This is a genomic window from Ectopseudomonas khazarica (genome assembly GCF_004521985.1).
In the GTDB taxonomy this organism is placed as follows: Bacteria; Pseudomonadota; Gammaproteobacteria; order Pseudomonadales; family Pseudomonadaceae; genus Aquipseudomonas; species Aquipseudomonas khazarica.
Genome location: NZ_SBHZ01000010.1, coordinates 111,092 through 166,307 on the forward strand (window position 1 = coordinate 111,092; position 55,216 = coordinate 166,307).

At 65.0% G+C, this 55,216-nt stretch carries 55 protein-coding genes (2 of these 55 cut by a window edge); 32 read left to right on the forward strand and 23 right to left on the reverse strand.

Annotation, left to right across the window (positions count from 1 at the left end; translation table 11 throughout):
• A protein-coding gene (locus tag EPK82_RS14685) for a GEVED domain-containing protein (protein WP_134677040.1) crosses the window boundary here: on the forward strand, window positions 1-526 show its final stretch. 1,187 nt of this gene lie to the left of the window's left edge; only the last 526 of its 1,713 coding nucleotides appear in the window; its start codon lies beyond the left edge, outside the window; the stop codon is at window positions 524-526.
• A 61-nt stretch (window positions 527-587) separates the two neighbouring features.
• Here the strand turns inward: EPK82_RS14685 and leuA are convergent, their stop codons facing one another.
• The 11 genes from leuA to EPK82_RS14745 form a co-directional block, all read right to left on the reverse strand.
• Window positions 588-2,264, reverse strand: a complete 1,677-nt coding sequence (gene leuA / locus EPK82_RS14690; RefSeq protein WP_037049566.1) for a 2-isopropylmalate synthase — start codon at window positions 2,262-2,264, stop codon at window positions 588-590.
• A 276-nt stretch (window positions 2,265-2,540) separates the two neighbouring features.
• Window positions 2,541-4,226, reverse strand: a complete 1,686-nt coding sequence (locus tag EPK82_RS24790) for a flagellinolysin (RefSeq protein WP_244229974.1) — start codon at window positions 4,224-4,226, stop codon at window positions 2,541-2,543.
• A 66-nt stretch (window positions 4,227-4,292) separates the two neighbouring features.
• Window positions 4,293-5,564, reverse strand: a complete 1,272-nt coding sequence (locus EPK82_RS14705) for a mechanosensitive ion channel family protein (RefSeq protein WP_134677041.1) — start codon at window positions 5,562-5,564, stop codon at window positions 4,293-4,295.
• A gap of 121 nt (window positions 5,565-5,685) precedes the next feature.
• Entirely contained in the window at window positions 5,686-6,528 is an 843-nt protein-coding gene (locus EPK82_RS14710) for a peptidoglycan DD-metalloendopeptidase family protein (protein WP_134677042.1), read from the reverse strand.
• A gap of 76 nt (window positions 6,529-6,604) precedes the next feature.
• A complete protein-coding gene (locus EPK82_RS14715) occupies window positions 6,605-7,369 on the reverse strand; it encodes a M15 family metallopeptidase (RefSeq protein ID WP_037049555.1) in 765 nt (254 codons plus the stop codon).
• A 4-nt stretch (window positions 7,370-7,373) separates the two neighbouring features.
• Window positions 7,374-8,654, reverse strand: a complete 1,281-nt coding sequence (locus tag EPK82_RS14720) for a TRAP transporter large permease (protein ID WP_080757016.1) — start codon at window positions 8,652-8,654, stop codon at window positions 7,374-7,376.
• Entirely contained in the window at window positions 8,651-9,130 is a 480-nt protein-coding gene (locus EPK82_RS14725) for a TRAP transporter small permease (protein ID WP_134677043.1), read from the reverse strand. The genes EPK82_RS14720 and EPK82_RS14725 overlap by 4 nt, the downstream gene beginning before the upstream one ends.
• Window positions 9,131-9,191: 61 nt before the next feature.
• The gene (locus EPK82_RS14730) at window positions 9,192-10,232 is read right to left on the reverse strand and encodes a TRAP transporter substrate-binding protein (protein WP_134677044.1); all 1,041 of its coding nucleotides are present in this window, start codon (window positions 10,230-10,232) and stop codon (window positions 9,192-9,194) included.
• Between the two features lie 155 nt (window positions 10,233-10,387).
• Entirely contained in the window at window positions 10,388-11,326 is a 939-nt protein-coding gene (locus tag EPK82_RS14735; RefSeq protein WP_037049545.1) for a LysR family transcriptional regulator, read from the reverse strand.
• Between the two features lie 8 nt (window positions 11,327-11,334).
• Entirely contained in the window at window positions 11,335-12,714 is a 1,380-nt protein-coding gene (gene xseA, locus EPK82_RS14740; RefSeq protein ID WP_134677045.1) for an exodeoxyribonuclease VII large subunit, read from the reverse strand.
• Between the two features lie 43 nt (window positions 12,715-12,757).
• A complete protein-coding gene (locus EPK82_RS14745) occupies window positions 12,758-13,636 on the reverse strand; it encodes a LysR family transcriptional regulator (RefSeq protein ID WP_037049538.1) in 879 nt (292 codons plus the stop codon).
• A gap of 88 nt (window positions 13,637-13,724) precedes the next feature.
• Between EPK82_RS14745 and EPK82_RS14750 the strand changes: the two genes are divergently transcribed.
• Window positions 13,725-14,180: a multidrug/biocide efflux PACE transporter gene (locus EPK82_RS14750; protein ID WP_134677046.1), complete on the forward strand. Its 456-nt coding sequence runs from the start codon at window positions 13,725-13,727 to the stop codon at window positions 14,178-14,180.
• Between the two features lie 55 nt (window positions 14,181-14,235).
• On the forward strand, window positions 14,236-14,790 hold the full coding sequence (locus tag EPK82_RS14755) for a hypothetical protein (protein WP_037049534.1): 555 nt from the start codon (window positions 14,236-14,238) through the stop codon (window positions 14,788-14,790).
• Window positions 14,791-14,843: 53 nt separating this feature from the next.
• Here the strand turns inward: EPK82_RS14755 and EPK82_RS14760 are convergent, their stop codons facing one another.
• Window positions 14,844-16,961, reverse strand: coding sequence for a TonB-dependent siderophore receptor (locus tag EPK82_RS14760; RefSeq protein WP_134677047.1), 2,118 nt, complete (start codon window positions 16,959-16,961; stop codon window positions 14,844-14,846).
• A 145-nt stretch (window positions 16,962-17,106) separates the two neighbouring features.
• Between EPK82_RS14760 and guaB the strand changes: the two genes are divergently transcribed.
• From guaB to EPK82_RS14795, 7 genes are all read left to right on the forward strand, one after another.
• Window positions 17,107-18,576 carry an IMP dehydrogenase gene (guaB, locus tag EPK82_RS14765; protein ID WP_037049532.1) on the forward strand — a complete coding sequence of 490 codons (1,470 nt, stop codon included), beginning with the start codon at window positions 17,107-17,109 and terminating at the stop codon, window positions 18,574-18,576.
• A gap of 75 nt (window positions 18,577-18,651) precedes the next feature.
• Window positions 18,652-20,229 carry a glutamine-hydrolyzing GMP synthase gene (gene guaA, locus EPK82_RS14770; RefSeq protein ID WP_047589986.1) on the forward strand — a complete coding sequence of 526 codons (1,578 nt, stop codon included), beginning with the start codon at window positions 18,652-18,654 and terminating at the stop codon, window positions 20,227-20,229.
• A 157-nt stretch (window positions 20,230-20,386) separates the two neighbouring features.
• Window positions 20,387-21,025, forward strand: a complete 639-nt coding sequence (locus tag EPK82_RS14775; protein ID WP_037049487.1) for a DUF1326 domain-containing protein — start codon at window positions 20,387-20,389, stop codon at window positions 21,023-21,025.
• Window positions 21,006-21,770, forward strand: coding sequence for a DUF2182 domain-containing protein (locus tag EPK82_RS14780; protein WP_134677048.1), 765 nt, complete (start codon window positions 21,006-21,008; stop codon window positions 21,768-21,770). The genes EPK82_RS14775 and EPK82_RS14780 overlap by 20 nt, the downstream gene beginning before the upstream one ends.
• Before the next feature lie 127 nt (window positions 21,771-21,897).
• Window positions 21,898-23,271 (forward strand): multicopper oxidase family protein, encoded by a 1,374-nt coding sequence (locus EPK82_RS14785; RefSeq protein ID WP_134677049.1) that lies wholly within the window; start codon window positions 21,898-21,900, stop codon window positions 23,269-23,271.
• 56 nt (window positions 23,272-23,327) lie between these two features.
• On the forward strand, window positions 23,328-23,804 hold the full coding sequence (gene tadA, locus EPK82_RS14790; protein ID WP_037049474.1) for a tRNA adenosine(34) deaminase TadA: 477 nt from the start codon (window positions 23,328-23,330) through the stop codon (window positions 23,802-23,804).
• Window positions 23,805-23,825: 21 nt separating this feature from the next.
• Window positions 23,826-24,293: a hypothetical protein gene (locus EPK82_RS14795; RefSeq protein WP_080757066.1), complete on the forward strand. Its 468-nt coding sequence runs from the start codon at window positions 23,826-23,828 to the stop codon at window positions 24,291-24,293.
• A gap of 4 nt (window positions 24,294-24,297) precedes the next feature.
• On the opposite strand, the gene mltF is transcribed toward EPK82_RS14795, so the two are convergent.
• Window positions 24,298-25,764 carry a membrane-bound lytic murein transglycosylase MltF gene (gene mltF, locus EPK82_RS14800; protein WP_134677050.1) on the reverse strand — a complete coding sequence of 489 codons (1,467 nt, stop codon included), beginning with the start codon at window positions 25,762-25,764 and terminating at the stop codon, window positions 24,298-24,300.
• A 167-nt stretch (window positions 25,765-25,931) separates the two neighbouring features.
• On the opposite strand from mltF, the gene purL reads away from it, so the two are divergent.
• From purL to EPK82_RS14815, 3 genes are all read left to right on the forward strand, one after another.
• Window positions 25,932-29,828 (forward strand): phosphoribosylformylglycinamidine synthase, encoded by a 3,897-nt coding sequence (purL, locus tag EPK82_RS14805; RefSeq protein ID WP_134677051.1) that lies wholly within the window; start codon window positions 25,932-25,934, stop codon window positions 29,826-29,828.
• A 142-nt stretch (window positions 29,829-29,970) separates the two neighbouring features.
• Window positions 29,971-30,240 (forward strand): CDGSH iron-sulfur domain-containing protein, encoded by a 270-nt coding sequence (locus EPK82_RS14810; RefSeq protein WP_134677052.1) that lies wholly within the window; start codon window positions 29,971-29,973, stop codon window positions 30,238-30,240.
• 155 nt (window positions 30,241-30,395) lie between these two features.
• On the forward strand, window positions 30,396-30,713 hold the full coding sequence (locus tag EPK82_RS14815; protein WP_047589958.1) for a Nif3-like dinuclear metal center hexameric protein: 318 nt from the start codon (window positions 30,396-30,398) through the stop codon (window positions 30,711-30,713).
• A gap of 36 nt (window positions 30,714-30,749) precedes the next feature.
• Here EPK82_RS14815 and EPK82_RS14820 read toward each other — a convergent pair whose 3' ends face one another.
• Together EPK82_RS14820 and EPK82_RS14825 are read right to left on the reverse strand one after the other, a co-directional pair.
• Window positions 30,750-31,253 (reverse strand): L,D-transpeptidase family protein, encoded by a 504-nt coding sequence (locus EPK82_RS14820; RefSeq protein WP_037049461.1) that lies wholly within the window; start codon window positions 31,251-31,253, stop codon window positions 30,750-30,752.
• Window positions 31,254-31,271: 18 nt separating this feature from the next.
• Window positions 31,272-31,826 (reverse strand): NUDIX hydrolase, encoded by a 555-nt coding sequence (locus EPK82_RS14825; protein WP_037049459.1) that lies wholly within the window; start codon window positions 31,824-31,826, stop codon window positions 31,272-31,274.
• A gap of 148 nt (window positions 31,827-31,974) precedes the next feature.
• Here EPK82_RS14825 and EPK82_RS14830 point away from each other — a divergent pair, with 148 nt between their 5' ends.
• From EPK82_RS14830 to EPK82_RS14850, 5 genes are read left to right on the forward strand one after another with little or no spacing between them, the layout of a single operon-like run.
• Window positions 31,975-32,577, forward strand: coding sequence for a CoA pyrophosphatase (locus tag EPK82_RS14830; RefSeq protein WP_047589989.1), 603 nt, complete (start codon window positions 31,975-31,977; stop codon window positions 32,575-32,577).
• Between the two features lie 12 nt (window positions 32,578-32,589).
• The gene (locus EPK82_RS14835; protein ID WP_037049457.1) at window positions 32,590-33,114 is read left to right on the forward strand and encodes a gamma carbonic anhydrase family protein; all 525 of its coding nucleotides are present in this window, start codon (window positions 32,590-32,592) and stop codon (window positions 33,112-33,114) included.
• Complete coding sequence (locus EPK82_RS14840) at window positions 33,107-33,304, forward strand: DUF1289 domain-containing protein (protein ID WP_134677053.1); 198 nt, start codon at window positions 33,107-33,109, stop codon at window positions 33,302-33,304. Before EPK82_RS14835 ends, EPK82_RS14840 begins: the two co-directional genes overlap by 8 nt.
• 21 nt (window positions 33,305-33,325) lie before the next feature.
• Window positions 33,326-34,507: a formate-dependent phosphoribosylglycinamide formyltransferase gene (gene purT, locus EPK82_RS14845; RefSeq protein ID WP_134677054.1), complete on the forward strand. Its 1,182-nt coding sequence runs from the start codon at window positions 33,326-33,328 to the stop codon at window positions 34,505-34,507.
• On the forward strand, window positions 34,504-35,238 hold the full coding sequence (locus EPK82_RS14850) for an SGNH/GDSL hydrolase family protein (RefSeq protein ID WP_037049448.1): 735 nt from the start codon (window positions 34,504-34,506) through the stop codon (window positions 35,236-35,238). Before purT ends, EPK82_RS14850 begins: the two co-directional genes overlap by 4 nt.
• On the opposite strand, the gene EPK82_RS14855 is transcribed toward EPK82_RS14850, so the two are convergent.
• Together EPK82_RS14855 and EPK82_RS14860 are read right to left on the reverse strand one after the other, a co-directional pair.
• Window positions 35,210-36,496 (reverse strand): HlyC/CorC family transporter, encoded by a 1,287-nt coding sequence (locus EPK82_RS14855; protein ID WP_037049445.1) that lies wholly within the window; start codon window positions 36,494-36,496, stop codon window positions 35,210-35,212. The two genes, EPK82_RS14850 and EPK82_RS14855, sit on opposite strands and share 29 nt — an antisense overlap.
• Before the next feature lie 10 nt (window positions 36,497-36,506).
• Window positions 36,507-37,307, reverse strand: a complete 801-nt coding sequence (locus EPK82_RS14860; RefSeq protein ID WP_037049443.1) for a cytochrome C assembly family protein — start codon at window positions 37,305-37,307, stop codon at window positions 36,507-36,509.
• A gap of 158 nt (window positions 37,308-37,465) precedes the next feature.
• On the opposite strand from EPK82_RS14860, the gene ffh reads away from it, so the two are divergent.
• From ffh to EPK82_RS14890, 6 genes are all read left to right on the forward strand, one after another.
• Complete coding sequence (ffh, locus tag EPK82_RS14865) at window positions 37,466-38,842, forward strand: signal recognition particle protein (protein WP_037049441.1); 1,377 nt, start codon at window positions 37,466-37,468, stop codon at window positions 38,840-38,842.
• Between the two features lie 141 nt (window positions 38,843-38,983).
• Entirely contained in the window at window positions 38,984-39,235 is a 252-nt protein-coding gene (gene rpsP, locus EPK82_RS14870) for a 30S ribosomal protein S16 (protein WP_003246162.1), read from the forward strand.
• Window positions 39,236-39,243: 8 nt separating this feature from the next.
• The gene (gene rimM / locus EPK82_RS14875) at window positions 39,244-39,780 is read left to right on the forward strand and encodes a ribosome maturation factor RimM (RefSeq protein ID WP_037049438.1); all 537 of its coding nucleotides are present in this window, start codon (window positions 39,244-39,246) and stop codon (window positions 39,778-39,780) included.
• 5 nt (window positions 39,781-39,785) lie between these two features.
• Window positions 39,786-40,529, forward strand: a complete 744-nt coding sequence (trmD, locus tag EPK82_RS14880; protein WP_037049436.1) for a tRNA (guanosine(37)-N1)-methyltransferase TrmD — start codon at window positions 39,786-39,788, stop codon at window positions 40,527-40,529.
• Window positions 40,530-40,571: 42 nt separating this feature from the next.
• On the forward strand, window positions 40,572-40,922 hold the full coding sequence (gene rplS, locus EPK82_RS14885; protein ID WP_003246155.1) for a 50S ribosomal protein L19: 351 nt from the start codon (window positions 40,572-40,574) through the stop codon (window positions 40,920-40,922).
• Between the two features lie 112 nt (window positions 40,923-41,034).
• Complete coding sequence (locus EPK82_RS14890; protein WP_037049434.1) at window positions 41,035-41,448, forward strand: acyl-CoA thioesterase; 414 nt, start codon at window positions 41,035-41,037, stop codon at window positions 41,446-41,448.
• A 12-nt stretch (window positions 41,449-41,460) separates the two neighbouring features.
• On the opposite strand, the gene EPK82_RS14895 is transcribed toward EPK82_RS14890, so the two are convergent.
• Together EPK82_RS14895 and EPK82_RS14900 are read right to left on the reverse strand one after the other, a co-directional pair.
• Window positions 41,461-42,141, reverse strand: a complete 681-nt coding sequence (locus EPK82_RS14895; RefSeq protein WP_037049430.1) for a hypothetical protein — start codon at window positions 42,139-42,141, stop codon at window positions 41,461-41,463.
• 77 nt (window positions 42,142-42,218) lie between these two features.
• A complete protein-coding gene (locus tag EPK82_RS14900; protein ID WP_134677055.1) occupies window positions 42,219-44,075 on the reverse strand; it encodes a cation:proton antiporter in 1,857 nt (618 codons plus the stop codon).
• A 206-nt stretch (window positions 44,076-44,281) separates the two neighbouring features.
• Between EPK82_RS14900 and xerD the strand changes: the two genes are divergently transcribed.
• Entirely contained in the window at window positions 44,282-45,178 is an 897-nt protein-coding gene (gene xerD, locus EPK82_RS14905; protein ID WP_134677056.1) for a site-specific tyrosine recombinase XerD, read from the forward strand.
• A gap of 59 nt (window positions 45,179-45,237) precedes the next feature.
• On the opposite strand, the gene EPK82_RS14910 is transcribed toward xerD, so the two are convergent.
• Genes EPK82_RS14910 through EPK82_RS14920 form a run of 3 tightly spaced genes read right to left on the reverse strand, consistent with a single transcriptional unit; the run spans window position 45,238 to window position 47,034 of the window.
• Entirely contained in the window at window positions 45,238-46,254 is a 1,017-nt protein-coding gene (locus EPK82_RS14910; RefSeq protein WP_134677057.1) for an alpha/beta hydrolase, read from the reverse strand.
• 35 nt (window positions 46,255-46,289) lie between these two features.
• Window positions 46,290-46,550 (reverse strand): DUF2790 domain-containing protein, encoded by a 261-nt coding sequence (locus EPK82_RS14915; protein WP_037049420.1) that lies wholly within the window; start codon window positions 46,548-46,550, stop codon window positions 46,290-46,292.
• 58 nt (window positions 46,551-46,608) lie between these two features.
• Window positions 46,609-47,034 (reverse strand): organic hydroperoxide resistance protein, encoded by a 426-nt coding sequence (locus EPK82_RS14920; protein WP_036994554.1) that lies wholly within the window; start codon window positions 47,032-47,034, stop codon window positions 46,609-46,611.
• A gap of 301 nt (window positions 47,035-47,335) precedes the next feature.
• Here EPK82_RS14920 and EPK82_RS14925 point away from each other — a divergent pair, with 301 nt between their 5' ends.
• From EPK82_RS14925 to thrC, 3 genes are all read left to right on the forward strand, one after another.
• A complete protein-coding gene (locus EPK82_RS14925) occupies window positions 47,336-48,064 on the forward strand; it encodes a disulfide isomerase DsbC N-terminal domain-containing protein (protein ID WP_037049417.1) in 729 nt (242 codons plus the stop codon).
• A gap of 102 nt (window positions 48,065-48,166) precedes the next feature.
• Window positions 48,167-49,471 (forward strand): homoserine dehydrogenase, encoded by a 1,305-nt coding sequence (locus tag EPK82_RS14930; RefSeq protein WP_037049416.1) that lies wholly within the window; start codon window positions 48,167-48,169, stop codon window positions 49,469-49,471.
• 57 nt (window positions 49,472-49,528) lie between these two features.
• Window positions 49,529-50,938 carry a threonine synthase gene (thrC, locus tag EPK82_RS14935; RefSeq protein WP_047589944.1) on the forward strand — a complete coding sequence of 470 codons (1,410 nt, stop codon included), beginning with the start codon at window positions 49,529-49,531 and terminating at the stop codon, window positions 50,936-50,938.
• A 57-nt stretch (window positions 50,939-50,995) separates the two neighbouring features.
• Here the strand turns inward: thrC and EPK82_RS14940 are convergent, their stop codons facing one another.
• Window positions 50,996-51,247 (reverse strand): hypothetical protein, encoded by a 252-nt coding sequence (locus EPK82_RS14940; protein ID WP_037049414.1) that lies wholly within the window; start codon window positions 51,245-51,247, stop codon window positions 50,996-50,998.
• Between the two features lie 293 nt (window positions 51,248-51,540).
• On the opposite strand from EPK82_RS14940, the gene bacA reads away from it, so the two are divergent.
• The 4 genes from bacA to EPK82_RS14960 all read left to right on the forward strand — a co-directional run.
• The gene (gene bacA / locus EPK82_RS14945) at window positions 51,541-52,161 is read left to right on the forward strand and encodes a biofilm formation regulator BacA (RefSeq protein ID WP_134677058.1); all 621 of its coding nucleotides are present in this window, start codon (window positions 51,541-51,543) and stop codon (window positions 52,159-52,161) included.
• Between the two features lie 13 nt (window positions 52,162-52,174).
• Window positions 52,175-52,870: a PspA/IM30 family protein gene (locus EPK82_RS14950; protein WP_134677059.1), complete on the forward strand. Its 696-nt coding sequence runs from the start codon at window positions 52,175-52,177 to the stop codon at window positions 52,868-52,870.
• 68 nt (window positions 52,871-52,938) lie between these two features.
• Window positions 52,939-53,580, forward strand: a complete 642-nt coding sequence (locus EPK82_RS14955; RefSeq protein WP_134677060.1) for an OB-fold-containig protein — start codon at window positions 52,939-52,941, stop codon at window positions 53,578-53,580.
• A gap of 90 nt (window positions 53,581-53,670) precedes the next feature.
• Window positions 53,671-55,216: the 5' portion of a flotillin family protein gene (locus EPK82_RS14960; RefSeq protein ID WP_037049406.1), read on the forward strand. 500 nt of this gene lie beyond the right edge of the window; only the first 1,546 of its 2,046 coding nucleotides appear in the window; its start codon is at window positions 53,671-53,673; its stop codon lies off the right edge, out of view.

A 55,216-nucleotide genomic window follows, 5' to 3' on the forward strand; every position in this document is an offset into this window, starting at 1 on the left:
GGTCTCCGATGCCGAGTACTTCTCGCCGGGGCTGACGGACCTCTATCAGCTGAGCATCGGCGACAATCGCCAGGTCAGCCGCAGCGGCAACATCGGTGATGCCCTGACCTGGGTGATCGAGGAGGAGGGCAATGTCGTTCTGGAGCGTAACGCGGCCAACGAGCTGGCCTACACCTACTACCGCTTCGATCCCGCCAAACGCTACCGCGTGTGGCTGAAGCGCTTCCAGAATGGCTACTACCAGCGGGTGTCCAACGTGGTGCGTTATGGCCGGGCCGCCGAGGACTACCTGCCGCTCTACCAACTGACGGTGGATGCCAACCAGACCCTGACGCGCACCGGGGGCGTACACGCCATGCTGACCTGGGTGATCGAGCAGGATGGCAGCATCGTGCTGCAGCGCCTGGCGGAGAACGAACAGAGCTATCGCTACTTCGCCTACAGCGCGGGCAAACGCTACCGCTCCTGGCTGAAGGCTTATATCGACGGCCGCTACCAGCGCGTCTCGCCGGTGGTCAGCTACTGAGCCCCAGCTGAAACGAAGAACCCCGCCGAGCGGCGGGGTTCTTTTTTCAGTCTGCTGCCTTTCAGGCCGCTTCGGTCTTCAGTTCAGCCTGCTTGACGGCGCGGTTGAGTGCGCTGAACAGCGCACGGAAGCTGGCGGTGGTGATGTTCTCGTCGATGCCGATGCCATGCAGCGGGCGCTGGCCGTCCAGGCGAATCTCGATGTACGAGGCCGCCTTGGCACTGGCTCCGGCGCCGATGGCGTGCTCGTGGTAATCCATGATTTCCACGGACAGCGGCAGGCTCGACACCAGGGCTTCCAGCGGGCCCTTGCCCGAGCCATTCCAGCGCTGCTCCTGGCCGTCGACCTGGACCTTCAGCTCGACGCTGCTGTCGCCATTCTCTTCCTGCAGGCGATGCCCCTTGAGCTCGTAGGGCGACGTCGCCTTGAGGTACTCGCTCTCGAGCAACTGGTGGATCTGCGAAGCGGTCATTTCCAGGCCCAGGCGATCGGTCTCGCGCTGTACCACCTGGCTGAATTCGATCTGCATGCGGCGCGGCAGGTTGATGCCGTATTCCTGCTCCAGCAGGAAGGTGATACCACCCTTGCCGGACTGGCTGTTGACGCGAATCACCGCCTCGTAGTCGCGGCCGATGTCGGCCGGGTCGATCGGCAGGTACGGCACTTCCCAGACGGCTTCCGGGTCCTGCTGGGCGAAGCCCTTGCGGATGGCGTCCTGGTGCGAGCCGGAGAACGCGGTGTGCACCAGGTCGCCGACGTACGGATGACGCGGATGCACCGGAATCTGGTTGCAGTCTTCCACCACCTTGCGCACGGCGTCGATGTCGGAGAAGTCCAGCTCAGGGTCGATGCCCTGGGTGTAGAGGTTCAGCGCCAGGGTCACCAGGCAGACGTTGCCGGTCCGCTCGCCGTTGCCGAACAGGCAGCCTTCGACGCGGTCGGCGCCGGCCATGACGGCCAGCTCCGAGGCGGCGACGCCGGTGCCACGGTCATTGTGCGTGTGCACGCTGATCAGCACGCTGTCGCGGCGGTCGACGTGGCGGCCGAACCACTCGATCTGGTCGGCGTAGTTGTTCGGCGTGGCGCACTCGATGGTGGCCGGCAGGTTGAGGATCAGCTTGTTCGCCGGGGTCGGCTGGAACACACCGATCACCGCGTTGCACACCTCGACGGCGAAGTCGATCTCGGTGCTGCTGAACACCTCCGGCGAGTACTCGAAGCCCCACTGGGTTTCCGGCGCGGCGTCGGCCAGGCGCTTGATGGTGCTGCCGGCTGCGACGGCGATGGCTTTCACCCCCGCCTTGTCCTGGTTGAAGACGATCTTGCGGAAGCTCGGCGCGCAGGCGTTGTAGTAGTGGACGATGGCCTTCTTGGCGCCCTTGAGCGACTCGAAGGTGCGTTCGATGAGGTCGTCACGGGCCTGGGTCAGTACCTGGATGGTGACGTCATCGGGAATGTGGCCGCCTTCGATCAGCTCGCGGACGAAGTCGAAGTCGGTTTGCGAGGCGGACGGGAAGCCCACTTCGATTTCCTTCAGGCCCACGGCGACCAGGCACTTGAAGAAACGCATCTTCTTCTCGGCGTCCATCGGCTCGATCAGCGACTGGTTGCCATCACGCAGGTCGGTCGACAGCCAGATCGGTGCCTTGTCGATGATCTGGTCCGGCCAGGTGCGGTCCGGGATCTGGATCTGGGTGAACGGGCGGTACTTCTTCGATGGATCTTTGAGCATGGTCATGAGGCTAATCCTTGGTTCGGCGCTGGGCCGGGGGCAACACGGAGGCTTGGGGGCGAGACGAGGATTCAGCCACGCAGTCGCGGGCTGACCAGGCGCAGGCAGCGGTGTTGCCGCATCAGAATGAGGGTATGTGCAGTGTTCATGTCGCTAACCCTACGTTCGGTAGGGAATGATGGCAATACTTACGGAAAAAACGCCTGAAAATTTCGCGCTGTCCTGTATGCGGGCGATTAATTGCGCTTCTTGGCGCAAGGCTTGCGACGGATTGCGCAGGGCTCAGGCCAGCAGCTCGAGTACCGCCTGCGGGCGCTGGTTGGCCTGGGCGAGGATGCTCTGCGCGGCTTGCTGGATGATCTGCCGCGAGGCGAGGTTGGCGGTCTCGTTGGCGAAGTCGGTGTCGAGGATGCGCGAGCGACTGGCTGCGGTGTTCTCGGCGATGTTCTGCAGGTTGCTGATCGTCGACTCCAGGCGATTCTGCACCGCGCCCATGTAGCCTCGCTGGCGGTCGATGTAGGCGAGGGCGTCGTCGATGTCCATCACCGCCAGGCCGGGGGTGTCCTGCAGGCTGAGGCGGCCGAGCGCCAGGGTGTCGACATTGAACGTGCCCAGGCCGATCTGAATGGTTTCGTAGGCCTCGGCGCCGACCTGGAACTGCGTCAGGGCGCTGCCGCCGACCGCTGTGTCGTTGAACAGGGTCGGTTCGACGAGGCGGAAGCCCTGCGAGCCGGGGACCCCGGTACCCTGATTGAGCAGCACGTTCTCGGCCGTCAGCGTCGGCCCGCCGTCCGCGTCCAGGCCGCCGATGGCGCCGGTGTCGGCGTTGCTCAGGTCGAGGCCCGCCACGTAGGCAGCCGCGTCGCTGCTGAACTGGCTCTGGAAATCTGCGAGCCCGGTGAACGCGCCGTGGCTGGCATTGCTCAGCGCTTGGTCCAGCGTGGAGCCGGGATTGCTGTTCAGGTAGCCCATGATGTCCTTGATGCCCTTGCCACCCTCTGCCTTGATGCTGGCATGCATGTAGCGCACCGCCGCATAACCGCCGGAGTAGCCTGCGGAACCGCTGACGTCGTCGGCATTGAAGGCGCTGACGATCGCCGTGGTATTGGTACCGCCGGCGGTGTCGGCGGCCAGGCGCTCGTCCGCACCCTGTACGGCTTCTGCGGCACCCTCGATGAACCAGGCGGGCAGGCCGGCGGCGAAGTTCATGGTGCGGCCCATCACCGCGTGGGTCATCTCGTGGGCAATCACGCGGTCGGTGTACTGCGGGTAACTGCCGCCGTCGGGCAGCGAGCTGGCGTCGAAGTACGCGAGGTTGACGTTGAGCACCTGATTGAGCACGCGACCGTTGCCATCCGCGCCGCTGGAGGAGACCGACGCCAGAGCCTGGCTGCTGCTGTCGTTGCTGAAGGTGATTTTCAGCTCGGCGCCGTCGGCGCGCAGACCGAAGGCGTCGAAGACGCGCTGTTCTCCTTCGCTGATCCAGAAGCCCTTGAGCGAGTTGAGCACGGCGCGCTGGTCCAGGTCGCCGAGGGCAGAGGACTGGCCCTGGGCGAAGACCTTGCGGCCGGCGAAGGTGGTGGTCTCGTTGACCCGGTCGATCTCCTGCAGCAGCTGCTGCGCTTCCTGGTCGAGTGCCTGGCGCTCGCTGGCGCCGTTGGAGCCATTCATTGCCTGCAGGCCGAGCGAACGGATGCGCTGCAGGGCGTCGGTCACGCTTTGTAGCGCGCCCTCTGCGACCTGCAGCAGCGAAATACCGTCGTTGGCGTTACGTATCGCCACGCCCAGCCCGCGTGCCTGCGAGTTGAGGCGGTTGGAGATCTGCAGCCCGGCAGCGTCATCCTTGGCACTGTTGATGCGCTGCCCGGTGGACAGGCGCTGCAACGAGATGTCGAGGCCGGTGTTGTTGCTCTCCAGTTGGCGACGCGTGAACGACGAGGCGATGTTGGTATTGACCGTCAGCATCATCGGCTCACTGGTAGCCGCCGGGCGATTACCCGGCTCTACCGAGAGATCGGCGCGATGCTGCTGGACTTAAGCCATTTCGCTGTTGAGGCGACGAGCGGCGGGGGCTTTCTCCCGCAGCGCCTGGAAGTCGGCCCCGCTCGGATGCTGGAACACGCGCAGGCCGAACTCCGGGAGGATGGCCAGCAGATGGTCGAAGATGTCCGACTGGATGCCCTCGTAGGCATTCCAGGCCGTGGTGTTGGTGAAACAGTAGATCTCCAGCGGCAGGCCATCGGCAGTCGGGCTGAGCTGGCGCACCAGCAGGGTCATGTGCTGGTGGATGTGCGGGTTATGGCGCAGGTAGTGCTCGACGTAGGCACGGAAGCTGCCGATGTTGGTGATGCGGCGGGTGTTGACCGCTTCCTTGCTGTGTTCGGCCAGCCTGGTGTTCCAGTCGAGCAGCTCCTGGTCCTTGTGGTCGAGGTATTCGTCGAGCAGCATGAAGCGGCGCAGGCGGGCGATTTCCTCGTTGCTCAGGAAGTGCACGCTGGTCTGGTCGAGGTAGAGTGCGCGTTTGATCCGTCGGCCGCCGGATTCCTGCATGCCACGCCAGTTCTTGAACGGGTCGGTGATGAAGCGGCGGGTCGGGATGGTGGTGATGGTCTTGTCCCAGTTCTGCACCTTGACCGTGTGCAGGGCGATGTCGATCACGTCGCCATCGGCGTTCAGGTTGGGCATCTCCACCCAGTCACCGACGCGAATGATGTCGCTCGACGAGATCTGCACGCTGGCCACCAGCGACAGCAGGGTGTCCTGGAAGATCAACATCAGCACGGCGGCCATGGCGCCAAGGCCGGACAGCAGGATCAGCGGCGAGCGGTCGATCAGTGCAGCCACCATGAGGATCGCGGCAATCGCGTAGATGGCGATCTTGATCACCTGCAGGTAGCCCTTGATCGGCTTCAGGTGGGCATTCGGGCGTCGCTGGTAGAGGGTGTTGAGGATGTCCAGAAAGGCGCCGATGGCCATGGCGATGGTCAGCACGATGAAGGCGCTGCAGACGTTGCGCGTCACCTCGACCACGGCCTCGGGCATGTCCGGTACCAGCATCACGCCGCTGGACAGCACCAGCGCCGGCACGACGTTGGAGAGCCGCTTGATGATGCCGCTTTCCTTGATCTGGCCGTGGCGACCCACGGTCGTGGCGCCGATCACACGATAGATGGCGCGCACCAGGATGTGCTTGACCACCCAGTTCGACAGCCAGGCCGCCGCGATCAGGGCGAGTGTGGCGCTGAGGGTCAGCAGTTCCGGCTGTTGCTTCAGCCAGTCCATCCAGGTGTTGAGCTCATTCGGCATATCCGGCTCCGCTGCGGGCATGAGGCAGGCCGGCCTTGTGGGGCCGACCGTTTGAGCCGCCGTACCCTAGCAAAAATCGGCGCGCCAACCCAGCGCTCAGGTGTTGCAGGCTGCGTCCAGTTCAGGGTTTGAACGCGCCGATGAAGATCGCCGGGTCGACCCGTGCATCGTTGAGGCTGACGTTCCAGTGCAGGTGCGGGCCGGTGGCGCGCCCGGTGGCGCCGACCTTGCCGAGATGGCCGCCGCGAGGGATCTCGTCGCCGAGTTTCACGTCGATCGCCGACAGGTGGCAGAACATGCTGATCAGGCCCTGGCCATGGTCGAGGAATATCGTCCTGCCATTGAAGAAGTAGTCGCCGATCAGGATCACCTTGCCGGCAGCCGGCGCCTTGATCGAGGTGCCACGGCTGGCGGCGAAGTCCAGGCCCGAATGCGGGTTGCGTTCCTCTCCGTTGAAGAAACGGCGCAGGCCGAAGGGGCTGGATAGCGGGCCGTCGACGGGTTTGTCGAACAGCAGGTTGCTCGGCTGGCGGGCGCTGAACTGGCGGTAGGCGCGGGTCTGTTCGGCCAGCTCGCGCTCGATACGGGCAAGGTTCTTGGCGTTGGGGTTGACCTGCTGCTGATTCTTGAGGGTGATGCGCTGCTCGGTGTAGTGCTTGGCGCCGACCTCGAAGGCGAGCGACTGGCCTCCCTCGATCTGCACCTGTTGCGTGCCCGGCTTGACGCTCAGCGGGATGCCGACGATGGCGATCCAGCGCTGCCCGTCCTCACGAATGGTCAGCACCGGCTTGCCCTGGTAGCGAACCTTCGGCGCCTGGGCCTGGCCACCCAGATCGAGCACGGCCACGCCGCCAGGTACCGGCTTGTTCAGCAGGCGGGTGATGAAACCCTCGGCGTGGGCCGGCGCGGCGAGGCTCAGTGCGAGCAGCAGGAATGTGGCGAGCAGTGGCAGGGGACGGGGCATGCGAGGCGGTCCGGGCGAGGGCTGGGGGGCCTATGCTGGCGTAAATGCCGGCATCGGGAAAGCCTGTGGCAGCGCCTCAGCGGCCGTTCAGGCCGAGTTGCTGTTCGAGCTGCTGGCGCCAGAGGCTGTCGAGGGTCTGCAACTGCACGGGGCCGTACAGCGCTTGAGGCTCGCCCTGGTGCCAGGCCCACAGCTGGTCGCCGTAGTCGTAGTGCCACCACTCGCTGGGCAGGTTGCTGAAGCCCTGGGCGAGCATGGCGTTGTACAGCGTGCGCCGGTTGGCGCGTACCTGCTGGCCCGCCGCTTCACCGTCGGGGCCTTCGAAGTGGGCGCTGGCCGAGCGCGGGCTGGCCTCGTCGAAGGCGGTGCCCATGTCCAGCCAGTGGCCGTCATCGTCGCACAGGGTGACATCGACGGCGCCACCGGTCAGGTGCGGGCTGGGATTGCCGCGGCTGCTGTTGGGCGGCGAGACGAACTGGCGCGTCAGATGCTCCAGGTGCGCCTCGTCGGCGTCGGGGTAGTACTCCTTGAGCGCGTCGTAGAGGCTGTCGTAGAGGTATTGCTGCACGGCGAACGGACGCCAGGCGTCGAGCACCACCAGGTGCAGGCCTGCCGGCAGGCTCTTGGCCACTTGCAGCAGGCGTTCGAACACCGCGCTGCGCGAGTGGCATTCAGCCATGGCGTGGCACACGCCCATGCGGGCGTATGCCGGGTACACGCGCAGCGTGCGGCTCAGGCTCAGCGGGTGCAGCGGCTCATCGCACTCGACGATGGGGATCGCCGCGACCGCCTGCCAGTCGGGTTCTGCTCGGTAGGGGATGGGGGTGGTCAGGTCGGTCATGGCATCAGCTCAGCAGGCGCGGCAACCAGAGGGTCAGCGAGGGGAACAGGATCAGCAGGTAGAGTACGCCCAGGGCGGTCAGCACGAATGGCCAGATACCCTTGAACATCTCCATGATGTTCAGCTTGCTGACGGCGGCGACGATGAACAGGCAGGCGCCCATGGGCGGCGTGATCATCGCGATGGTGATGTTCAGGGTGAAGATCAGCCCCAGGTGCACCGGGTCGACGCCGGCCGCCAGCGCCACCGGGACGATGATGGGCGTCAGCAGCATCAGCACCGAGACCTCTTCCATGACCATGCCGCAGATGAAGATGATCGCGCTGATCACCAGCAGGATCAGCGTCGGCGAGTCGCTGAACGGCCCCAGCAGTTCGGCGAACGCCGCCGCCACCTGGGTGTAATTGAGCAGCCAGTTGACCACCGAGGCCGCCGCGATGATCGCGTAGATGCTGCCGGTCAGGCGCACGGTGTCGCGCAGCCCATCCCACAATCCGCGCAGCGACAGCTGTCCCTGCAGCATGCCGATCACGGCCACGTAGAGCACGATCAGCGCGCCTGATTCGGTTGGCGTGACCAGGCCCATGACGATGCCGGCGACGATCAGCACCGGAGCGACCAGTGCGGTGGCCGCGCCGGAAAAGGCAGCCAGCACCTCGCCCCAGCTCGGAGCCTGGTGCCGCGCCTGCAGACCGGCCTTGCGCGCATACAGGGCGTTCATGCCCATGAACGCCAGCGCCAGCAGCAAGCCGGGCACCACGCCGGCCAGGAACAGTTCGCCGATCGAGGTATTGGTCAGCGACGAGTACAGGATCATGAAGATGCTTGGCGGAATGATCGGGCCGATCAGCGAGCTGCCGGCAGTCAGGCCTGCGGCGAACTTGCGTGAGTAGCCTTCTTTTTCCATGGCCGGCACCAGCAGCGAGCTGAGTGCCGAGGCGTCGGCGGCGGCCGAGCCGTTGACCCCGGCGAAGAACACGCCGGCGACCACGTTGACGTGGCCGAGGCCGCCGCGCAGATGGCCGACCATGGCATTGGCCAGGCGGATCAGGCGCGGGGTCATGCCCGAGTTGTTCATCAGGTTGCCGGCCAGGATGAACAGCGGGATGGCCATCAGCGAGAAAATGTCCATGCCGCCGAAGAAACGCTGCGGCAGGATGTTGACGAACAGCCCGATGTCGACGAACAGGAAGCCGACCATCGCGGTGAGCAGCAGGCAGAAGAACAGCGGCAGACCCAGCACCAGGTTGACGGCGAAGGTCAGCAGCATGGCCAGACCCATCATGGTTGCACCTCCGCCTGTTGCGAGTTCGGCCAGGGGCCGCGCAGCAGCACCATCAGTACCAGCAGGCCAAAGCCCAGCGGCAGCGCCAGCAGCGGCCACGTGCGGCTGATGCCCAGGCCCAGGCTGCGAAAGCGTCCGGCCTCGAGTGCATAGCGCAGGCTGACCCAGGTGGCGAAGGTGAAGAAGGCGCAGGCCGCCAGCCACTGGTACAGCTGCAGCCAGCGCGCCAGGCGTGCCGGCAGGCGCTGTTCGAGCAGGTTGATGCGCATGTGCCCGCCCTCGCTCCACAGTGCGCCGAGCAGCAGCATCACACTGCCGATGATCAGGTAACGGGCCATTTCGTCCATCCAGATCGGCGAGCTGCCGATCAGGTAGCGGGCGACCACCCCGTAGATGAGTAGCAACAGGTCCAGCAACAGCAGCGCCGCACCCAGGTTGAGCACCACGGCGCGCAGGCGCTCGATAAAGGAGGACATAAGGACTCCGGGCAAGAGAAGCAGCGCCCTGTCAGCCAGGGCGCTAGGAGGCAGGCGGGGACTATTGGGCGGGCTTCAGACCGACATCCTGCAGGGCCGTTTCGACCCATTGCGCATCGATGTCCTGCTCGCCCAGCCACTTCAGGTAGGCCGGCTGGCCCTGGCTGCGGAAGGCCTGCAGGTCCTCGGCGGAGGGGCGGATGATCTGCATGCCCTTGTCCTGCAGGAATGCCAGCTCCTTCTCCTGCTGGGTGGCGATGGCCTCGCGGTTGAGCAGCGTGGCCTCGCGGGCGGCATCGAGCAGAGCCTGGCGCGCTTCGGCCGGCAGCGATTCGAGCAGCTCGGCGTTGGCCACCAGGAACTGGTCGGAGTACTGGATGTTGGCCAGGGTCAGGTACTTCTGCACCTGGTACAGGCTGCCGAGGATGATGTACGAGGTGGGGTTCATCTGACCGTCGGCCACGCCCGAGCGCAGGCCCATGTACAGCTCGGTCCAGGGGATCGGCGTGCCGGAAGCGCCGAACGATTCGTAGAGCGCTACCTGGCTGGGGTCCATCGCGCGAAAGCGCAGGCCTTGGAAGTCCTGTGGCGACTTGATCGGCTTCTTGTTGTTGGTGAAGTTGAGAAAGCCACCTTCCTCGACCACCGCCAGCATCTCGGTGCCGGTGCGCGAGCGGAATTCCTCCCGCGCGGCCTGCCAGTAGCGGCCGTCGTCGAAGAAGCGGTGGGCGGCCTTGGCGTCCTCGAACATGAAGGGGATGGCGCTGACGTAGATCTCCGGGAACAGCGGGGCGATGCCGGCGAAGGAGGCGATGTTCAGCCCCGGGCCGCTGATGACCTGCTCCATGCGCTGCTCTTCTTCACCGAGCATGCTGTTGGGGTAGAGCTTGATCTGCAGCTCGCCGCCGCTCTTCTGCTCCGCCAGGCGCTTGAAGTTGCTGGCGAACAGGTGCACCGGGTTCTTTTCCAGGTCGGCCGCGCCGTTGTAGCTCATGTTGATGCTGGTAGCGGCCTGGCTCAGCGATGCGCCCAGGCTCATGGCACTGACCAGCAGCGCCGCACAGAAACGGCGGCCGAACTGACCGAACAGAGTCGATTGCATATTGTTTTCCTTATGGCAGAACGATGGTGGGAAAGCCGCGCGGATGCTGTTGTTGTTCGAACCTAGAGCGCGTCAGCAACGGTACGCTAGCTGTTGTTGTGTTGACTGTTCAAGAAGGCTTGTGATGCAAAAAATGCAACGCGAGCGGGCTCGGCTCAGCGTGTGCGCGACAGGCTCGGCGCGTCGCCGCTGAAGAAGCGCATGCTCTGGCGCAGGTGTTGCAGACAGGCCTGCCCGGCAACCGTGAGTTCGCGGCCCTTGTGGCTGAGGATGCGCGCGCGGGCATCGTGCAGGGCCAGGTTGGCCAGGGGCAGACGGCGGATGCTGCCGGCCTTGAGCTCGTCGCTGACCGTCAGCTCGGGCATGAAGGCCACGCCGATGCCGGATTTGACGAAGTTGGTGAGCACCGCCACCGAGTTGGTGCGCAGCTTCGGGCGCAGTTCGACGTGTTCCAGCTGGGCGACCATCACCGCCAGCTGGCCCATGCCCGTGCTGCTGTGGATCAGTGCCAGGGCCTCGCCGCGCAGGGCGGTCATGGGGATCGGCCCCGGGTGTTCGAGCAGTGGATGGTGCGGCGGGGTGATCAGGTCCAGTGGCTGGCGCGTGTCGACGTGAACCTGCAGCGCCTCGTCCTCGACAGGGGCATAGACCAGCGCCAGATCCACGGCATCTTCCTTGAGCAGGCCGAGCGCCTCGTTGGCGCCGGCCATGCGCACCTCCAGGTCGATGCCGGGGTAGCGCAGGATGAAGCTCTGCAGCGGCTGGGCGATCAGGTCGGTGATGAAACCCTCGCCGACCGCGATACGCACGCTGCCCTGGCGCAGGCCCTGAAGGTCGCTCAGGCGCGACAGCACGCCCTGTTCGTTGGCCCGCTGCTGGCGGTAGTGGGCGACCAGCATGTCGCCGGCCTCGGTCGGGCTGACGCCCTGCGAGGTGCGTTCCAGCAGACGGATCTGCAGCTCTTCCTCGAGTGCGCTGAGCTGGCGGCTGATGGCCGAGGGGTCGACGTTCAGGTGCTGCGCGGCCTTGCGCAGCGAGCGAAAGTGGATGACCTCGTTGAGGTAGGCCAGGGCGCGCGGGTTCAGGCGGGACATCGGCGGGCTCAGTCCAGCAGCGACAGGGTCGCGGGTTGGATGTGGTTGTCTTCGACGCGTACATCCAGTTCGCCCTCGCTCAGGCGTGCCTTGAGGCGCTGGCCCGGTTGCGTCTGGGCGGCGCTGCGCACGGCCTGGCCGCGTTCGTCGAGGAGGATGCTGTAGCCGCGACCAAGGGTCGCCAGCGGGCTGACGATCTGCAGTTGCCCGGCCAGCGCGCCGAGGCGCTGGCGCTGGTTGCGCAGCTGGCCCTGCATGGCGCGTGGCAGGCGTTCGGCCAGGCCGTCGAGACGCTGGCGCAGCAGGGCCAGACTGCGTCCCGGATGCTGGGCCGCAAGGCGGGCGTCGAGACGGGCCAGCCGCTCGCGCTGGCTGGCCAGCTGCTGGTTGAAGGCGCGGCGCAGGCGCATGTCCAGGTCATCCAGGCGCTGCGCCTGCTGGCGCAAACGCTCGCCGGGGTGGCGCAGGCGCTTGCTCACGCCGTCCAGGCGCAGGCGCTCGCGGGCCAGGCGACCCTGCATGTGCAGGACCAGGCGCCGCTGCAGGTTGTGCAGGCGCTGCAGCAGTTCGCTGCTGTCCGGAGCCAGCAGTTCGGCGGCGGCGGAGGGCGTCGGGGCACGCACGTCGGCGACGAAGTCGGCGATGGAAACGTCCGTCTCATGGCCCACGGCGCTGACGATGGGCGTGCTGCAGGCCGCCACGGCGCGGGCCACGGCCTCTTCGTTGAAGCACCAGAGGTCTTCCAGCGAGCCACCACCACGGGCCAGGATCAGTGCGTCGAAGCCCTGCGCGTCGGCCCGTTGCAGGGCACGGACGATCTGCGCGGTGGCCTCGCGCCCCTGGACGGCGGTGGGGATCAGGTTCAGTTCGACCTGCGGCGCGCGGCGGCGGAACACGCTGATGATGTCTCGGATCACCGCGCCGGTCGGCGAGGTGACGATGCCGATGCGCCTCGGATGGGCAGGCAGGGCGATCTTGCCGGTGCTGGCGAACAGCCCCTCGGCGCCGAGTTTTTCCTTCAGCGCTTCGAAGGCCAGGCGCAGGGCGCCATCGCCGGCGGGTTCGACGGCATCGAGAATCAGTTGGTAGTCACCCCGGCCCTCGAACAGCGACACCTTGCCACGGACCTTCACCGCCAGCCCGTCGCGCAGCGCCTGGCGCACCCGTGCGGCGTTCTGCCGGAACAGCGCGCAACGCACCTGGGCCTGGCCATCCTTCAGGGTGAAGTAGATGTGCCCGGACGCCGGGCGTGCCAGGTTGGAGATTTCCCCCTCGACCCAGATGCCGGAAAACACATCCTCCAGCAGCAGGCGGGCGCGGTTGTTGAGCTGACTGACGCTGAGCACCTCGCGGTCGAGGTTCAGCCGTGCAAAGGGATCGTTGATCATGGGGCGGCATGATAAGCGCAGTGGGCAGCGGGCGCGACCTCCGTCAGGTACCGCCTTGCAGGCGCTGCAGCAGCCACGCGGCAACCGGCCCGAGCGTGCGCTGGCGCGACCAGATGGCATCGACCGCCATGCGCCGTGGCCAGCCGCTGCAGGGCAGTTCATGCAGGGCCTCGAAGCCATAGGTCTCGACCAGTTGCCGTGGCAGCTCGGCCCAGCCGAAGCCCAGGCGCGCCATCTCCAGCAGCATCAGGTAATCCGGTGCCGCCCAGCAGCGCCCGCCGCTGCCGGGCAGGTCATCGCGGTTGGCGTCGTCGTCGGCCACGCTGCTCAGGCGCAGCAGGCGCCAGTGCGAGAGGTCTTCCGGGCGCACATGCGAGCGCTCGGCCAGCGGGTGCTCCCTGGCGACGAACAGGCCGAACTCGCTGCTCATCTCCAGGCGGGCATGGGCGATGTGCGGCGGGTAGCGATCCTGCGCCGCCAGCAGGCCGATCTGGGCCCGCCCCTGGTTGACCAGGTCGAGCACGTCGGCCTGCTCGGCGATCAGGCTTTCGAACTGCAGGTCGGGAAAGCGTTCGTCCAGTTCCTGCAGGCGGGCTTCGTACTGCTTCGGCTGGTAGGCGTCGGAGAGGGCCAGGGTCAGGCGCGCTTCCTGACCGCTGGCCAGTCCGGCGGCGTGGCGGGCCAGGCGGTCAGCGGCTGCCAGCACCTCGTCGGCGTGAGCGAGCAGGCTGGCGCCGGCCTCGGTGAGCTGCAGGCGACGAGGGCCGCGCTCGAACAGCGTCACGCCCAGGTCGATTTCCAGTCGAGCGACGGCTTCGCTGATCGTCGACTGGCTCTTGCCCAGGCGCCGTGCCGCCGCACTGAGTGAGCCACTGTGAGCAGCCTGGGCGAAGGCCTGAAGGGATTCGGGAGATATGTTCATATCGGTTTCACCGATGGCAACTCACTTCGTCATGGCAGGTTTGCCGATGATCATAGCGCCCATCGCTTCCTGTCACGAGGTTTCAGTCATGAGCCAGCCACTGCCACGCACCCTGCGCGAACGCATCGTCCATGCCCTGGCGTTCGAAGTCATCGCCGTACTCATCTGCGCGCCAACCCTGGCCTGGCTGATGGGCAAGCCGCTGCTGCATCTGGGCGTGCTGACGCTGATGTTCTCCACGGTGGCGATGCTCTGGAACATGCTGTTCAACTACCTGTTCGACCGTGCGCAGCGGCGCATGGGCTTCGTGCGCGGCCTGGGTGCCCGTGTCAGCCACGCCTTGCTGTTCGAACTCGGCCTGGTGGTGGTGCTGGTGCCGCTGGCCGCCTGGTGGTTGTCGATCGGTCTGCTGCAGGCATTGCTGCTGGATATCGGCCTGCTGCTGTTCTTCCTGCCCTATACCCTGGGCTTCAACTGGGGCTACGACCTGCTGCGGGAGCGGGTCCTGGCCCGGCGCGAGGTGGCGATCTGCCGGGGGGCTTGATTTGCCCGCGGCAGGGCCTAAGCTGCCGCCTCTGTTCGCTGCCAGCCCAAGCCTCATGACCGCACAACTCGTTCTCGTTCCACAGATATCCACGCTTCCCGCGCATGAGCAGAAGGCGAGGGCGCTGCTGCGCTGGTTGGTCAAACGGCGCATCGTCGAGGCGCTGCCGACCACCTGTGGCCAGGGCGGCAACGGCATGGCCTATGCCATCGGTCCGGGCGCGCGGCAGATCGCCGAGCGCCCCGAGCTGTTGCCGTATGGCCAGCCCCACAATGGTCTGGAGATCATCACCCACCGCTGCATCTATGTGCCGACGCGCGGCTTTCTCGAAGAGGCGGGGTGTGCCGAGTGTCGGCGGGAGGTGGGGGTGCCGCTGTTCGACAGCCTGGAGGTCTGGTGGCCAGGGGAAACCGACAATTTCACCTGCCCGGAATGCGGGCATGAGGATGACATCAACGGTTTCCTGTTCCTGCAGCCCTGCGGCTTCTCCAACCTGGGCTTCATCTTCAACGGCTGGGTGGAGGCCGGACTGCGCCCGGCGTTCGTCGAGGAGTTCGGCGAACGCCTGGGCTTCGCCCTCCGCCAGGTGCGGGTCGACGACCCGGCCTGAGCCGGGCGGCGACCGCGACGTCTGCCAGCGGCGGTCGTCGCTGGCACATCGCCTCAGAAGGTAATGCTGGCCGAGAGGCGGGCGGTACGCGGCTGGCCGACGCTGACGTTGAGCTCGCTACCCGTGGTGGAGGGGTAGTAGTGCTTGTCGAAGATGTTGTCCAGGTTCAGCTGCAATGCGGTCTGCTGGCCCAGCAACGGATACTCCCAGCGAATGAACGCATCGGCCAGCGTGTAGCTGTCGAGGCGGAAGCTGTCGGCATTGTCGCCGGTGCGTTCGCCGACATAGCGAGCGCCGCCGCCGATGCGCCAATGGCCCAGCTGTTCGTCGATGGGCAGATCGTGGGTCAGGTAGAGGCTGCCGGTGTGGCGTGGCGCCTGGGCGAGCCGGTTGCCTTCGTTGGCGGGGTCGTCGAGAACTTCCGTGTGGGTGTAGGCGTAGGTGGCGATCAGCGCCCAGCGCTCGGCGATCTGCCCGGCGAGATCCAGCTCCACGCCGCGCGAGCCGACCTTGCCGGCGGCTTCGATGTCATCGCCGGAGCCCACCACGACGTTCTCCTTGACGATGTCGAACAGCGCCAGGTTCAGGCTCAGGCCCGGTCGCAGGTCGTATTTCGCGCCCACTTCGTAGCTGCGTCCTTCTTCCGGGTCGAAGGTCTGGCCGCTGTCGGTGACGCTGGTGTTGGGGACGAACGAACGGCTGTAGTTGCCATACAGCGAGAGTGCCTCGCTGGCCTTGTAGACCAGCCCGGTGAAGGGAATCAGGGTCTGGTCATTCTTGCTGTACAGCTCGCTGCGACTGGCGCCCAGCCCCTGGGCGATGTACTGGTCGTAGTGCTGATAGCGGCCGCCCAGTACCAGAATCCAGCGCTCGTCGAGGTGCCAGTTGTCCTTGAGGTAGAGCGAGGTCGACGTCAGCTCGTTGCGACGGTTGCTCTGCGTGGCGCTGACCACGCTGGGTTCGGGCAGGTTGCCGTAGACCGGGTCGTGGATGCTGATGTCGCGCCGCATGCTGGCGAGGTTGCGGTAGGTCTTGCCGCGGTACTGGTCATTGAGTTCGTGCTCGACACCGATCAGCAGGTCATGCCGCTGGCCGAACAGGCGCTGCTGGCCGATGAAGTCCAGGCTGCTGTAGCGGGTTTCATCGTCGTAGTGCGCGCCGTTGCCGACGCGCCTGAAGGTGCCGGTCGTGGCGTTCAGCGAGTTGGCCACCGGCTGGGCGATGGAGAGGCCGTAGGTGTCATTGTTCCAGGCGTGGGTGAAGCGGGTCTTCCAGTCGTCGTTCAACTGATACTCGAATACCGCGCGGGCGCTCTCGGCGATGCCCCGGGTTTCGGCCCAGCGCTCATCCAGGCGCTTGGCGTAATCGTCAGCGGCCGGGTGGCCGTCGCTGAACACGGTGCCACGGTCGAACGGAGCGGAGTAATCGTTGTATTCGTACGCCAGCGTCAGGCTGGCACGCTCGCCGGTCCAGGTCAGCGACGGGGCGATCAGCACCTGCTCGTGGCTACCGTAGTTGCGCCAGTAGTCTTCGTGCTGGCGCTCGGTGATGAGGCGGTAGGCCAGGCCGCTGTCACCCAGCGGGCCGGTGGTGTCCAGCGACAGCGAGCCGCCGCCCTCGCTGAACAGGGAGCCGCCCAAGGTCGTGCGCTGCTGGTACTGTGGCAGCTTGCTGATGACGTTGATCAGCCCGCCCGGGTCCATCGCGCCATAGAGCAGTGCGGCAGGCCCCTTGAGTACCTCCACCCGTTCGCTGGTGGCGGTGAAGTTCTTCGACAGGTTCGAGCGGATGCCGTCACGCAGGATCGAGCCGTCGGAGTTGGTGCCGAAGCCGCGCTTGATAAAGGCATCCTTGGTGCTGCCCAGGGTGTTGCTCTGGCTGACACCGCTGACGAACTTCATCGCGTCGTCCAGCGAGCGTACCTGAAAGTCTTCGATGGTCTGCGGTGTCACCACCTGGACCGATTGAGCCTCATCCTTGAGTGCAACGGAGGTTTTGCTGGCCGTGCTGCTGCGCCTGGCCTGGTAACCGTCATCGTCGACGACGGGGGCGGCGACGATGTCCTGGCTGGGCAGTTCCAGTTCCTGTGCCAGCAGCTGGGAGGTCGGGAGCAGGCAAAGGCTCAGCAGCGCTGCGCGCGGGCAGCACCGGGATAGGCGGGTGAGTTTCATTTGTTACTCGGATGCGGATGTTTTTGAGAATCATTATTTTATGATCTCTCTGCCATCGCTGCCTAGCGTCACACTTTGCATTGAGTGCATCGCGGTGGCTGGGTATAATGCCGCGCTTCTTATTTTCCCGCTCGGGAGCCCGCCCATGCTGCGCATCAGCCAAGAAGCACTCACTTTCGACGACGTCCTGCTCATCCCCGGATACTCCGAGGTCCTGCCCAAGGACGTCAGCCTGAAGACCCGCCTGACCCGCGGCATCGAACTGAACATCCCGCTGCTGTCCGCTGCCATGGACACCGTCACCGAAGCGCGCCTGGCCATCGCCATGGCCCAGGAAGGCGGCATCGGCATCATCCACAAGAACATGACCATCGAGCAGCAGGCGGCGGAAGTCCGCAAGGTCAAGAAGTTCGAGGCCGGCGTGGTCAAGGACCCGATCACCATCGAAGCTGACGCCACCGTGCGTGACCTGTTCGAGCTGACCCGCCAGAACAACATCTCGGGCGTACCGGTGCTGTCCGGCGGCGACCTGGTGGGTATCGTCACCTCCCGCGACGTGCGCTTCGAGAATCGCCTGGATGCCCTGGTACGTGACGTGATGACGCCGAAAGAGCGCCTGGTCACCGTCAAGGAAGGCGCCGACAAGGAAACCGTGCGTGAGCTGCTGCACAAGCACCGCATCGAGAAGGTCCTGATCGTCGACGACGCCTTCACCCTCAAGGGCATGATGACCGTCAAGGACATCGAGAAGGCCAAGGCCTACCCGCTGGCCAGCAAGGACGACCAGGGTCGTCTGCGTGTCGGTGCTGCCGTCGGCACCGGTGCCGATACCGGTGATCGCGTGGCTGCACTGGTCAACGCCGGGGTGGACGTGATCATCGTCGACACCGCTCATGGTCACTCCAAGGGCGTGATCGACCGCGTGCGCTGGGTCAAGCAGAACTTCCCGGAAGTCCAGGTCATCGGTGGCAACATCGCCACTGGCGCGGCTGCCAAGGCGCTGGTCGAAGCGGGCGCCGACGGTGTCAAGGTCGGTATCGGCCCAGGCTCGATCTGCACCACCCGTATCGTTGCCGGTGTCGGCGTTCCGCAGATTTCCGCCGTGGCCAATGTGGCTGCCGCCCTGGCTGGCACCGGTGTGCCGCTGGTCGCCGATGGTGGCATCCGCTTCTCCGGTGACCTGTCCAAGGCCATCGTCGCTGGCGCCTCCGCCGTGATGATCGGTTCCATGCTGGCCGGTACCGAAGAGGCACCGGGCGAAGTCGAACTGTTCCAGGGCCGTTCCTACAAGGCTTACCGTGGCATGGGTTCGCTGGGTGCCATGGCACAGGCGCAAGGCTCGAGCGACCGCTACTTCCAGGACTCCTCGGCCGGTGCCGAGAAGCTGGTGCCGGAAGGCATCGAAGGCCGCGTACCCTACAAGGGCGCCATGGCTGCCATCGTTCACCAGCTGATGGGTGGCCTGCGTGCCTCCATGGGCTACACCGGCTGCGCCACCGTCGAGGAAATGCGCACCAAGCCCGAGTTCGTGCGCATCACGGGCGCCGGCATGGCCGAATCGCATGTCCACGACGTGCAGATCACCAAGGAAGCCCCGAACTACCGGGTTGGTTGATCCGCTGCAATGTTATGAATAACGGGGCTGTTCGATCAGCCCCGTGTCATTTGTGAATACCTACGAGAGACGGCCATGGCCCAAGACATTCACGCCCACCGCATCCTGATTCTGGACTTCGGTTCCCAGTACACCCAACTGATCGCCCGTCGCGTGCGCGAGATCGGCGTCTATTGCGAACTGCACCCCTGGGACATGAGCGACGAGGACATCCGCGCCTTCGCCCCGCGCGGCATCATCCTCGCCGGTGGTCCGGAGTCGGTGCACGAAGCCAACAGCCCGCGTGCACCGCAGGCGGTGTTCGACCTGAATGTGCCGGTGCTGGGCATCTGCTACGGCATGCAGACCATGGCCGAGCAGCTCGGTGGCAAGGTGGAAGGCTCCGACCTGCGTGAATTCGGCTACGCCCGTGTCGACGTGGTCGGCAAGAGCGAGCTGCTCACCGGCATCGAAGACCATGTCGACGCCGACGGCGTGCTCGGCCTGGATGTGTGGATGAGCCACGGTGACAAGGTCACCCGTCTGCCGGAAGGCTTCCACGTACTGGCTGCCACTCCGAGCTGCCCGATCGCCGCCATGTGCGACGACGCCCGCCACTACTACGGCGTGCAGTTCCACCCGGAAGTGACCCATACCAAGCAGGGTGGTCGCATCCTGTCGCGCTTCGTCCTGGAGATCAGCGGCTGCGAAGCCCTGTGGACCCCGGCCAACATCGTCGATGACGCCGTTGCTGCGGTACGCGCCCAGGTTGGCGATGCCAACGTCCTGCTCGGCCTGTCCGGCGGCGTGGACTCCTCGGTGGTCGCTGCGCTGCTGCACAAGGCCATCGGCGACCAGCTGACCTGCGTGTTCGTCGACAACGGCCTGCTGCGCCTGCACGAAGGCGACCAGGTGATGGCCATGTTCGCCGAGAACATGGGCGTCAAGGTGATCCGCGCCAACGCCGAAGAACAGTTCCTCGGCAACCTTGCCGGCGAAGCCGACCCGGAGAAGAAGCGCAAGATCATCGGCCGCACCTTCATCGACGTGTTCGATGCCGAGGCCAGCAAGCTGGACAACATCCGCTTCCTCGCCCAGGGCACCATCTACCCGGACGTGATCGAGTCGGCTGGCGCCAAGAGCGGCAAGGCCCACGTGATCAAGAGCCACCACAACGTCGGTGGCCTGCCGGAGGAAATGAACCTCAAGCTGGTCGAGCCGCTACGTGAACTGTTCAAGGACGAAGTGCGCAAGATCGGCCTGGAACTGGGCCTGCCTTACGACATGGTCTACCGCCACCCGTTCCCGGGCCCGGGCCTGGGCGTGCGCATCCTCGGCGAAGTGAAGAAGGAGTACGCCGACCTGCTGCGTCGTGCCGACCACATCTTCATCGAAGAGCTGCGCAAGGCCGACTGGTACCACAAGACCAGCCAGGCATTCGTGGTGTTCCAGCCGGTGAAATCGGTCGGCGTGGTCGGTGACGGTCGTCGCTACGCCTGGGTCGTCGCCCTGCGCGCCGTGGAAACCGTGGACTTCATGACCGCTCGCTGGGCGCACCTGCCCTACGAGCTGCTGGAGACCGTCAGCGGCCGCATCATCAACGAGATCGAAGGCATCTCCCGCGTCACCTACGACGTGTCGAGCAAACCGCCAGCGACCATCGAGTGGGAATAAGCGCGTAACGAAGGGCAGCCCATTGGCTGCCCTTCGTCTATCCGGGGTTATGCGCCGACCTCATTAGTGCACATCGCGACATGCGCAATCTGTCTAGAGCCCATGCCTGGCTGGCCTAGCCTTGTAATGGAAAGGCTACTCAGGCGGGGCTATCACCATGTCCGAGCATGTTGACTGGCGCCTACGCGGCGCTGGTGTGGATCTGTGCAATTGCGACTATGGATGTCCTTGTCAATTCAACGCTCTGCCCAGTCACGGCACCTGTGAAGCTGCGGTGGGGTATCACATCGAGGAGGGGCATTTCGGCGATGTGGCGCTGGCCGGTTTGAACGTGGCCTGCACCTTCTTCTGGCCGGGTGCCGTGCACGAGGGGCATGGCCAGTGTCAGGCGTTTATCGATGAACGCGCTACGGCGGCGCAACGGCAGGCACTGCTGACCATTCTCAGCGGTCAGGAGCAGGTGCCGACTGCATTCTTCGCGATCTTTGCCAGTACTGTGGAAACCATGCATGAGCCTCAGTTCGTGCCGGTTGAGGTCAGTACGGATCGTGCCGCGCTGACGGCCACTATCCGTGTGCCGGGTGTGCTGGACGGATACGCGGAGCCCATTCGCAATCCGGTGGACGGTTCTGTGCACCGGGCTCGACTGTTGCTACCCGACGGCTTCGAGTTTGCGGAGACGGACTGCGCCAGCGCCACGTTCAACTGCTCCGGGGCGATCAGGCTGAACTATGCCGGGCGCAATGCCATGCTCTATGACCTGCACATGGGGCCCAATGGCATCATCCACGCCTAGCAACCTAGTGGACCGGCGTGCGCTGCTGGCCAGCGCGGTGATTCTGTTGATCAGCGCACTGGCCTGGTGGTGGCAGGTCGAGCAGGCCGCGCTGATGGCGGCCATGGGCGACATGCAGATGCCGCCAACCCGCTGGTGGTCGCGTGAGGGCGCGCTGACCTTGCTGATGTGGGTAGTGATGATGCAGGCGATGATGTTGCCTGCGGCGCTTCCGGTGTTCCTGCTCTATCAGCGCTGTCTGCAGCGCGATCCCTTGCGCGTGCTCAAGCTGTTGTTGTTCTGCGCCGCCTATGCCGTGCTCTGGAGTCTGTTCGCGGTACTGATGACGCTGCTGCAGATGCTGGGCGAACGGCTGGGTTGGCTGGAGCCGATGACATTGCGCCTGCCGCTGTGGTTGGGGGCATCGGTGTTGCTGGTGGCAGGGGCCTATCAGCTGACCCAGGCCAAGGCGACCTGCCTGGCGCATTGCCAGAGTCCGTTGCACTTCCTGCAGCATCATGTGCGAGCTGGCCTCTCGGGGGCGTGGGGGCTGGGCTTGCATCATGGCCTGTACTGCATTGGCTGTTGCTGGGCGCTGATGCTGGTGTTGCTGGTGGTCGGCGCCATGAGTCTGTGGGGGATGGCCGGGCTGGCCCTCATGGTCTTGGCGGAGAAATGGCTGCCACTGGGGCCGCGCTGGCGCCTTTTCAGTGGCGTCAGCCTGATGCTGTGCGCGGCAGGTCTCGCCGTCTGGACGCTGCGCTAGAGGCCGGTGCGACGATTGGCCGTTCGACTTTGCCGGAAGAGGGCGCCTAAAATGCGACTCTCTCTCGTTTGGCCTCGCGAGCACTGAGTGCGAGGCTGACGGCCGCTCGGTCGAACACAGGTGATGAATGAAGTTGAAACGTAGACAGGTGCTGCTCGGCCTGGCCGGTCTCGGTGTGGTCGGCCTTGGCGCTGGCGGCGTGCGCTATTGGCTGGGGCGTCCGGAGAACGTCGCGACCCATGATTACGAGCTGATCGCTGCGCCGGTCGATATGGAGCTGGTGCCAGGGCATGTGACGCCGGCCTGGGGGTACGGTGGTCAGGCGCCCGGGCTGGAGCTGCGGTGCCGCCAGGGCGAGCGGCTGCGGGTGCGCTTCATCAACAAGCTGGAGCAGCAGAGCACCATCCACTGGCATGGCATCAGGCTGCCGCTGGAAATGGATGGCGTGCCCTATGTCTCGCAGGCGCCGGTGTTGCCGGGCGAGTACTTCGACTACGACTTCATCTGCCACGACGCGGGCAGCTTCTGGTATCACCCGCATACCACCAGCGCCGAGCAACTGGGGCGCGGGCTGGTCGGGCCGCTGATCGTCGAGGAGCGCGAGCCGACCGGCTTTCGTCATGAGCGCACGCTGAGCCTGAAGACCTGGCATATCGATGAGCAGGGCGCGTTCACGCCGTTCATGGTGCCGCGCCAGGCGGCGCGTGAAGGCACCCGTGGACGGCTGACGACCATCAACGGCACGCCCAACCCGACGCTGGAACTGCCGGCGGGGCAGGTGGTGCGCCTGCGCCTGATCAACCTCGACAACACCGTCACCTACCGCCTCAACCTGCCAGGTGGCGAGGCGCGTATCTATGCCCTGGACGGCAACCCCGTGCAGCCCCGGCCATTGGGCAAGGCGTACTGGCTCGGCCCGGGCATGCGCATCGACCTGGCGCTCAGGGTGCCGGCCGCCGGCGAGACGCTGTCGCTGCGCAATGGCCCGTTGCGTCTGGCGACCCTCGAGGGTGTCGCCAGCACGGAGGCAGCGGGCGACTGGCCACCGGCGTTGCCGGCCAACCCCATCGCCGAGCCTGACCTGGCGCGTGCCGAGACCCTGCGCTTCAACTTCGAGTGGGCGGCAGCCCTGGCATCGCCGGCCGACGAAGCGGCCGGGCGCTACAAGTACTGGCAGATCAACGGCCAGGCCTGGGACATCAACGACAAGACCTGTGCCGACCGGCCCATCGCCACGCTGAAGAAGGATGGTCACTACATCTTCGTGCTGCGCAACATGGCGCAGTACCAGCACCCGATCCACCTGCACGGCATGACCTTCAAGGTGCTGGGTTCCGACCGACGCAAGATCGTGCCGTACTTCACCGATACCTATCTGCTGGGCAAGAACGAGACGGCGCGCATCGCCTTCGTCGCCGATAATCCCGGGGTATGGATGTTCCATTGCCATGTGATCGACCATATGGAAACGGGGCTGATGGCGGCCATCGAAGTGGTGTAGGGTGGGCGCCGTTTTCAGGCCGGCCTCGGTGGCCGGCCACCCTACGGATTGATGCAATGAAGCGACCGCAGATCATCGACCGCTCGCGCGACGAGCACTTCATGCGCCTGGCGCTCGACCAGGCACGCCTGGGCGCGGAGCAGGGCGAGGTGCCGGTCGGTGCGGTGCTGGTGCAGGACGGCGAGGTGGTGGGGCAGGGCTACAACTGCCCGATCCTGCGCCACGACCCCAGTGCCCATGCCGAGATGGTGGCGATCCGCGCTGCCGCGCTGTCGGTGCAGAACTATCGGCTGCCGGGCAGCACCTTGTACGTCACGCTGGAGCCCTGCAGTATGTGCGCCGGTCTGATCGTGCACGCCCGGATCGCGCGGGTGGTATTCGCCGCCAGCGAGCCGCGTGCAGGGGTGGCGATCAGTCAGGGGCAGTTCTTCGACCAGGGTTTTCTCAACCATCGCGTACTGGTTGAGGGCGGTCTGCTGGCCGACGAGAGCGGGGCGCTGCTGAAACAATTCTTCAAGGCTCGGCGTGGCTGAGCATCGTCACAGGACATCATCATGAACAAAGGGATATTGGGGCTGCTGGCACTGTTGGCGTTGCCGGTGGCGGCCGAGGAACAGGAGGTGTACCTGCTGGCCACGGTGCAGCTGGGCGGCTCCAATCTGGCGCAGAGCATCTTCCTGCACGAGCCGCAGATCACCACGCTCGAGGACTGCCAGGAGGCCGTGCGAGTCGGTCAGCGTGACCGCGACTGGCAGCGTTATCACCACATCTTCATGCGCGACCGTTTCCAGGGCTTCACCGGCCACCTGGATTACCGTTGCGTGTTCAGTGCCCAGCGCTTCAGTGGCTGGAACGACCGGGCGCGCTACAACCAGCCCTACCTGATCAGCATCGACGAGCAGGCCAATCTGCAGGTCGAGCGCATGTCGAGTCAGGCTCAGTGCGCCACGCGTCTGAAGGGGTTGTCACAGGCGCAGCGAGCGATCAGTCGCTGCTCGGTGGGCAACCAGAACCTGCTGTAAGGGCTTACAGCGGCGGGGTTTCTTCTTCGGGCTTGCGTTTGTCGATGCCCGGCACATGGACGCCGCTCTCGGCGACCTGCGTGCCTTCCAGCTGCGGCTGGGTTACCCAGGTGAGGATGTCGTAGTAGCGGCGGATGTTGCGCACGAAGTGCACCGGCTCACCGCCACGGGCATAGCCGTAGCGGGTCTTGCTGTACCACTGCTTCTGCGCCAGGCGCGGCAGGATCTTCTGCACGTCGGCCCACTTGTTCGGGTCCAGGCCTTCGGCTTCGGTCAGCTTGCGCGCATCTTCCAGGTGACCGCCGCCGACGTTGTAGGCTGCCAGGGCGAACCAGGTGCGGTCCGGCTCGGCGATGCCTTCCGGCAGTTGCTGATGAACCTGGATGAAGTAGCGGGCGCCGCCATCGATGCTCTGCTTGGGGTCGAGCCGGTTGGAGACGCCTACCGACTGCGCGGTGCGCTGGGTGAGCATCATCAGGCCGCGCACGCCGGTCTTGGAGGTGGCATTGGGTTGCCACAGCGATTCCTGGTAGCCCATCGCGGCCAGCAGGCGCCAGTCGATCTGGTTGGCCTGGCCGGCCTGGCGGAACATCTTCTCGTAGCGCGGCAGGCGTTTCTGCAGGTGCTGGGCGAAGGTGTAGGCGCCCACGTAGCCGAGCACGTCGACGTGGCCATAGTAGCGTTCCTTCAGGCGCTGCAGGGTGCCGTTGGCCTGGGCGCGCTCGAGGAAGGCGTCGATCTCCAGCAGCAGGCTCTCGTCGTCACCGGCGGCCACGGCCCAGCGCATGGTGTTGGTGTCGTCCAGGTCGAACGCGACGCGTACGTTGGGGAAATACACCTGGTTCATCGCCAGCTCGTTGGAGTCGACCAGGGTCAGGTCGATCTGCCCTTCGTCGACCATGCGCAGCAGGTCGACCACCTCGACCGCGTCGGAGACTTCGAACTTGAGTTCGGGGAGCTGCTGTTTCAGGGCTTCCAGCTGCTCGGCATGGCTGCTGCCGGCCAGCACCAGAATGCGCTTGCCGACCAGGTCTTCCGGCTTGGTCGGGCGAGACTCGCCGTTGCGGTAGATGACCTGCGGCGTGACTTCCAGATAAGGGATGGAGAAGCGTGCCTGGCGCTGACGCTGCGGCGTATCCACCAGGCCGGCTGCCGCCATCACCGGGCCGTCGGGGCGGGCGAGGCTGGAGAACAGGCTGTCGAGATTGTCTGCCGTCTCGATCTTCAGTTCGAGGCCGAGGTCGGCGGCGAAACGCTTGGCCAGTTCGTACTCGAAGCCGGTAGCGCCGTTGCGGTCCTGGAAGTAGGTGGCGGGACTGTTACGAGTGACCACGCGCAGCTCACCCTCCGCCTTTACCTGCTCAAGTACGCTGGGCTTGGGTTCTTCGCCACAGCCAGTGAGCATCAGGAGGGTTCCAATCGCCAACAGCCCTGTGGCGCAACGCATGCGTATCGCAGGTCGTGCAAACATCGGCGCAGTATACGCAAAGCATCGTCGCTGCCATATCTCGACAGCGACGCGCTTCTCTGCTAGCGATCGCCCGTCTCGAAAGCGCCCGGCACGGGTGCTGTGAACGCGGCTTTAGGCTAGAATGCACGGCCTCTAAGCACACCCCTTCTCCAGAGGCTGTACCGACGATGTTGATCCTGCGCGGCGCTCCCGCCCTTTCCGCTTTCCGCCATGGCAAATTGCTCGAGCAACTGACCAGCAAGGTGCCGGCCGTGACCGGGCTGTACGCCGAGTTCGCGCATTTCGCCGATGTCACCGGCGTACTCAACACCGATGAAGAGCAGGTGCTGGCGCGCCTGCTCAAGTACGGCCCGAGCGTCGCTGTGCAGGAACCCAGTGGCAAGCTGTTCCTGACCATTCCGCGTTTCGGCACCATCTCGCCCTGGTCGAGCAAGGCCAGCGATATCGCCCGCAACTGTGGCCTGGCCAAGATCCAGCGCCTGGAGCGCGGCATCGCCTATTACGTCAGCGGTGAACTGAGCGAGGCCGACAGCTCTGCCGTCGCCGCGCTGCTGCATGACCGCATGACCCAGCTGGTGCTGAGCACCCTCGAGGACGCTGCGGCACTGTTCAGCCATGCCCAGCCCAAGCCGCTGACCGCCGTGGACATCCTCGGTGGTGGCCGTGCAGCGCTGGAGCAGGCCAACCAGGACCTCGGTCTGGCACTGGCCGAGGACGAGATCGACTACCTGGTCAAGAGCTTCAATGACCTGGGGCGCAACCCGCACGACATCGAACTGATGATGTTCGCCCAGGCCAACTCCGAGCACTGCCGCCACAAGATCTTCAATGCCAGCTGGGACATCGACGGCGAGAGCCAGGACAAGTCGCTGTTCGGCATGATCAAGAACACCTACCAGATGCACAGCGACGGCGTGCTGTCCGCCTACAAGGACAACGCCTCGGTCATCGAAGGCTTCAGTGCCGGGCGCTTCTTCCCCAACCCGGAAAGCCGCCAGTACGGCGCGGTGCAGGAGCCGGTGCACATCCTGATGAAGGTGGAGACGCACAACCACCCGACCGCCATCGCGCCGTTCCCTGGCGCCTCCACCGGCTCCGGTGGCGAGATCCGCGACGAAGGCGCGACCGGTCGTGGCGCCAAGCCCAAGGCGGGCCTGACCGGTTTCTCGGTGTCCAACCTGAACATCCCCGATTTCCTCCAGCCCTGGGAAAAGCCGTACGGCAAGCCCGAGCGCATCGTCAGCGCGCTGGACATCATGATCGAAGGCCCGCTCGGCGGCGCCGCGTTCAACAACGAATTTGGCCGTCCGGCGCTCAATGGCTACTTCCGTACCTTCGAGCAGTCGGTCGGCAGCCCGCGTGGCGAGGAAGTGCGCGGCTACCACAAGCCGATCATGCTCGCTGGCGGCCTGGGCAACATCCGTGAGAACCACGTGCAGAAGGGCGAGATCTCGGTCGGCGCCAAGCTGATCGTGCTCGGTGGCCCGGCCATGCTCATCGGTCTGGGCGGCGGCGCCGCGTCGTCGATGGCCACCGGCGCCAGCTCGGCCGACCTGGACTTCGCCTCGGTGCAGCGCGAGAACCCGGAAATGGAACGCCGCTGCCAGGAGGTCATCGACCGCTGCTGGCAGCTGGGCGAAGCCAACCCGATCAAGTTCATCCACGACGTCGGCGCCGGTGGTATCTCCAACGCCCTGCCGGAACTGATCAACGATGGCGGCCGTGGCGGTCGCTTCGAGCTGCGCAAGGTGCCCAACGACGAGCCGGGCATGGCCCCGCACGAGATCTGGTGCAACGAGTCGCAGGAACGCTACGTGATGAGCGTGGATGCTGCCGACTTCGAGCGCTTCCAGGCCATCTGCGAGCGTGAGCGCTGCCCGTTCGCCGTGGTCGGCGAGGCCACGGCCGAACCGCACCTGACCGTGACCGACAGCCATTTCAGCAACACCCCGGTGGACATGCCGCTGGAAGTGCTGCTGGGCAAGCCGCCGCGCATGCACCGCAGCGTGCAGCGTGAAGCCGAGCAGGGCGACGACTTCGCCGCCAGCGCAGTGGCCATCGATGATGCCATCGAGCGCGTGCTGCGCCACCCGGCCGTGGCCAGCAAGAGCTTCCTGATCACCATCGGCGACCGCAGCATCACCGGCCTCGTCGCGCGCGACCAGATGGTCGGCCCGTGGCAGGTGCCGGTGGCCGATTGCGCCGTCACCGCCACCAGCTTCGACGTCTACACCGGTGAAGCCATGGCGATGGGCGAGCGCACGCCGCTGGCTCTGCTCGATGCCCCGGCTTCCGGGCGCATGGCAGTCGGTGAAACCATCACCAACCTGGCGGCTGCGCGAATCGGCAAGCTGTCCGACATCAAGCTGTCGGCCAACTGGATGGCCGCAGCCGGCCACCCGGGCGAAGACGCGCGTCTGTACGACACCGTCAAGGCCGTCGGCATGGAGCTGTGCCCGGCACTGGGTATCACCATCCCGGTGGGCAAGGACTCCATGTCGATGAAGACCCGCTGGCAGGACGAGGGCGTCGACAAGAGCGTCACCGCGCCGCTGTCGCTGGTCATCTCCGGCTTCGCGCCGGTGCAGGACATCCGCCAGACCCTGACCCCGCAACTGCGCATGGACAAGGGCGAAACCGATCTGATCCTGATCGATCTGGGCCGTGGCCAGAACCGCATGGGCGCGTCGATCCTGGCGCAGGTCTATGCGCAGATCGGCCAGCAGGCACCGGACCTCGACGACGCCGAAGACCTCAAGGCCTTCTTCGCCGTGATCCAGGGCCTGAACGCCGACGGCCACCTGCTGGCCTATCACGATCGCTCCGACGGCGGCCTGCTGACCACCGTGCTGGAAATGGCCTTCGCCGGTCATTGCGGGCTGTCGCTGAACCTCGATGCACTGGCGGACGATGCCTCCGAGCTGCCGGCCGTGCTGTTCAACGAAGAGCTGGGCGCGGTGATCCAGGTGCGCCAGGACGCCACTCCGGAAGTGCTGGCGCAGTTCAGCGCCGCAGGCCTGGATGACTGCGTGGCGGTGATCGGCCAGGCGGTGAACAACGGCGACGTCAACATCAGCTTCAACGGCGAGTCGGTGTTCGCCGGCGAGCGTCGTCTGCTGCAACGTCAGTGGGCGGAAACCAGCTATCGCATCCAGCGCCTGCGCGACAACGCCCAGGGTGCCGACCAGGAATTCGACCTGCTGCTGGAAGAAGACAACCCCGGTCTGTCGGTCAAGCTCGGCTTCGACGTCAACCAGGACATCGCCGCGCCCTACATCAAGAAGGGCGTGCGTCCGCAAGTGGCGATCCTGCGCGAGCAGGGCGTCAACGGCCAGGTGGAAATGGCCGCCGCGTTCGACCGCGCCGGTTTCTCGGCCATCGACGTGCACATGAGCGATATCCTCGCCGGTCGTGTCAGCCTGGAAGAGTTCAAGGGCCTGGTGGCCTGTGGTGGCTTCTCCTACGGTGACGTGCTCGGCGCCGGTGAGGGCTGGGCCAAGTCGGTGCTGTTCAATGCCCGCGCCCGCGATGCCTTCCAGGGCTTCTTCGAGCGTCGCGACAGCTTCGCCCTCGGCGTGTGCAACGGCTGCCAGATGATGAGCAACCTGCATGAGCTGATTCCGGGCACCGAGTTCTGGCCGCACTTCGTGCGCAACCGCTCCGAGCAGTTCGAGGCGCGCGTGGCCATGGTCCAGGTGCAGGAGTCGGCGTCGATCTTCCTGCAGGGCATGGCCGGTTCGCGCATGCCGATCGCCATCGCCCACGGCGAGGGCCATGCCGAGTTCGAAAGCGAAGAGGCGCTGCTGGAGGCGGACCTGTCCGGCACCGTGGCCCTGCGTTACGTCGACAACCATGGCAAGGTCACCGAAGCCTACCCGGCCAACCCCAACGGTTCGCCGCGTGGCATCACCGGCCTGACCAGCCGTGACGGCCGCGTGACCATCATGATGCCGCACCCGGAGCGGGTGTTCCGCGCCGTGCAGAACTCCTGGCGCCCGGATGAGTGGCAGGAAGACGGCGGCTGGATGCGCATGTTCCGCAACGCCCGCGTCTGGGTGGACTGACAGCGGCCGCCTAGCGGCCCTCTGTCGCCCCTCTCCCGTCATTGGGAGAGGGGCCGGTTCCGGCGTTCGTAGCCCGGATGCAATCCGGGAAAGCCTGTGGCATACCTTCCCTGGATTTCATCCGACTCCGCAGGCCTTGTGCATGGCCGATGATCCTCTGCCCATCCTCCCCGAAGTTCGCCTGGTCAGCCCCGGCGAAGCCCATCGCCTGTGCCGCTGCGGCCAGTCTGCGCAGTTGCCGGACTGCCACGCCGGTTGCCCGCAATCCCTGATCCTGCGTCCCGAGCGCGAGCAGCGGCTGTTGCTCTGCCGCTGCGGACGCTCACGGAGCATGCCTCATTGCGATGGCAGCCACAGCCCGCCGGCACCCAGCCTGGCCGACAAGTGGCGGCGTTTTTTCGCCGGCGGCTGAGAACGCCACACCGATCATTCGAGTCGAACGCAGCGAATCGTTTCCCGCCTCGGGCGGATTTGTGCGGGCGACCGCAAGACAAAGTCATGGCGAAATGACACTATATTGGCGTCATGACTTGTCTGCTGTTCGGTTGCCCATCTGCGGAGAACTTGATGTACAAACTGTGTTTCTACGTGCCGGAAGCCCATCTGGAGCCGGTGAAAAAAGCGGTGTTCGCTGCCGGGGGCGGGCGTATCGGCCTCTATGACAGTTGCTGCTGGCAGGTGCTCGGCCAGGGCCAGTTTCGCGCTCTGGAGGGCAGTCAGCCGTTCCTGGGGCAGGTCGGCGAGATCGAACAGGTTGCCGAGTGGAAGGTGGAGATGGTCGTCGCGGACGAGCTGATCCACGATGCGGTCAAGGCCCTGAAAAAACACCACCCGTACGAGACGCCGGCCTTCGACGTCTGGCGACTGTCCGATCTGCAGTTCTGAAAAAGGCGCCGATGGCGCCTTTTTCATGGCGTGATCTCAGGGGCGAATCTCGATCAGCGTCCCGTCCTTGACCAGGCTCCACACCTCGCGCATGTCGTCGTTCTTCATGGCGATGCAGCCCTCGGTCCAGTCGAGGGTGTGGAAGAACCACTCGGGGTACTCCTCGTCCAGCGGCGTGCCGTGGATCATGATCATGCCGCCCGGTGGCACGCCGGCGTTCTTCGCGTGTGCCAGGTCACGGGCATTGGGGTAGGAGATGTGCAGCGACAACTGGTACTTGTCGCTCGGCTTGCGCCAGTCGATCCAGTAGAAGCCTTCCGGCGTGCGCAGGTCGCCCTCGCGCTGCTTGGCGCCGGTGGGCTGCTTGCCCAGGGAAATGCGGTAGGACCTGATGGTCTCGCCGCGCTGCTGCAGGTGCAGCTGGCGCTCGGACTTGAGGATGAGCACCTTGTCGACGGTGCGCGTGCCGCTCGCCGGCGTGGTGCTGGCGAAGGCATTGAGGCTGAGGGTCAGGCAAAGCAGGGGCAGCAACCAGCGCATCGGGATCGTCCGCAAGGGTCAACGGGGTGTGTAGTGGGCGCGCAGCGCTTCGAGGGGTTCGTTGCGTACCGGAAAGAGATTCTGCCGACGGTCGGCGAAGAAGCATTCTAAGGTACGGCCTATGGTGGGGAAAGCCAGCTCTGACCAGGGGATCTGCGCTTCGTCGAACAGGCGCACCTCCAGGCTTTCCTCGCCCACGGCGAAGTCAAGGTCGACCAGCTCTGCGCGAAACATCATGTACACCTGGCTGATGTGCGGCAGATCGAAGAGGGTATAGAGACTGAGGTCGCGTACCCGTGCGCAGGCCTCTTCCAGGGTCTCGCGGGCCGCGGCCTGTTCGATGGTCTCGCCGTTCTCCATGAAACCGGCCGGCAGGGTCCAGTAGCCACGGCGCGGCTCGATGGCGCGCCGGCACAGCAGGACCTGCTCGCCCCATACCGGCAGGCAGCCCGCGACGATGCGCGGGTTCTCGTAATGCACGGTGGTGCACTGGCTGCACACGTGGCGCATGCGGTTGTCGCCCGCTGGGATCATGCGGGTGACCGGGTTGCCGCACTGGCTGCAGAATTTCATGCCTGATCCTCGTTCATGGCGTTATCTTGGCGGTCCTGGTTCGGGCCGGCAAGCCCGCGATTCTGGCCGGCCAGCCCTTTCGTCGGGGTTGGGCGTGCGGCCGCTTTCATGCCATGATGCCGGGCAAAACAAGACTCCGAGTATGGCCATGCTGGACGAGTTGCTCCATCGCGTGCGCGATTATCGACCGCGCCCTCTGGAGGCCGGGCACAGCTTCCCCGAGGCGGCAGTGCTGGTCCCTATCACCCGTAGCGACGAACCTGAACTGGTGTTGACCCTGCGCGCCAGCGGCCTGTCGACCCACGGCGGTGAGGTTGCCTTCCCCGGTGGGCGTCGTGATCCGGAGGATCGTGACCTGGTGCATACCGCGCTGCGCGAGGCCGAGGAGGAGGTGGGGCTGCCACCGGGGCTCGTGGAGGTACTCGGACCGCTCAGCCCGCTGGTGTCGCGTCACGGTATCCGCGTCACGCCCTATGTCGGGCTGGTGCCCGATTACGTCGAGTACAAGGCCAACGATGCGGAAATCGCCTCGGTGTTCTCCGTGCCGCTGGAGTTCTTCCGCGACGACCCGCGCGAAGTCACTCACCGTATCGATTACCTCGGGCAGAGCTGGTACGTGCCGTCCTACACCTATGACCAATATCGCATCTGGGGGCTGACGGCGATCATGGTCGTGGAGCTGGTCAACCTGCTCTACGACGCCGGGATTGCCCTGCACCAGCCGCCCGAACACTTCATACACCTGCGCTGAGGACTGACGAGCATGAAATATCGCCTGGGAGGCTCCCGTGTCGACGCCCATCCCGAAAGCTGGGTCGCGCCCAGCGCCGACCTGATCGGCAAGGTTCGTCTGGACGCGGGGGCCAGCGTCTGGTTCGGCGCCGTGCTGCGTGGCGACAACGAGCTGATCCACATCGGTGAGAACAGCAACGTGCAGGATGGCACCGTCATGCACACGGACATGGGCTTTCCGCTGACCCTGGGCAAGGGCGTCACCGTGGGCCACAACGTGATGATGCACGGCTGCACGGTGGACGATTACAGCCTGATCGGCATCAATGCGGTCATCCTCAACGGCGCGAAGATTGGCAAGAACTGCATCATCGGCGCCAACAGCCTGATTCCCGAGGGCAAGGTCATTCCCGATGGCAGCCTGGTCATGGGCAGCCCGGGCAAGGTGGTGCGTGAGCTCACCGAGCAGCAGAAGAAGATGCTGGAGGCCAGTGCCGCCCATTACGTTCATAATGCCCAGCGCTATGCCCGAGAGCTGGTCGTTGACGATGAATGACGAGAAACCCGTGCGCTCTCCCTGCGTGCATGTCTGCGCGCTGGACGAGCAGGACATCTGCATCGGCTGTCAGCGCACGGCCGCCGAAATCACCCGCTGGGGCCGCATGGACAATGCCGAGCGCCGCGAGGTGCTGCAACGCAGCCTGGAGCGCGCCCGCGCTTCGGGCCATTTACTGATCCCCTCCTGATTCACTGTTCGAGGAACATTCATGCCCCGTATTGGAACCCCTCTATCGCCGAGTGCGACCCGTGTACTGCTGTGTGGTTGCGGTGAGCTCGGCAAGGAAGTGGTCATCGAACTGCAGCGTCTGGGTTGTGAAGTGATCGGTGTCGACCGCTACGCCAACGCCCCGGCGATGCAGGTCGCCCATCGCGCCCACGTGATCGACATGCTCGACGGTGCCGCCCTGCGTGCCGTGATCGAGAAGGAGCAACCGCACTACATCGTCCCGGAAATCGAGGCCATAGCCACCGCCACGCTGGTCGAGCTGGAGGCCGAGGGGTTCAACGTGGTGCCCACCGCGCGTGCGGCGCAACTGACCATGAACCGTGAAGGCATCCGTCGCCTGGCGGCCGAAGAACTGGGGCTGCCGACCTCGCCCTATCATTTCTCCGACACCTACGAGGACTACGCTGCGGCGGTGAAGTCCGTCGGCTATCCCTGCGTGGTCAAGCCGATCATGAGTTCCTCCGGCAAGGGCCAGAGCGTGCTGCGCAGCGATGCCGATCTGCAGAAATCCTGGGACTACGCCCAGGAAGGCGGGCGTGCGGGCAAGGGCCGGGTGATCGTCGAGGGCTTCATCGATTTCGACTACGAGATCACCCTGCTCACCGTGCGTCATGCCGGTGGCACCAGCTTCTGCGCGCCGATCGGCCATCGCCAGGAGGGTGGTGACTATCAGGAGTCCTGGCAGCCGCAGCCGATGAGCCCGAAGGCACTGGCCGAGTCCGAGCGCGTGGCGCTGGCGGTGACCGAGGCGCTCGGTGGGCGTGGCCTGTTCGGCGTCGAGTTGTTCGTCAAGGGCGACCAGGTCTGGTTCAGCGAGGTGTCGCCGCGTCCGCACGACACCGGCCTGGTGACCCTGATCTCCCAGGAGCTGTCCGAGTTCGCCCTGCATGCACGGGCCATTCTCGGCCTGCCGATTCCGCTCATTCGCCAGATGGGGCCGTCGGCTTCGGCGGTGATCCTGGTCGAGGGCAGCTCGCAGCAGGCCAGCTTCGCCAACCTCGGTGCCGCCCTGAGCGAAGAGGACACGGCGCTGCGTCTGTTCGGCAAGCCCGAGGTCAAGGGGCAGCGCCGCATGGGCGTGGCGTTGGCCCGCGACGAGTCCATCGAAACTGCCCGGGCCAAGGCCCTGCGCAGCGCGCAAGCGGTTCGCGTTCAGCTGTGAGCCGGCACGCGTTGTGGTGGCTGGCGACTCTGCCATTGCTGCCCATCGCGCTGCCGTTGGCCGTGCATACGCGGCGCACGGCCCTGCGCCTGCCCGTGGCGCAGGGTGAACCTTGCGGACTGGCGGCCGCCGATCGGCCGGGTGAACCGCTACGCCTGCTGCTGATCGGTGAGTCGACCGTGGCGGGCGTCGGTGTGCGGGGGCTCGATCAGGCGCTGGCGAGCTGCCTGGCTGCCGCGCTGGCCGAGCGCCTCGGGCGACCGGTGCAGTGGCGTGCCTGTGGCGAGAACGGCATCACCGCGCGCCAGGCGTGTGAGCGCCTGTTGCCGCAGGCATTGGCCGAGCCGGCTGATCTGGTGCTGCTGGTCTTCGGGGTCAACGACACCACGCATCTCACTCCGGCCAGGCGCTGGCACCAGGCGCTGGTCGAGATGGCCGAGGCTTTCCGGGTGCAGGGCTGTCACGTGGCGTTCAGCGCCGTGCCGCCCCTGCGGCACTTCACGGCGTTGCCCTGGCTGTTGCGTCAGTTGATGGGCTGGCGGGCGAGTCTGCTGGACCGTGAGCTGCAAGCGCTGGCGCAGCGTTCTGGGGCGCTGCATTGCGCACTGGACCTGCCGTTCGAGGCGCGCTACCTGGCCGAGGATGGTTACCACCCTTCGGCATTGGGCTATCGGGTATGGGGCGAGGGCCTCGCCGGGCGACTCAGTCCGCTGCTGCAGCGTCCGTCTTGACCTTTTCCACTTGCCAGACACGCACGCTCTTCACGCGGTTTTCCGCCGCCTGGAGGATTTCCAGGCGGTAGGGGCCGATCTTCAGGCAGACGCTGCTGTCGGGGATGCTCTCCAGCGCTTCGGTGATCAGGCCGTTGAGGGTCTTGGGGCCGTCGCTGGGCAGGTGCCAGCCGAGGGTCTTGTTCACTTCGCGGATGTAGGCGGCGCCATCGATGACCAGGGTGCCATCTTCCTGCGGATGGATATCCGGGCTGCGCAGGCTGTCCTGGTTGCTGAAGTCGCCGACGATTTCCTCGAGGATGTCCTCCAGGGTGACGATGCCGATCACGTCGCCGTACTCGTCGACGACGATGCCGATGCGGCGCTTCTGCTTCTGGAAGTTGATCAGCTGGGTCGACAGCGGCGTGTTCTCCGGCACGAAGTAGGGTTCGTGGCAGGCCGCGAGCAGGGCTTCCTTGGTCAGCTGGTTGTGGCTGAGCAGACGGGCGATCTGGCGCATGTGCACCACGCCCTCGATCTGGTTGATGTCGCCGCGGAATACCGGTAGCCGGGTGTGCGGTGTGCTGCGCAACTGGCCGACGATGCTTTCCAGGTCGTCGTCGAGGTCGATGCCGGCAACTTCGTTGCGCGGGATCATGATGTCGTCGACCGTGACCCGCTCCAGATCGAGGATGCCCAGCAGCATGTTCTGGCGATTCTTCGGCAGCTCGGAACCGGATTCGCGCACCACGCTGCGCAGTTCCTCGGTGGACAGGCTGTCGCTGGCGCGCTGCGCCGGGTCGACGCCGAACAGGCGCAGCAGGCCGTTGCTGATCACGCCAGTCAGCCAGACCACGGGATAGAGCACGCGTTGCAGCAGGCTCAGTACGCGGCTGGCGGGGAAGGCCACCAGCTCGGGGCGCAGCGCCGCCAGGGTCTTGGGGGTGATCTCGCCAAAAATCAGCACGACGATGGTCAGACCGGCCGTCGCGATGGCGATCCCGGCTTCGCCCCACATGTCCACGGCCAGTACGGTGGCGATGGAGGCGGCGAGGATGTTCACCACGTTGTTGCCGACCAGGATGGTGCCGAGCATGCGGTCGGGCCGGTCGAGCAGGCGGGTGACACGGCGGGCGCCACTGTGTCCTTCCTTGGCCAGGTGCTTGAGCCGGTAGCGGTTGAGGCTGAGCATGCCGGTCTCGGAGCTGGAGAAGAACGCCGAGCAGAGGATGAGGAAAATCAGCAGGCCGAGCAGATAGCTCGAATGAAGGTCGTCCACGACGGCTGCCTCAGATATGCAGGATGAATTCGCGTACCAGCTTGCTGCCGAAGTAGGCCAGCATCAGCAGGCAGAACCCTGCGAGGGTCCAGCGAATGGCCTTGTGGCCGCGCCAGCCGAGCTGGTGGCGACCCCAGAGCAGAACGGCGAACACCACCCAGGCGAAGCAGGACAGGATGGTCTTGTGCGCCAGGTGCTGGGCGAACAGGTCGTCGATGTACAGCGCGCCGGACAGCAGCGACAGCGACAGCAGCAGCCAGCCCGCGAAGAGGAAGCCGAACAGCAGGCTCTCCATGGTCTGCAGCGGCGGGAAGTTGCGGATGAGCCCAGATGGATGCTTGTGCTTGAGCTGGTAGTCCTGCAGCAGCAGCAGGACCGACTGGAACACGGCGATGGTCAGCATGCCGTAGGCCAGGATCGAGAACAGGATGTGGGCGAGGATGCCGGGGTGTTCGTCGATCGGGTTGATGGTGCCGCTGGGAATGAATTCCGCCGCCAGCACCGTCAGGGTGCCGAGCGGAAACAGCAGCAACAGCAGGTTCTCCACCGGAATGCGGGCGCAGGCCAGGAGGATCAGGGCGATGACGGCGCAGGCGATGAGGCTGGCGGCGTTGAAGAAGTCCAGATTCAGGCCGTGGGCGTCATACAGCTGGAAGAACAGGCTGACGACATGCAGGCACAGGGCAAGCGTACCGAGCGCTACCAGCAGGCGTTTGTCCGGGATGCTGCGCTTGGTCAGGCGCAGCCCTTGATAAGCAGTGGCGCCGGCATAAAGGAAGGCGGCGGCAAGACTGGGCAACAGAGGGTGCATAAATCCGTGTAAGGCGAGCCCGAAAGGCGCTGAGTGTGGCACAGAAGGGTATCGGCACGAAAGACTGGCGGCGGTGTCGGCCGCTCGGCGACTTCGCTATAATCCGCCGCTTGTCGCACATCCGGTACGCCGGGTCGCACCCTATTCAAGGAACGCGCATGTTCGAAAATCTTACCGATCGCCTGTCCCAGACGCTGCGTAACGTCACGGGCAAGGCCAAGCTGACCGAAGACAACATCAAGGACACCCTGCGTGAAGTGCGCATGGCGCTGCTCGAAGCCGACGTGGCTTTGCCGGTGGTCAAGGAGTTCGTCGGCAAGGTCAAGGAACGCGCCGTCGGCACCGAGGTGTCCAAGAGCCTGACCCCGGGCCAGGCCTTCGTGAAGATTGTCCGCGCCGAGCTGGAAGAGCTGATGGGCGCGGCCAACGAGGACCTGGCGCTGAATGCCGCGCCGCCTGCCGTGGTACTGATGGCCGGTCTGCAGGGTGCGGGCAAGACCACCACCGCCGGCAAGCTGGCCAAGTTCCTCAAGGAGCGCAAGAAGAAGTCGGTGTTGCTGGTCTCTGCCGACGTCTATCGTCCGGCGGCGATCAAGCAGCTGGAAACCCTGGCTGGCGACCTCGACGTCACCTTCTTCCCCTCCGATGCCAGCCAGAAGCCGGTGGACATCGCCAACGCGGCGATCCGCGAGGCCAAGCTCAAGTTCATCGACGTGGTCATCCTCGATACCGCCGGTCGCCTGGCCGTCGACGCCGAGATGATGGCCGAGATCCAGGCGCTGCACGCGGCGGTCAAGCCGGTGGAGACGCTGTTCGTGGTCGATGCCATGACCGGCCAGGATGCTGCCAACACGGCCAAGGCGTTCAGTGACGCGCTGCCGCTGACCGGCGTGGTGCTGACCAAGGTCGACGGCGACGCCCGTGGCGGTGCCGCGCTGTCGGTGCGACATATCACCGGCAAGCCGATCAAGTTCATCGGTATGGGCGAGAAGAGCGATGCGCTCGAGCCTTTCCACCCTGATCGTATCGCCTCGCGCATCCTCGGCATGGGCGACGTGCTCAGCCTCATCGAACAGGCCGAGCAGACCCTCGACCGCGAGAAGGCCGAGAAGCTCACCAAGAAGCTGAAGAAGGGCAAGGGCTTCGATCTCGAAGACTTCCGCGACCAGCTGCAGCAGATGAAGAACATGGGCGGTCTTGGCGGCCTGATGGACAAGCTGCCGTCCATCGGCGGCGTCAACCTGTCGCAGATGGGCAACGCCCAGGGCGCGGCCGAGAAGCAGTTCAAGCAGATGGAGGCGATCATCAACTCGATGACGCCTGCCGAGCGACGTGACCCGGAGATGATCAGCGGTTCGCGCAAGCGCCGTATCGCGCAGGGTTCCGGCACCCAGGTGCAGGACATCGGGCGTCTGATCAAGCAGCACAAGCAGATGCAGAAGATGATGAAGAAATTCACCGCCAAGGGCGGCATGGCCAAGATGATGCGTGGCATGGGCGGCATGTTGCCCGGCGGCGGCATGCCGAAATTCTGATCTCTGCAGCCCGGTCGATGGCCGGCTGGAAAAAGAGATTTGCAAACCGCCGCATAATCCTTAAAATATGCGGCCTTTCGGGCCCAGGCCCATTTTTAATGTGTGCCTCAAGTTAGCACCGACTATAGGAACGATGTTCACATGGTAACCATCCGTCTTGCTCGTGGCGGCTCCAAAAAGCGCCCCTTCTACCACCTGACCGTGACCAACAGCCGCAATGCGCGCGATGGTCGTTTCGTTGAGCGTATCGGTTTCTTCAACCCGATCGCTGCCGGTGGCGAAGTGCGTCTGTCCGTCGACCAGGAGCGTGCGACCTACTGGCTGGGCCAGGGCGCTCAGCCGTCTGAGCGTGTTGCTCAGCTGCTCAAGGAAGCTGCCAAGGCTGCTGCCTAAGCATCTTTATGAGTACGACGCCGGCCGTCGCCGAGGACCTGATCGTTCTCGGCAAGATTGTCTCGGTGCACGGCGTCAGGGGTGAAGTGAAGGTGTACTCCTTTACCGATCCCATCGATAACGTGCTCGATTACCGAAACTGGACGCTCAAGCGTGACGGTGAGGTAAAGAAAGTGGAACTGGCCAGCGGCCGCCTGCAAGGCAAGGTGCTGGTAGCCAAGTTGAAGGGTCTGGATGATCGCGAAGTCGCGCGTAGCTACGCCGGTTTCGAGATCTGCGTGCCGCGTAGCGAGCTGCCGGATCTGGAGGAAGGTGAGTTCTACTGGTACCAGTTGCAAGGCTTGAAGGTCATCGATCAGGCAGGGCAGTTGCTCGGTGTGATCGACCACTTGTTCGAGACCGGTGCCAACGATGTGATGGTGGTCAAGGCCTGCGCGGGCAGCCTGGATGATCGCGAGCGGCTGTTGCCCTATACGGAGCAATGCGTGCTGTCGATCGACCTGGCCGCTGGCGAGATGCGGGTCGACTGGGATGCGGATTTCTAAGGCTCATGCGCGTAGAAGTCATCACGCTGTTCCCGGAGATGTTCGCCGCCATTGGCGAGTACGGCATCACCAGTCGTGCGGTGAGGCAGGAGCTGCTCAAGCTCAACTGCTGGAATCCGCGGGACTACACAACGGATCGCCACCATACGGTGGATGACCGTCCCTTCGGCGGTGGCCCGGGGATGGTGATGAAGATCAAGCCTCTCGAGGATGCCCTGGCCAGCGCCAGGCAAGCCGCGGGGGAGACGGCGAAGGTGATTTACCTGTCGCCGCAGGGGCGTCGTCTGAATCAGGCGGCGGTCCGCGAGCTGGCACAGGAGGATGCACTGATCCTGATCGCCGGTCGTTATGAAGGCATCGACGAGCGTTTCATCGAGACGCATGTCGATGAGGAATGGTCGATTGGCGACTACGTCCTGTCCGGCGGTGAGCTGCCGGCCATGGTGCTGATCGATGCGGTGACGCGCCTTTTGCCTGGTGCATTGGGTCATGCCGATTCGGCCGAGGAGGACTCCTTTACGGATGGCCTGCTCGACTGCCCGCACTACACCCGACCGGAGGTGTATGCGGATAAACGTGTTCCTGACGTGTTGCTTAGTGGCAACCACGAACACATCCGGCGCTGGCGTTTGCAGCAGTCCCTTGGTCGGACCTGGGAACGTCGCGCTGATCTTCTGGATAGCCGCTCGCTTTCTGGAGAAGAGAAGAAGCTGCTGGAGGAATACATCCGCCAGCGGGACGATAGTTAACGTATCGATGGCAGGCCGGGAGGCTTGTCTTAGGAGCGCAGCATGACCAACAAGATTATCCAGATGCTCGAAGCCGAGCAGATGAACAAAGAAATCCCGACTTTCGCACCGGGCGACACCGTTGTCGTGCAAGTGAAAGTGAAGGAAGGCGACCGTCAGCGTCTGCAGGCCTTCGAAGGCGTCGTTATCGCCAAGCGTAACCGTGGCCTGAACAGCGCTTTCACCGTGCGCAAGATCTCCAGCGGTGTAGGCGTCGAGCGTACCTTCCAGACCTACTCGCCGCTGGTCGACAGCCTGAGCGTCAAGCGTCGCGGTGACGTGCGCAAGGCCAAGCTGTACTACCTGCGCGACCTGTCCGGCAAAGCCGCGCGCATCAAGGAAAAGCTGTCCTAAGTTCGGACGCTTCTCTGAAAAAAGCAGCCTACGGGCTGCTTTTTTCGTTTCTGGGCCGCGTTGACCGATGGGTTTCGTGGCCAGGTCCATCCATAGAATGAGCAGTCGTGGCATGACCCCGAGAGAGCAGGAAATCCAGCGGCGTACCCAGTTGTCGGAAACCCGCGTGACCAAGGCGGTGTTCCCGCCGACCACCAACCATCACAACACCCTGTTCGGCGGCACGGCGCTGGCCTGGATGGACGAGGTGTCGTTCATCGCCGCCACGCGTTTCTGCCGCCTGCCGCTGGTGACCGTGTCCAGCGATCGTATCGATTTCAAGCATGCGATCCCGGCGGGGTCGATCGTCGAGTTGATCGGTCGGGTGGTCAAGGTTGGCAACACCAGCCTCAAGGTGGAGGTCGAGGTGTTCGTTGAGGGCCTTTACCAGGAGGGGCGCGAGCGGGCCATCAGCGGCAGTTTCAGCTTCGTCGCCGTCGACGAGCAGCAGAAGCCGGTGCCGGTGCTGCCGGGCTTCGCGCAGTAGGCGTGCAGCGGCTCAGGGGCGCAGGCTGACTTTCAGGCTGGCCTGCGACAGGTCGATGTTGTGCAGGCTCAGGTTGCCGAAGCTCTGCCCGGCAGGGGCGCCCTTGACCCGGATGTTGTCGAAGCGCAGCTCACCGATCGAGCTGGGCAGGTTGACGTTGAACGAACCGTCGTTGTTCAGCGTCGAGCGCAGCTTGCCGGTGTCGTAGCGCACGTCGCTCAGACGGGTTTCGGCGTCCAGGTTGTCGAGTACCGGCATCACCAGCTTGGCCAGCTGCTTGACCGTGCCCAGTCCGTCACCGCTTTCCGCACGCAGCAGCAGCCCCTGCAGCGCGTCGTCCAGGCCCTGTGCGCTGACCTCGCTCATCTCGCTGTCGCTCAGTGACTGCATGCCTCGCGGCGTTTCCTCCTGGCTGATGCTGCTGGGGGGCTGCAGGCGCTGGATGTCGGCGCTGGCCATCTGAAAGGGGGTCATCAGCGCGGCCACCAGGGTGGCGGCGAGGCGCAGGTTGCTCTGCTTCTTCAGCGCCTTGCCCAGTTGCTTCTGGGTCAGCAGACCCTGTTCCACCAGCACTTCGCCGAGGCGCTTGTGGCTGGTCAGCTGTACCTTGATGGCAGCATCCAGCTGCGCGGTGCTGATCAGTCCCTTGTTGATCAGTATCTGGCCGAGTCGAGAGTTGACGTGCTGGGACATGACGGGCTACCAAGTGTGTGATGGCATGGTGGAATCATGGGTGTGACATCCCTGTCTGTCACCCAACCAAAGATAGGCTACCCCGCAGTCGGTCCCGTGGCCGCGGGTTGTTCCTCTACGGGCGCGGCAGGTGCTGTTTCCTCTGTTTCGATAAGTGCCATCAGCGTCCAGCCCGTGCCGGGCGTGAAGGCCAGTGGCTGGGTGGCGATGTGCAGCCAGCCGTTGGGAGCGCGGGCCAGCAGCAGGGTCGCGCGCTTGCCGTACAGCGCGGTGTAGGCATCCCAGTCGAAGGTCTCGCTCAGGGTGGTGCTGCGGACCTCGTCGCCACGCGCCAGCCGGCTGGCGAATTGAGGATAGCTCAGCGCCTGGCTGCCGATCGCCGTGCCCCGCACTTCATCGCTGCTGCGATGCTTGTCGCTGCGCCTGCCGTCGGCGCTGGTGGGCAGGGTGAAGCGCCGGTTGCTCGGGAAGTCATGGCGGAAATGCATGCAGGCCAGGGCGTTCAGCTCCGCCGACGGCGCCAGTGCCAGCAGGTGGCCGAGGCCGACCAGGTCCAGGTGCGCTTCGGCGTGTTGCGAAGTCGGGTTGCCGAAGTAGGTGGGCAGTCCGGCCATGCGCGCGGCGCGGATGTTCTCCCAGCTCGAGTCGGTCAGCAGGACCTGGCTGCCGAGCCCCTGGATGGCCTTGCCCACTGCCCGGGCGACCGGGTTGGCGCCGACGATCAGGAAGCCGCTCGGCGAGGGTTCCGTCACCTTCAGCAGGCGCGCCAGCGGGCGTGCCGTGGCGCTTTGCAGCACCACGGTGCCGATGATGACCAGGAAGGTCAGTGGCACCAGCAGCTGGGCCTGTTCGTTCCCCTGCTGCTCCAGGCGCAGGGCGAAGATCGCCGAGACCGCGGCAGCGACGATGCCGCGCGGGGCGATCCAGGCCAGCAGGGCGCGTTCACGCCAGTTCAGGCTCGAGCCCAGCGTGCAGGCGAGGATGTTCAGCGGCCGGGCGATCAGCTGGATCACGGCGAGCAGCACCAGCGTCGCCGGCCCCAGGGCCAGCAGGGCGTAGAGGTCCAGCCGGGCGGCGAGGATGATGAACAGGCCGGAGATCAGCAGCACGCTGAGGTTCTCCTTGAAATGCAGGATCGGGCGGATGTCCACGCCGCGCATGTTGGCCAGCCACATGCCCATGATCGTCACCGCCAGCAGGCCGGACTCGTGCACCAGCAGGTTAGCGGCGATGAAGATGCCCAGCACGGCGGCCAGCGAGGCGAAGTTGTGCAGGTACTCCGGCAGCCAGCGACGGCGCAGGACGATACCGAAGGCCCAGCCGGCGGCGGCGCCGAGCAGGCTGCCGCAGGCGATCACCGCGGCGAAGGTGCTGAGGCTCTCGCTCAGCGCGTTGCCTTCGCCGTAGCTGACGATGAAGGCGAAGGTCACCACCGCCAGCAGGGCGCCGATGGGGTCGATGACGATGCCTTCCCAGCGCAGGATGTTGGCGACTGCCGATGTGGGGCGAACCACGCGCAGCATCGGGGCGATCACCGTTGGGCCGGTCACCAGCGTCAGGGTGCCGAACAGCAGGGCGAGGTCCCAGGCGAAGCCCAGCAGGTAGTGGCTGGCCAGGCTGATCACGGCCCAGGTGAGCAGGGCGCCGAGGGTCACCAGGCGATGCACGACCTTGCCGATCTCGCGCCATTCGGAGAGGTGCAGGGTCAGGCTGCCTTCGAACAGGATCAGGGCGACGGCCAGCGAGATGAAGGGAAACAGCAGCGGGCCGAACAGCTCCTGCGGGTCGAGCAGACCCAGCAGGGGGCCGGCGAGAATGCCGCCGAACAGCAGGAACAGAATGGCCGGCAGGCGCAGTCGCCAGGCCAGCCATTGGCTGGCCAGTGCCAGCAGGCCGATGCCGCCCAGGCTCAGCAGGATCTGTGTTTCGCTCATCGAATCTCCCTATCTGGTATTTCTGGAAACTGCCTGCGTGGCCATCACTGCGTCGAAAACAGGCGCAAAGTGCTCATTCATAGCGCGTAGACTGCACGTCTTCGCCTGTTCTTGCCTTGCGCTGGCTGCCTCGCCCACGGCTTTGGAGTTGCCCTATCGCGGTGAGGCTGTGGAAAACTAGCGGCACATTTTGTCATGGGTCGTCGATGTCAACGTTAACTCATCCCCTGATCGAGCGCTTCCTCGAGGCGTTGTGGTTGGAAAAGGGGCTCTCCGCCCATACGCAGGCCGCCTATCGCAGCGACCTGGAACACTTCAACGCCTGGCTGGATGCGCGTGGCCTGGCGTTGCAGCACATTGGTCGCGACGCGATTCTCAATCACCTGGCCTGGCGCCTCGAACAGGGCTACCAGGCGCGCTCGACGGCGCGTTTCCTGTCCGGGCTGCGGGGGTTCTACCGTTTCCTGCTGCGCGAGACTCTGATCGGCGAAGATCCGACGTTGCAGGTCGACCTGCCGCAGATCGGTCGGCCGCTGCCCAAGTCGCTGTCGGAGGCCGATGTCGAGGCCCTGTTGCAGGCGCCCGATCTGGACGACCCCATCGGTCTGCGCGATCGCGCCATGCTCGAGGTGCTCTACGCCTGCGGGTTGCGGGTCAGCGAGCTGGTGGGCCTGACGCTGGAGCAGGTCAATCTGCGCCAGGGGGTGTTGCGGGTGTTCGGCAAGGGCAGCAAGGAACGCCTGGTGCCGCTGGGCGAGGAGGCCATCGCCTGGATCGAGCGCTACACGCGCGAGGCGCGCCCGCTGTTGCTCGGCGGCAAGCCCAGTGATGTGCTGTTTCCCAGTCTGCGGGGTGAGCAGATGACCCGGCAGACCTTCTGGCACCGGATCAAGCACCAGGCCCGCGTCGCGGGGATCGCCAAGGCGCTGTCGCCGCATACCCTGCGGCATGCCTTCGCCACCCACCTGCTCAACCATGGTGCCGATCTGCGCGTGGTGCAGATGCTGCTGGGGCACAGCGACCTGTCCACCACGCAGATCTATACCCACATCGCCCGCGCGCGACTGCAGGAACTGCACGCCCAGCATCATCCGCGCGGCTGATCGCGGATGAACGAAACCCCGCCGTCGTTGCCGAGGGCGGGGTGCGTTCTGCCGGTGGTCTATTTCAGGCTGTTCTTCAGCGCCTGGGCGGCCTGGTCCATGGCACTGCGTACCGCTGGGACCTCCGCGACCACGTTGAGCAGCCCGTAGTCATGGATCATGCCGTTGTAGCGCACCGAGGTGACCGCGACGCCGGCGGCGTTCAGGCGGCGGGCGTAGGCTTCGCCTTCATCACGCAGCACGTCCATCTCGGCGGTCTGCACCAGTGCCGGCGGCAGGCCCTGCAGCTGTTCCAGGCTGGCGCGCAGCGGCGAGGCGTAGACCTCGTTACGCTGCTTCGGGTCGCTGGTGTAGTTGTCCCAGAACCATTCCATCATGCCGCGGGTCAGGAAGTGGCCGTCGGCGAACTGGTTGTAGGACGCGTTGTTGAAGTTGGCATCGGTGACCGGCCACAGCAGCAACTGGAAGCGCAGCTTCGGTGTGCCGGCGGCCTTCGCCTTGAGGGCGACCACGGCCGCCATGTTGCCGCCGACGCTGTTGCCGGCCACGGCCAGGCGCGAGCCGTCGACACCGATCTTGCTGCCGTTGTCCGCGACCCATTTGGTCGCTGCATAGGCCTGGTTGATCGCGGTCGGGTACCTGGCTTCCGGCGACGGCGTGTAGTCGACGTAGATCGCCGCGGCGCCGGAGCCCACCACCAGGTCACGGATCAGCCGCTCGTGGGTCGGATAGTCACCCAGTACCCAGCCGCCACCGTGGAAGAACATGAAGCCGGGCAGTACGCCGCGAGCGCCTTCTGGACGCACCACCTTGAGGGTGATGGCCTGGCCGTCCACATCGATCGTCCTGGTCTCCACGGTGATGCCGGACAGGTCCACCTTGACGCTGGCCTGGGCGCCCACCAGCACGCCGCGGGCGTCTTTCGGGGTGAGCGTTTCCAGGGGCTGGCCAGCACCTGCGGCCAGTGCGTCGAGGAAGCCCTGGGTGTTGCGTTCCACGCCGGGGCTGCCGGCGGCGAAGCTGTTGCCGATGGCCAGGGCGAGCAGCCCGGCGGTCAGGGTGCGAGAGATGTTCATGGTCAAACTCCTGTCGTTAGGTAGGGCTGCTGGGTTCAGTTCTGGTTGCTGCACACGCTGGACAGCTGTTCGTAGTCGAGGACGTGCACCTCGCCCGCACTGTTGCGGTAGGTCATCTTCGCCGTCACGACCTCGCACTGCGGGCTATTCGGCACCTCGATGGCGATCACCTTGGCGATATCCAGGTCCTGCCCGTAGCGATAGGGCGTGGCTTGCGCGCCGTGGGCGACGCTGGTCAGCGAGGCGCCAAGCGAGAGAGTCGTCAGGGCGATGGCGAACAGGGGGCGGGTTTTCATGCTGCTTCTCCTCTCGGGCAGCGCTCGGGTCCTGGCCGCGAGCGCTGGCTGCTGTCTGTCAGACGATGGTCAGGGTGACGTCGATGTTGCCGCGGGTGGCGTTGGAGTACGGGCAGACGATGTGCGCGCGATCCACCAGGGTCTGTGCCGCTTCAGGGGCGAGGCCGGGCAGGCTGATCCGCAGCTCGACCTCGATGCCGAAGCCGGTGGGGATGGCGCCGATGCCTACGGTGCCTTCGATGAAGGTGTCAGCCGGGATGCTCAGCTTGTCGCGGGCCGCGACGAACTTCAGCGCGCCGAGGAAGCAGGCGGAATAGCCGGCTGCGAACAGTTGCTCGGGGTTGGTGCCGTTGCCGCCTGCGCCGCCGAGTTCCTTCGGGGTGGTCAGGGCGATGTCCAGGATGCCGTCGGAGGAGACGGCGCGGCCTTCACGGCCACCAAAGGCTTCGGCGGTTGCACGGTAGAGAACGTTTTCGATGGTCATGGCGGTAATCCTCTTGGGTTGGGGCTGGATGGATCGGTTCGCTAATGATTTGTGCGCTAACCGTTTCCATGGAGCGAACTGTATTGCGCTAATGATTTGTGCGCAAGATAAATTTATCGAGTATTTCGCTATATGGATATGTTGCGCAGGAATAAAGAGCGAAGAGGGGTGGAGGGTGCGCGCGTAAAATGCCCGTGTGCTGCTGGTGCGTGCGCCGTCTGTTAGCTGTTCGGCTGTCTGCGACGCCATCTGTGGTAGGCTGTTGCGATTTTCACCGGTCCGTCGTTCGACAGGAGTGTTCATGTCCCTGACCCGTATTTCCGCTGCCCTGGCGCTCATGCTGGGCGCTGGCGTCTCGATGGCTGCAGAACCTGACCAGGCCATTCGTCAGGCGCTGCAGTCGCTCGACGCCAACTTGCCGATCGAAGCCATTGCCGAGAGCCCGATGTCGGGCATCTATCAGGTTCAGCTGGAGGGTGGGCGGCAGCTCTACACCAGTGCGGACGGCCAGTTCCTGATCCAGGGCTATCTGTTCCAGGTCAAGGATGGCAAGGCGGTCAACCTCACCGAGATCGAAGAGAGCCGTGCGGTGGCCAAGCAGATCAATGCCATTCCGGCCAAGGAAATGGTGGTGTTCGCGCCCAAGGCGCCGAAAACCCATATCACCGTGTTCACCGACACCGATTGTGGCTACTGCCAGAAGCTGCACAGCGAAGTGCCGGAGCTCAATCGCCTGGGCGTCGAAGTGCGCTACGTGGCCTTCCCGCGCCAGGGCCTGAACAGCCCGGCAGCCAAGGAACTGGCCAGCGTCTGGTGCAGCAAGGATCGCCAGGCGGCGATGAACCTGGCCAAGACTCGCCAGGCGGTGCCGGAGGCGGACTGCGACAACCCGGTGGCCAAGCAGTATCAGTTGGGCCAGATGATCGGTGTCAACGGTACGCCGGCCATCGTGCTTGCCAACGGCAAGATGATTCCGGGTTACCAGCCGGCGCCGCAGCTGGCCAGGATCGCCCTGGAGTCGAACGATTGAGTGCGGATTGACTAACAAACAGCCGCTTCGTAATGTGCGGCTCTTTTCGGCGGCCGGGGCTTGCTCCGGCCGTTTTATGCAGTGCTGATGGGGATATAGAGCGTGAAGCCGGTCAAAGTGGGTATCTGTGGGCTGGGGACCGTAGGTGGCGGTACTCTGAATGTACTCAAGCGCAACGCCGAGGAAATTACCCGGCGTGCCGGTCGCGGCATCGAGATTGCCCAGATCGCCATTCGTTCGCCCAAGCCGCAGTACGACACGACCGGTATCCAGATCACCCGTGACGTCTTCGAGCTGGTCAACAACCCGGACATCGATGTGGTCGTCGAGCTGATCGGCGGCTACACCCTGGCCCGCGAGCTGGTGCTCAAGGCCATCGACAACGGCAAGCACGTGGTCACCGCGAACAAGGCGCTGATCGCCGTACACGGCAACGAGATCTTCGCCCGTGCCCGCGAGAAGGGCGTGATCGTCGCGTTCGAGGCGGCGGTTGCCGGTGGCATTCCGGTGATCAAGGCGATTCGTGAAGGCCTGGCGGCCAACCGCATCAACTGGCTGGCCGGCATCATCAACGGCACCGGCAACTTCATCCTCACCGAGATGCGTGAGAAGGGGCGTGCCTTCGAGGACGTGCTCAAGGAAGCGCAGGCGCTGGGTTATGCCGAGGCCGATCCGACCTTCGACGTCGAAGGTATCGACGCCGCGCACAAGCTGACCATCCTGGCCTCCATCGCCTTCGGCGTGCCGCTGCAGTTCGACAAGGCCTACACCGAAGGCATCACCCGGCTGACCACTGCCGACGTGAACTATGCCGAGGCACTGGGCTATCGCATCAAGCACCTGGGTGTCGCCCGTCGCACCGAGGCCGGCATCGAGCTGCGCGTGCACCCGACGCTGATCCCGGCGGACCGCCTGATCGCCAACGTCAACGGCGTGATGAACGCGGTGATGGTCAATGGCGATGCCGTCGGCAGCACCCTGTATTACGGTGCCGGCGCAGGCATGGAGCCGACCGCCTCGGCGGTGGTGGCGGACCTGGTGGACGTGGTGCGTGCCCTGACCACCGACCCGACGAATCGCGTGCCGCACCTGGCGTTCCAGCCTGACTCGCTGTCCGATCACCCGATCCTGCCCATCGAGCAGTGCGAGAGCGCCTACTACCTGCGTATCCAGGCCAAGGATCACCCGGGTGTGCTGGCGCAGGTGGCGAGCATCCTCTCCGAGCGTGGCATCAACATCGAGTCGATCATGCAGAAGGAAGCCGAGGAGCAGGACGGCCTAGTGCCGATGATCCTGGTGACTCACCGTGTGATCGAGGCGCGCATCATCGACGCCATTGCCGCCATGGAAGCGCTGGACGGCGTGACGTCGCCGGTCATGCGCCTGCGTGTCGAGCAGCTCAACTAATTCCGTGTCCACCTGCGGGCTGCGGGCCCGCGGGTGCAGCAAACGAAGGTCTATCCCATGCGCTATATCAGTACTCGCGGCCAGGCGCCGGCCCTGAATTTCGAAGACGTGCTGCTGGCCGGCCTGGCCAGTGATGGTGGCCTCTACGTGCCGGAGAACCTGCCGCGCTTCACCGTAGAGGAAATCGCCTCCTGGGCGGGCTTGCCGTACCACGAGCTGGCGTTCCGCGTGATGCGCCCGTTCGTGGCGGGTTCCATCGCCGATGCCGACTTCAAGAAGATCCTCGAAGAGACCTATGGTGTCTTCGCGCACAACGCCGTGGCGCCGCTGCGCCAGCTGAACGGCAACGAGTGGGTCATGGAGCTGTTCCACGGTCCGACCCTGGCGTTCAAGGACTTCGCCCTGCAACTGCTCGGTCGCCTGCTCGACCACGTGCTGGCCAAGCGTGGCGAGCGCGTGGTGATCATGGGGGCGACCAGTGGTGATACCGGTTCCGCCGCCATCGAAGGCTGCAAGGCCTGCGACAATGTCGACATCTTCATCATGCACCCGCACAACCGGGTGTCCGAAGTGCAGCGTCGGCAGATGACCACCATCCTTGGCGAGAACATCCACAACATCGCCATCGAAGGCAATTTCGACGACTGCCAGGAGATGGTCAAGGCCAGCTTCGCCGACCAGGGCTTCCTCAAGGGCACCCGTCTGGTGGCGGTCAACTCGATCAACTGGGCGCGGATCATGGCCCAGATCGTCTACTACTTCCATGCCGCGCTGCAGCTCGGCGCGCCGGCGCGTTCGGTGGCCTTCTCGGTGCCGACCGGCAACTTCGGCGACATCTTCGCCGGTTACCTGGCGCGCAACATGGGCCTGCCGGTCAGTCAGCTGATCGTCGCCACCAACCGCAACGACATCCTGCACCGCTTCATGAGCGGCAATCAGTACGTCAAGGAAACCCTGCATCCGACCCTGTCGCCGTCGATGGACATCATGGTCTCGTCCAACTTCGAGCGGCTGCTGTTCGACCTGCACGGTCGCAATGGCGCCGCCATCGCCGGTCTGATGGACAGCTTCAAGCAGGGTGGCGGCTTCAGTGTCGAGGAAGATCGCTGGGTCGAGGCGCGCAAGCTGTTCGACTCGCTGGCGGTGAATGACGAGCAGACCTGTGAAACCATCACCGAGGTGTACAAGGAGTGCGGCGAGCTGCTCGACCCGCACACGGCCATCGGCGTGCGCGCAGCGCGTGAATGCCGTCGCAGCCTGGCCACGCCGATGGTGGTGCTGGGTACCGCGCACCCGGTCAAGTTCCCCGAGGCGGTGGAGAAGGCTGGTATCGATGCGGTTCCGGCGTTGCCGGCGCACCTGGCCGACCTGTTCCAGCGCGATGAGCGTTGCACCGTGCTGGCCAACGACCTGAAGGTCGTGCAGCAGTTCGTCGCGGCGCATGGCAATCGCGGCAAGCCGCTCTGAGTCGTCCGTCAGCATGCAACCGGCGCCCCAGTGGCGCCGGTTTCGTTTGGGCCTGGCTCAGAGGCTGAAGATCAGCACCAGCAGCGCCGTCAGGGTGATCAGCGTCAGCCAGATCAGAGCATTGAGGCGGCTGGCGCGGAGGATGGCCGCGCCGCGCAGGTGGACGGGAGGGTTGTCCTCCAGATACTGGTCGATGCGGCGTTCGGCCTCTTTCTGGTCGGCCGCCAGGTATTCGCTGAGCAGGTCGATGGCGGCCTGGCGCTGCTCGGCATGCAGCAGCTGGCGTACAGCGGGTGGCAGTTCGTTCATGCTGCTGCCGCTCTCCTGTGTTGGTCGGTTGGGGTCATAACTGCGACCGGGTTAGCGCTTTTTTCCGTGCGCCCTGCGTGTGGCTGAGGTTTAATTCGACACGTCGCGAATGGATGCGTTCTAGCCCGATCATGGATGAGCCCTGGCCCCTGCCTCTTTTCTTTTCGTTCCCGTCTGCTGATCGGCTCGTTTCGTGCCGAGGATGACGCCTGCGCGCTCGCCTGACGAACGGCATCACATTTATCACATGTAATCACTTTACGACTCACATGTAAGGGTCTAGGCTGTTGTTCATGGAAAGCAAATCATCAGCCCATTACCAGCGTCTTTATCGTCAGCGCCTGCGCGAGCAGGGGCTGGTGAAGAAGGAAGTCTGGATCTTGCCCGAGCACGCACCGCTGCTGGTTGCGTTCGAGCGCAAACTACGCCAGCCGCAGTCGATGCTGGTTCCGATGGAGAAGGAGGAGGATATGAGCATGCCTCAGGTTTGGACCGCCAAGGCGCTGCATGAAGCGCTGGCGGCAACGGAGTTGTTCCAGAGCGGGCAGGCCGGCATCGAGCTGATTCAGGGCGCCGACGCCAGTCTGCACATCACCATGCGCGAATATGGCGACCTGCCGCTGTTCGTTGCCGTGTTCGGCGAGCAGATCATCGTCGAGGCGCTGCTCTGGCCAGCGGCGGACGTGAAGGACGGCGCTGCTTTCAACGAGGAAGTGCTGCGCACCCACAAGCTGTTCCCGCTGTCGTCCATCGGCCTGGAGAAGATGGTCGACGGGCGCGACTGCTACACCATGTTCGGCGCACTGAGCTCCTACTCCACGCTGTCCGATGTGGTGTTCGAGATCGAGCTGCTGGCGGACAACGTGATCAAGGCCACCGAAGCCTACGAAGGCTTCCTCAAGACCGGCGCCTGAGAGGAGAGAATCCATGAACGTCTGGAGCAAAATGCTGACCGCGCTGCGTGGCGGCGCCAACGAGATGGGCGAGGCCGTGGTCGATAGCCAGGCCCTGCGTATTCTCGACCAGGAAATCCGCGACGCCGACAGCGAGCTGCGCAAGTCCAAGGAAGCCCTCGCCGAGATCATGGCCAAGCACAAGTTGGCCAGCGACAAGGTGAGCAAGAGCGCAACCAGCATCGCCGAGTACGAGCAGTACGCTCTCAAGGCGCTGGAAGCGGGCAACGAGACCCTGGCCAAGGAAGTGGCCGAGAAGATCGCCAACCTGGAGGTCGAACAGGCCAGCGAGCGCGAGCAGGCCGAAGGCTTCGCCGCCAGCGTCGCGCAACTGCGCAAGGCCGTGAGTCAGGCCGAGGGCAACATCAAGCGCCTCAAGCAGCAGGTGGATACGGTCAAGGCCACCGAAAGCGTGCAGAAGGCGCAGATGGCCGTGGCCCAGCGCTACGGCGGTTCCCAGGCCAAGCTGCAGACGGCGGTCGAGTCGCTCGAGCGCATCAAGCAGAAGCAGGCCGAGCGTGGCGCGAAGATGGAAGCCTCGGCGGAGCTCGCCGCCACCAGCGCGCCGGACGACTCGCTGGAAGCCAAGCTGCGAGCTGCGGGCATCAAGGCGGACAGCGCCAGTGCCGACAGCGTGCTGGCGCGCCTGAAGGACAAGTCCAAGGCCTGATCGAGGCTGCATGAACCGGCAGGGGCGAGTGATCGTCCCTGCCGTATGGATTCAGGACAAGGAAAACCATGGAACTCTTCCTGCAGACCGCGCTGTCGTTTCCCACTGCCATCTACAGCTTCCTGCTGTGCGTGGCGGTCATCTATTGGCTGGTGGTCGCGGCCGGCCTGCTCGATATCGACCTGCTCGACATCGAGGCCGACTCGGTGATGGAGGGCGGCGCACAGACCGAAGGCCTGGCGGGGCTGCTGTACAAGCTCAAGCTCGACGGCGTACCGGCCACGCTGGTGCTGACCCTGCTGTTCTTCTTCGCCTGGTTCGCCTGCTACTTCATCGAACTGTGGCTGCTGCGTCACCTGCCGCTGGGCATCCTGCGCTACCCGCTCGGCCTGGTGGTGATCGTCGCCTCCTTCCTCCTGGCGGCGCCGCTCTGCGCGGCCATCTGCCGGCCGCTGCGCCCGCTGTTCCAGAAAGTCGAGGCGATCAGCAGCAAGTCGGTGCTGGGTCAGGTGGCGGTGGTCCGCAGCGGCAAGGTCACCGAGCGCCACGGCGAGGCGGTGCTGGAAGACGGCGGCGCGGGGCTGATCCTGCGTGTGCGCGCCGACGAGGCACTGGGCTTCAAGCGCGGCGACCGCGTGGTGCTGCTGGAGTACCTGGCTGCCGAACATGCCTACCGGGTCATCACCGAAGAAGAGTTTCGAGGCGTATAGCGTCTGCCGACAATCCGTACGTCACACAGGGCTGGCAGGGTAGGGCATCGCCGAACCTGTCTGCACAATTAGCAAAGGAGTACAGCTGTAATGGAAAACCTCATTCCCTTCATCGTCGGGGCGGGGCTGGTCGTTCTCTTCGTGATCGCCCTGATCGCGCTGTTCAAGGCGTTCTACATCAAGGTTCCGCAGGGCACCGCGCTGATCGTCAACGACATGAGCTCGACGCCCAAGGTGCACTTCACCGGTTCCCTGGTGTACCCGGTGATCCACCTCAAGGAGTTCATGAAGATCTCCCTGATCACCCTGGAAGTGGACCGTCGCGCCAAGGACGGTCTGATCTGCCGTGACAACCTGCGTGCCGACATCACCGTGGCTTTCTACCTGCGCGTCAACGAGACCCAGGAAGACGTGCTCAAGGTGGCCAAGGCCATCGGTGTCGACCGTGCCTCCGATCGTGGCGCGGTCAACGAGCTGTTCAATGCCAAGTTCTCCGAGGCACTGAAGACCGTCGGCAAGCAGTTCGACTTCGTCCAGCTGTTCGAGAACCGCCAGGATTTCCGCGACCGCATCGTCGAGGTGATCGGCAACGACCTCAACGGTTACGTGCTGGAAGACGTGGCCATCGACTACCTGGAGCAGACCTCCAAGGTGTCGCTGGACCCGAGCAACATCCTCGACGCCGAGGGTATCCGCAAGATCACCGAGCTGACCGCTGCGCAGAACGTCATCACCAACGAGCTCGAGCGCAACGAAGAACTGGCGATCAAGAAAAAGAACGTCGAAACCCGCGAAGCGACCCTGTCGCTCGAGCGTCAGCAGGCCGATGCCGAGGCGCGGCAGAAGCGCGAGATCGAAACCATCCGCGCCCGTGAGGAAGCCGAGACCCTCAAGGTCCGTGAAGAAGAGCGCCTGAAGGCCGAGCAGGCGCGCATCCAGACCCAGCAGGAGCTGGACATCCGCGCCGAGAACCATCAGCGCGAAGTGGAAGTGGCGCAGCAGAACCGCCAGCGTGCCGTGGTCATCGAGGTGGAGAAAGTCACCCGTGCCAAGGACCTGGAAGTGGTGGCCCGCGAGCGCGAAGTCGAACTGCAGCGCATCGAGAAGGAAAAGGCGCTGGAAGAAGAGCGCAAGAACATCGCCGGCGTGATCCGCGAGCGCGTGGCGGTCGAGAAGACCGTGGCCCAGGAAGAAGAACGCATCAAGGAAGTGCGCGAAGTGTCCGAGGCCGAGCGCCTCAAGCAGGTCACCGTACTCAATGCCCAGGCCGAGGCCGAGCAGGAGCTGGTGCGTCAGGTCAAGCAGGCCGAAGCCGACGAGGCGCGTTCCAAGCACAAGGCGGTCGAGATCAACACCCTGGCCCAGGCCGAACTGGAAGCGGCCTCCAAGAGCGCCGAGGCCAAGAAGAAACTGGCCGAAGGGATCGAAGCCGAGCGTGCCGCGCCCGGCCTGGCCGATGCCAAGGTGCGCGAAGTCACCGCCGCCGCGAAAGAGAAGGAAGGCCTGGCCGAGGCTCGCGTGCAGGCTGAGCGCCTGATCGCCGATGCCAAGGGTGAGCAGGAAAAAGGTCTGGCCGAAGCCCGTGTGCTGGAAGCACAAGCCTCGGCGAAGGAGAAGGACGGTCTGGCCGAAGCCA

Coding starts and splice junctions, on each gene's coding strand:
- EPK82_RS14950 (WP_134677059.1), top strand. CDS start 52,175: ATGAACGTCTGGAGCAAAATGCTGACCGCGCTGCGTGGCGGCGCCAAC.
- EPK82_RS24790 (WP_244229974.1), bottom strand. CDS start 4,226: ATGATGCTGACGGTCAATACCAACATCGCCTCGTCGTTCACGCGTCGC.
- EPK82_RS14925 (WP_037049417.1), top strand. CDS start 47,336: ATGTCCCTGACCCGTATTTCCGCTGCCCTGGCGCTCATGCTGGGCGCT.
- EPK82_RS14720 (WP_080757016.1), bottom strand. CDS start 8,654: ATGATGGGTCTGGCCATGCTGCTGACCTTCGCCGTCAACCTGGTGCTG.
- EPK82_RS14750 (WP_134677046.1), top strand. CDS start 13,725: ATGAGCCAGCCACTGCCACGCACCCTGCGCGAACGCATCGTCCATGCC.
- bacA (WP_134677058.1), top strand. CDS start 51,541: ATGGAAAGCAAATCATCAGCCCATTACCAGCGTCTTTATCGTCAGCGC.
- rplS (WP_003246155.1), top strand. CDS start 40,572: ATGACCAACAAGATTATCCAGATGCTCGAAGCCGAGCAGATGAACAAA.
- EPK82_RS14735 (WP_037049545.1), bottom strand. CDS start 11,326: ATGTCCCGCCTGAACCCGCGCGCCCTGGCCTACCTCAACGAGGTCATC.
- EPK82_RS14840 (WP_134677053.1), top strand. CDS start 33,107: ATGAATGACGAGAAACCCGTGCGCTCTCCCTGCGTGCATGTCTGCGCG.
- EPK82_RS14785 (WP_134677049.1), top strand. CDS start 21,898: ATGAAGTTGAAACGTAGACAGGTGCTGCTCGGCCTGGCCGGTCTCGGT.
- EPK82_RS14895 (WP_037049430.1), bottom strand. CDS start 42,141: ATGTCCCAGCACGTCAACTCTCGACTCGGCCAGATACTGATCAACAAG.
- tadA (WP_037049474.1), top strand. CDS start 23,328: ATGAAGCGACCGCAGATCATCGACCGCTCGCGCGACGAGCACTTCATG.
- mltF (WP_134677050.1), bottom strand. CDS start 25,764: ATGTTTGCACGACCTGCGATACGCATGCGTTGCGCCACAGGGCTGTTG.
- xseA (WP_134677045.1), bottom strand. CDS start 12,714: ATGATCAACGATCCCTTTGCACGGCTGAACCTCGACCGCGAGGTGCTC.
- rimM (WP_037049438.1), top strand. CDS start 39,244: ATGAGTACGACGCCGGCCGTCGCCGAGGACCTGATCGTTCTCGGCAAG.
- EPK82_RS14760 (WP_134677047.1), bottom strand. CDS start 16,961: ATGAAACTCACCCGCCTATCCCGGTGCTGCCCGCGCGCAGCGCTGCTG.
- purT (WP_134677054.1), top strand. CDS start 33,326: ATGCCCCGTATTGGAACCCCTCTATCGCCGAGTGCGACCCGTGTACTG.
- EPK82_RS14890 (WP_037049434.1), top strand. CDS start 41,035: ATGACCCCGAGAGAGCAGGAAATCCAGCGGCGTACCCAGTTGTCGGAA.
- EPK82_RS14745 (WP_037049538.1), bottom strand. CDS start 13,636: ATGAACATATCTCCCGAATCCCTTCAGGCCTTCGCCCAGGCTGCTCAC.
- leuA (WP_037049566.1), bottom strand. CDS start 2,264: ATGACCATGCTCAAAGATCCATCGAAGAAGTACCGCCCGTTCACCCAG.
- EPK82_RS14730 (WP_134677044.1), bottom strand. CDS start 10,232: ATGCAATCGACTCTGTTCGGTCAGTTCGGCCGCCGTTTCTGTGCGGCG.
- EPK82_RS14780 (WP_134677048.1), top strand. CDS start 21,006: ATGGCATCATCCACGCCTAGCAACCTAGTGGACCGGCGTGCGCTGCTG.
- rpsP (WP_003246162.1), top strand. CDS start 38,984: ATGGTAACCATCCGTCTTGCTCGTGGCGGCTCCAAAAAGCGCCCCTTC.
- EPK82_RS14900 (WP_134677055.1), bottom strand. CDS start 44,075: ATGAGCGAAACACAGATCCTGCTGAGCCTGGGCGGCATCGGCCTGCTG.
- EPK82_RS14775 (WP_037049487.1), top strand. CDS start 20,387: ATGTCCGAGCATGTTGACTGGCGCCTACGCGGCGCTGGTGTGGATCTG.
- EPK82_RS14810 (WP_134677052.1), top strand. CDS start 29,971: ATGGCCGATGATCCTCTGCCCATCCTCCCCGAAGTTCGCCTGGTCAGC.
- EPK82_RS14815 (WP_047589958.1), top strand. CDS start 30,396: ATGTACAAACTGTGTTTCTACGTGCCGGAAGCCCATCTGGAGCCGGTG.
- EPK82_RS14920 (WP_036994554.1), bottom strand. CDS start 47,034: ATGACCATCGAAAACGTTCTCTACCGTGCAACCGCCGAAGCCTTTGGT.
- EPK82_RS14910 (WP_134677057.1), bottom strand. CDS start 46,254: ATGAACATCTCTCGCACCCTGACCGCCGGGCTGCTCGCCCTGGCCATC.
- EPK82_RS14955 (WP_134677060.1), top strand. CDS start 52,939: ATGGAACTCTTCCTGCAGACCGCGCTGTCGTTTCCCACTGCCATCTAC.
- EPK82_RS14795 (WP_080757066.1), top strand. CDS start 23,826: ATGAACAAAGGGATATTGGGGCTGCTGGCACTGTTGGCGTTGCCGGTG.
- EPK82_RS14715 (WP_037049555.1), bottom strand. CDS start 7,369: ATGACCGACCTGACCACCCCCATCCCCTACCGAGCAGAACCCGACTGG.
- EPK82_RS14940 (WP_037049414.1), bottom strand. CDS start 51,247: ATGAACGAACTGCCACCCGCTGTACGCCAGCTGCTGCATGCCGAGCAG.
- EPK82_RS14915 (WP_037049420.1), bottom strand. CDS start 46,550: ATGAAAACCCGCCCCCTGTTCGCCATCGCCCTGACGACTCTCTCGCTT.
- purL (WP_134677051.1), top strand. CDS start 25,932: ATGTTGATCCTGCGCGGCGCTCCCGCCCTTTCCGCTTTCCGCCATGGC.
- EPK82_RS14755 (WP_037049534.1), top strand. CDS start 14,236: ATGACCGCACAACTCGTTCTCGTTCCACAGATATCCACGCTTCCCGCG.
- guaA (WP_047589986.1), top strand. CDS start 18,652: ATGGCCCAAGACATTCACGCCCACCGCATCCTGATTCTGGACTTCGGT.
- EPK82_RS14710 (WP_134677042.1), bottom strand. CDS start 6,528: ATGCCCCGTCCCCTGCCACTGCTCGCCACATTCCTGCTGCTCGCACTG.
- guaB (WP_037049532.1), top strand. CDS start 17,107: ATGCTGCGCATCAGCCAAGAAGCACTCACTTTCGACGACGTCCTGCTC.
- EPK82_RS14825 (WP_037049459.1), bottom strand. CDS start 31,826: ATGAAATTCTGCAGCCAGTGCGGCAACCCGGTCACCCGCATGATCCCA.
- EPK82_RS14860 (WP_037049443.1), bottom strand. CDS start 37,307: ATGCACCCTCTGTTGCCCAGTCTTGCCGCCGCCTTCCTTTATGCCGGC.
- EPK82_RS14725 (WP_134677043.1), bottom strand. CDS start 9,130: ATGTCCTCCTTTATCGAGCGCCTGCGCGCCGTGGTGCTCAACCTGGGT.
- EPK82_RS14820 (WP_037049461.1), bottom strand. CDS start 31,253: ATGCGCTGGTTGCTGCCCCTGCTTTGCCTGACCCTCAGCCTCAATGCC.
- EPK82_RS14705 (WP_134677041.1), bottom strand. CDS start 5,564: ATGCCGAATGAGCTCAACACCTGGATGGACTGGCTGAAGCAACAGCCG.
- ffh (WP_037049441.1), top strand. CDS start 37,466: ATGTTCGAAAATCTTACCGATCGCCTGTCCCAGACGCTGCGTAACGTC.
- xerD (WP_134677056.1), top strand. CDS start 44,282: ATGTCAACGTTAACTCATCCCCTGATCGAGCGCTTCCTCGAGGCGTTG.
- EPK82_RS14835 (WP_037049457.1), top strand. CDS start 32,590: ATGAAATATCGCCTGGGAGGCTCCCGTGTCGACGCCCATCCCGAAAGC.
- trmD (WP_037049436.1), top strand. CDS start 39,786: ATGCGCGTAGAAGTCATCACGCTGTTCCCGGAGATGTTCGCCGCCATT.
- thrC (WP_047589944.1), top strand. CDS start 49,529: ATGCGCTATATCAGTACTCGCGGCCAGGCGCCGGCCCTGAATTTCGAA.
- EPK82_RS14830 (WP_047589989.1), top strand. CDS start 31,975: ATGCTGGACGAGTTGCTCCATCGCGTGCGCGATTATCGACCGCGCCCT.